Raw genomic sequence first — 57,211 nt, forward strand, 5'->3', positions numbered from 1 at the left:
ATGCTGCAGGACCGTTTCGGCCTTGTGCAGCTTTCGACCGGAGACTTGCTGCGCGCGGCTGTTGCGGCAGGCACCGAGGCAGGTCAGCGGGCCAAGGCGGTGATGGAACGGGGCGATCTAGTCAGCGACGAAATCGTCATCGCCATCCTGCGCGACCGCCTGGGTCAGGACGATTGCGCCGCTGGCGTCATCTTTGACGGGTTTCCCCGCACGACCGTACAGGCCGAGGCGCTGGATGCGCTGATGGCCGAGATGGGACAATCGATCACGGCCGCGATCAGCCTGGATGTGGATGACGACGCGATGGTCGCCCGCGTGTCCGGCCGGTTCACCTGTGCCGGGTGCGGCGAAGGGTATCACGACAGCTTTAAAAAGCCGGAAGCGGACGGCGTGTGCGACAAGTGCGGCAGCACCGAAATGACGCGCCGGGCCGACGACAACGCCGAAACGGTAGGGCAGCGTTTGCGGGCCTATCACGCGCAGACGGCACCGCTGATCGCCTATTACGATGCGCGCGATGTGCTGGCGCGGGTCGATGCCATGGCAGAGATCGAAACCGTGGCCGACGGCCTGAACAGGATCGTTGCGCAAGCGGCAGGCTGAACTGCCCGCCCTGCATCTTGGCCGATAGAAGCCGCCTGAACGACAAGGCCGGGCCCTTTTCCAAGGGCCCGGCCTTTTTCTTTCCGGTTCGCCGATCAGAAGTTCAGCGAAAGGTCACGGTGATCGGACTGGCACCGCGCCAGGAACAGCGCCTGTTCGCGGCTAAGGCTGTTCTGCACCCGAACGCCCAGCGAACCGCGAATGGCCGACAGGTAGTCTTCGAGCGGCGCGCGAAGCGCCGTCGCAGCCTCGGCCCGCCACTGCTCCTGTTCGGCATAGGCAGCAAGCGCATCCTGGTACTCGGCCATCGCGTCTTCGCGGTTGCCGTCGCCCAGGGCGCGACGCGCCCGCGACAAGGACCGCTTGACGTCGCGTGTGCCTTCGACCTCGTCCAGGCGATCTTCGACCGCCTCGACCAGCGCTTCGCCCTCTTCGGGCGTTGCTGTCTCGATCACCTGCGCCAGACCTTCGAGGTCCGGCTTGAGCGCGGCAAATGCCTCGTTCCCGCGCAGCACGGCCAGCACTTCGGAGGCATCCTCGTAGGCGCTGTCGGCGTTGCGGCGATAGGTGTTGCGCGCGGCCAATTCGGCGTTGATCAGCTTGCTGAAGGCGGCATAGTCGTCCTTCCAGCTTTCCGGGATCGTGGCACGAAGCTCTTCGATGTCGGCAAGATCCTTTTCAAGCCGCGCTTCGAGTTCCGCCTTGCGATCGGCCAGTTCCGGGTCGCGGATACGCTGGATCAGGACTTTCAGCTCTTCGGCCTCGTCCTCGAGCCCGCGAATGTCCCGCTCGATCCGGCGCACGTTGGCCAGCTTGGGACGGAACTCGACCGCTGCGTCCTTGACCGCACCATAGGTGGTGTCGATGTCGTCAAGGCTGGCAATCGCCGTTTCCGCACTGTCGAGCGCGTCGGACAGGTCGTCCGCCATATCGTCGGGCAGAACCGCGAGATCCAGGGCACGCATACGCTGCAGGGCTGCTGCCTCTTCGCCATCGGCCACCTGTTGAGAGGCGTATTCGTCGAGACAGTACTGGAACTTCGGATTTCGCGGCGGCGGCGCGGTGTCGGACAACAGGCTGACCCGGTTGGGCAGGTAGTTGACCAGTTGCGGCGTCGCACCGACGATCCCAAGTGCCAGAAGCTGCAAGAGGATGAACGGGATCACGCCCTTGTAGATCTGAAGGGTTCTCACCGAGGATGGCGCCACCCCCCTGAGATAGAACAGCGCAAACCCGAATGGCGGTGTCAGGAACGATGTCTGGATGTTCAGGCCGATCATCACGCCCAGCCAGACTGCGGTGATGTTGGCCGACGGATCGGCCAGAAGGATCGGCGCGACAATCGGCACCACGACCACCGCGATTTCGATGAAATCGAGGAAGAAGCCGAGGATGAAGATCACCGCCATCACGATGATGAACTTGGTCCAGAAGCCGCCCGGCAGCGAGTTCAGGAACTCGCGCACCAGCTCTTCGCCACCGAAGGCGCGGAAGGCTGCAGTCAGCATCGCGGCGCCCAGAAGGATGATGAACACCAGCGAGGTCGTCTTGGCCGTTTCCAGCATCACGCCCTGAAGGGTGTTGTCGATCCGCAAAGTGCGCGCGCCGCTCCAGACCAGCGCCAGGATCAGAAGGACCGCGCCGACGACGCCGATCGCAATGCCGGTGAAGTCTTCGGACGATGTCGCGGCCTTCACGTTCATGTCGTAGTTCGAAAGCGCGAAAGCGATGATCGCGATACCGACGATCGCCAGGATCGCCGGGTAATAGGTGCGACCATTGCCGCTGTGCAATCGATAGCCCGCCATGATCAGCGCACCGGCCGCGCCGACGGCACCGGCCTGGTTCACCGTCGCGATACCGGCGATGATGGACCCCAGCACAAGGAAGATCAGCGCAAGAGGCGGAACCAGCGTCAGGGCAACGGTGACCCAGAACTTACCGTCATACTTCCCTTCGTAGGGGACCGCCGGGGCCGACTTGGGCCGCAGGATCGCGAAGATCAGGATGTAGGCCATGTAAAGACCCACCAGCACCATGCCGGGCACGAATGCGCCCAGGAACATCTCGCCCGCGCTGGTCGATCCGACATCGAATTCCGACGGCATCGAAATCTCACCGGTGGCCGCCTTGTGCAGCGCCTTGCGCGCGGTCGATGCCTGGTCGGTGGCCGAGGCCAGCTGGTCGGCCAGGATGATCAGAACGATCGAAGGCGGAATGATCTGCCCCAGCGTCCCCGAGGCCGAGATCGTCCCGGTCGCAAGGGGTGCGGAATAGTTGTTGCGCAGCATCGCCGGCAACGAGATCAGGCCCATCGCAACCACTGTGGCACCGACGATCCCGGTGGTTGCCGCCAGCAGCGCACCAACGAACACGACCGAAATGCCCAGGCCACCCGGCACCGGTCCGAAAAGCTGCGCCATGGTGACCAGCAGGTCTTCGGCGATCTTCGAGCGCTGCAGCATCAGGCCCATGAAGATGAAAAGCGGGATGGCGATCAGCGTATCCCTCTCGACCTCCCAATAGACGCCACGCAGGTTCAACACCCCCGCCGACAGCCATTCAGAGGGGCCGCCGGTGTGGAAATAGGCATCGGGATTGCCGCCAAAGATGTATCCCGCGCCAGCGGCAAGGCCGATGGCCAGGATGGCCGCACCGGGAAGTGCGAAGGCCACCGGATAGCCAGAGCCGAGCGCCGTGGCCATCAGGAGGATCAGAACGATAAGGAAAAAGAGTTCCATGTGTCCGGCGCTCCCTTACGTAGTCACGGCTTCGTGGTCACGATGGCCGGGTTCGTCCCGGTAATCGGCCACGGCCTCGAACAGGTAGCTGACGAACTGGATCAGCATGGTGATTGCGAAAATGCCAAGGAACGCGGCCATCTGGTATTTCACGAACATACCGACACCCCCGGTCTGGGTGACCTCGAAATTCGCGACGGGGCTGTTGATGATCGACTGCTTGCCGTTAAAGCCAACGCCAAGGATCACCCAGGCGGTCGTCATACCCAGCATGATCGACCCGATGGCGTTGACGAAGCCCTTGGTCGTGCGTCCGAAACCGGCATACAGCACGTCAACGCGCACATGGCCTTCGTCGAAAAGGGTATAGGCCGAGGCGAACAGGAACAGCGCCGCATACCAATAGCGCACGAGATCGCCCATCAGCGCCTGCTCGTAGGAAAAGACGAAGCGGGAGATCACGATCAGCAATTCGGCCAGCACGATCAGCAGCGCCAGCCAGTGAAAGCCCAGCGTGCGGGTGAACAACCCGATCACGAAACCCAGCACGACAAGCGGCGTGTGGATGTAGGGGCCCACATCACGCGCGCGTCCGAAGAAGCGGGCGCTTTCCTCGTCCATGAAGTAGAGGAAAAGCTGCTCGGTCCGCATGAAGGCGATGGTCGCATCGACCACCCCAACCAGCAAAACCGCCCAGAAAATACTGCGCACAAGGTAGCAGTTGAACCGGTGGATACGGTCGGCATCCCAGCGCAAAGCCTGCATCGGCGTTTGCAGCACATAGACGATCGCAAGGCCCACACAGATCGCGAAGATCAGCGCATGCACCCAGCCAAGGCTTCCGCCATCGCCGGCCAGCAGCGCGTGCGTTCCGGGAAATCCGAACGCCACGACGAGCACGTTGTTGATCATGAAGGCCGATAGCGCACCAAGCATTCCCCATCCGAACATGCGGATGACGGGGGCAGGTGCGCCGGTGCGGGACAGGTCTGTCGGATCGCTGAGGCTGGTCATTCTCTCACCTGTTGCATCCGGCTTGGCTCCTCTTGCCGGGGCCGCGCCGTGTTGCCGATTGTTGTTGATTTTCAGGCAAAGAGCGGGACCGTAGCCCCGCCCTTGATTTTATTGGATATTTTCGGCGTATCAGCCCAGGTTGCGGACCCGGTTGCGCTGGTTCACGAAGGTACCTTCGAACAGCGCCATACCTTTGCCGATCTCCGAGATGTTCGACTGGAACGCGTCGTCGATTTCGACCGCAAGCGCCGAGTGATCACGCACTTCTGCGAACACTTCTTCAGCCGCTTCACCGAAGCCATCCCAGACGTCGTCGTTGAAGTTGCGCACTTCGACGCCCTGTTCGTCGATCAGACGCTGCAGGTATTCGCCGTTCAGAGCGGCCGCTTCCTCGTAGGAGTTTGCGTGCTCTTCGTAGCAAGCCGCGGTCAGCAGGTCTTTTTCCCAATCCGACAGCTCGCCCCACCAGCTTGCGTTCATGCCAAAGGCAAGACCGCCGCCCGGCTCGTGCATACCACCGGTATAGTAGTACTTGGCCGCTTCGTAGAACTTCATGAAGTAGTCGTTGTAGGGACCAACCCATTCGGTCGCGTCGATCGAGCCCGACACCAGGTTTTCATAGATCTGGCCGCCCGGCAGCGACACGGTCGATGCGCCCAGCTTGGACATCACGTTGCCGCCCAGGCCCGGGATACGCATCTTCAGGCCCTTGAAGTCATCGGGGCCTTCGATTTCCTTGTTGAACCAGCCGCCGGCCTGCGTGCCGGTTGCGCCACAGGGCAGCGACTTGAGGCCGAATTCGCCCGACAGCTTGTCCCAAATTTCCTGGCCGCCCTTGAACTTGATCCAGGCATTCCATTCGGTCGTCGTCATACCGAACGGCACCGAGGTGAAATAGGCAAAGCCCGGGTGCTTACCGACCCAGTAATAGTCAGCCGCGATATAGGCCTGGCTGTTTCCCGACGCCACTTCGTCGAAAACGTCGAACGCGCCAACGCGCTCGCCGGCAGCGAAGTATTCGACATTGAAACGGCCTTCAGACAGCTCAGTGATGCGCTGCGCCAGGCGCTGCGCCGAGGTGCCGAGGCCGGGGAAGTCGCGCGGCCAGGTCGACACTATCGTGAGCTGACGTGCACCTTGCGCGATTGCAGGTGCCGCCAGTGCAACCGAACCCGCGCCGGCAAGTGCGGCCCCTTTCAGAAACTTACGTCTTTCCATCTTTGTTATTCCTCCCGTTAGACGGACGTCTGTATTTGCTTGCAATGTCCGGAGATCTCTACCCTTGACGCCGGTTTGGCGACGCCAAACAGGTCTTTGGTCATTTTCTCTCCCCGATCATTATGCGCCCGACCGTAGCAGGATCAGCGCAAGGGTAAAGAAAAAGCTGCACCCTGCGACAAAAACTATGCGTTTTCAGGATGCTGAACCGTTGATCGGCAATATCGGATTGGCGAAAAAACAGGCATGTTTTCAGCCGCAAGCGGTATCCGGGAACGAAGCCTACCCCAAAGGTAGCCTTTGACCCGTAAATCGCGAACGGACCGGGCCTGCCCGACAGATATCAGACATTGCCATTCGCCGCCGCTGCTTTACCCTTTTGCGCTGGACCTCGGCATATCCCGGGGCGCGAATCTCGGGAAAACAACACCGTATGTCGATCTGGAAACAACTTTTCGTCCTGGCTGCACTCGCCGGTATCGCCTATGGCGGTTACGAAGCGTATCTCCGGTACTACGCGCCCGCGGACACCGCGCAGGCCGACCAGCCGCGCCGGGGCGGTGGGCCCGCAGCCGTCGAAACCGGTGTCGCCGAACTGCGAGTCCTGCGCGACACGGTCGAAGCTGTTGGAACGACGCGTGCACTGCAGTCCGTCGACATCGTGCCCGAGGCCAGCGGCCGGATCGAAGAGCTTGCTTTCTCACCCGGGCAGCGCGTCGAAAAGGGGGCCGTGCTTGTCCGCCTGGATGACGCGATCGCCCGCGCCGACGTGACCGAGGCAGAGGCACGCCTGCTGGAGCGTGAACGGGTTCTCGACCGCGTCAACCAGTTGCGCGGATCGAATGCGGTGGCCGTGGCGACCCTGGAAGATGCCGTGGCGCGCCTGGCCGAGGCGCGGGCGGAATACGACAGGGCGGAACAGCGTCTTGCCGAACGGGTGATCCGTGCGCCGTTCGCGGGCACAGTCGGCCTCGCCGAGGTGGATCGCGGGGCCCGGGTGGCGGCCGGAACGTTCATTGCGCGGCTCGATGACCTGACCGAGGTCGAAATCGAATTCGCGCTGCCGGAAACGCTGTTCGCGCAGGTGCGCAACGGACAGCAGGTCACCGCGCGCGGTGCCGCCTTTCCGGGGCGGGAATTCACGGGACGGATCGACGCGGTGGACAGCCGGATCGATCCGGTGGGACGCTCTTTCCGCGCCCGCGCGGTAATCCCGAACCCGGACGGCACGCTGCCGGCCGGAATGTTCATGTCGCTCGAACTCACACTGGCCGAAACCGAACGCACCGTCGTCCCCGAAGAGGCGATCATCTTTCAGGCAGCCGAAACCTATGTCTTTGCCGTTGTCGACGGAAAGGCCGAGCGCATAACCGTCACCACCGGACAACGCCGCGACGGGTATGTCGCGATCGTGGACGGCCTTGATCCGGGGCAGCCGATCATTGTTCGCGGGCTGCACCGCGTGCGCAACGGCGGGCCGGTCAAGGTGCTGAATGCACCCGAAGGCGACGGAGCGGATTCATGACGCTTTCCGATCTGTCCGTCAGGCGCCCGGTCCTTGCCGCGGTCGCCAACCTCTTGCTGATCGTCTTTGGCGTCAGCATGTTGCGCGACGTACCGGTGCGCGAACTGCCGGATGTGGACAACGCCGTGGTCACCGTGACCACCACCTATCGCGGCGCCGCCCCCGAAGTGATCGACACCGACATCACCGAAACGATCGAAGGGGCGGTCGCCTCCATTTCGGGTATCCGCTCGATCAGCTCGGAAAGCCGTCAGGGGCGGTCGCAGGTCACGATCGAGTTCGACGCCGGGCGCGACGTGGACGTGGCGGCCAACGATGTGCGCGATGCGGTTGGCCGCATCCTCGACAACATGCCGCAAGAGGCCGATCCGCCCGAAGTCGAGAAAAGCGATGCCGACGCCGATCCGGTGATGCGCCTTGCCGTGGTCTCCGACCGCATGACAACGGCTGAAATCACCGATTACGTGGACCGCTTCATTGCGGACAGGTTGGCTACGCTCGACGGCGTGGCCAGCCTGCGCATCTATGGCGAACGGTCATTTGCCGTGCGCATCTGGCTGGACCGCCGCGCACTTGCCGCGCGCAAGCTGACCGTCGCGGATGTCGAACGCGCCCTTCTGCGCAACAATGTCGAACTGCCGGCGGGCGAGGTCACTTCGATCAACCGTCAATTGACGGTGCGCCTGAACAGCCGTCTGCAAAGTGTCGAGGATTTCCGCGACGTGGTGCTGGACCGTGTCGCAGGATACCCCGTGCGCCTGGGCGATGTGGCGCGGGTCGAGCCGGGCGTTGCCGACGACTCGACCATTGCGCGCAGCGACGGCCGCGACGCCGTCGGCGTTGCGGTTCAACGGCAAAGCCAGTCGAACACCCTGCAAATTTCGAACGCCGTCCGGGCCGAGCTGGACCGCATCCGCCCCACCCTGCCCGAGGGCATGGATATCGTGATCGGTTCGGACGACGCCTTGTTTGTCGGGGCGTCGATCCGTGAGGTCGTGAATGCTCTGGTCATTTCGCTGATCCTCGTGGTGTTGGTTATCCTGCTTTTCCTGCGCTCGGCGCGCGCAACGCTGATTCCGGCGATCACCATACCGGTTTCACTGATCGGATCGTTCCTGCTGATCGGCATGTGGGGCTTTTCACTGAACACCTTGACGTTGCTGGCGCTGCTGCTGGCCATCGGGTTGGTCGTTGATGATGCCATCGTCGTGCTGGAAAACATCCAGCGCCGGATTGAAAACGGGGAAACCCCGCTTGTCGCAGCGGTCAAGGGCGCGCGGCAGGTGACGTTCGCCGTGCTTGCGACCTCGGCCACGCTGATCGCGGTGTTCGTGCCGCTATCGTTCATGCCGGGACAAGTCGGGCGCCTGTTCATCGAATTCGGCTGGGTCATGGCCGGCACGGTGGCGATCTCGACCTTCGTCGCCCTGACGGCTTGCCCGGCGCTTGCCTCGAAGGTTCTGAAACCCGGAAAGACCGGCATGGCATCGGACGAAGGTGGCCCACGCGGGCCGGTCCAGCGCGCATACGCCAGCCTCCTGCGCCAGAGCCTGCGGATGCCTCTTGTGGTTCTGGTCCTGGCCGGGGTCATCACGGGCGGGGCGGCGTTTTTCTATGACACGCTCCCGCGCGAACTGGCCCCGCGCGAAGATCGCGGCGTGGGCTTTGTGCCGCTGACAGCGCCCCAGGGCAGCACGGTTGACTATACCGACGGGGCCGCGCGCCAGGTCGAAGAGATCATGCAGCCCCTGCGCGACCAGGGGGTGATCGAATCCGTTTTCACTTTCACGGGTTGGGGCAACCGCGCATGGCGATCCTTCGTCGTCTTCCGCCTTGCCCCCTGGAAAGAGCGCGACATGTCCGCGGCCCAGGTCGCAGGGGCGATTGCGCCGAAAATGGGCCAGGTCACCAGCGCGCGCGGCTTCCCGATCACGCCCGCGGGGCTTGGACTGCGGGGCAACTCCACGCCCGTGCGAGTCGTGATCAGCGGCCCGGATTTCGACAGCGTCAAGGAATGGTCGACGGCACTGCTGGAACGCGCGGAAGAAATCGAGGGGCTGGTGAACCCCGAAGTCAACTATGAACAGAACCTGCCTCAGCTCGAGGTGCGTATCGACCGCGAACGCGCGGACGACCTGGGCATTTCCGTCGATGTGATCGCCTCGACCATGCAGTCGATGCTGGCCTCGCGGCAGGTGACCACCTTTGTCAGCCGCGGGCGTGAATACCCCGTCATCCTGCAAGCCGAAGAGCGCGACCGCCGCTCGCCGTCGGATATCGACAACATTTTCATCCGCTCCAGCGATGGTGAAACGCTTGTGCCGCTGGGGGCGCTTGTCACGGTTCAGGAAAACGCCGCAGCCCCGTCGCTGCGGCGGTTCGACAGGCTGCCGTCGATCCAGCTTTCGGGCGCTCTGGCGCCGGGCGCGGACCTTGGCACGGTGCTGACCGAGCTCGAACAGGCCGCGTCCGAGATCATCCCGGCCAGCGGCAAACTCGGCTACGAGGGCCAGTCACGCACTTTCAAGGACACCGCAGCAGGTGCGAACCTGGTCTTTGCGCTGGCGCTGCTGATCGTGTTCCTTGTGCTTGCCGCACAATTCGAAAGCTTCGTGCATCCGGTGATCATCCTGCTGACGGTGCCGGCGGGTGTCGCCGGCGCGATCTATGCGATGGCCGCTGGCGGGCTGTCGCTGAACGTCTACAGCCAGATAGGGATTATCCTGCTGATCGGGCTGGTGGCCAAGAACGGCATCCTGATCGTCGAATTTGCCAACCAACTGCGGGACGAGGGCAAATCGGTGCGCGATGCGGTGATCCAGGCGGCCGTTCTGCGGCTGCGCCCGATCATGATGACGGTTCTGTCCACCGTGCTGGGGGCGCTGCCGCTCTATCTTGCGACAGGCGCGGGCGCGGAAAGCCGCAATGCCATCGGCACGGTGATCATTGCAGGGCTGGTCTTGTCAGCTTTCCTGATGCTGGTGGTAACACCGGTGCTGTATGACCTGCTGGCACGTTTCACCCGTCCGCGCGGCGCGGTGGAAAAGATGCTCGAGCGCGAATTGCAGGACGCCTGACGTCCTAGTAAAGCCCCGCCGTTCTTGCACGCAGCCGGATCAGCGCCAGCACGGTGTCGATCGTCGGCGTGGGGGTCTGCGTCAGGTGGCCCAGCTCTTGCACGGCCGTGACCAGCGCGTCGATTTCCATCGGGCGCCCGGCATCCAGATCCTGCCACATCGAGGTGCGGTGCGCGCCCACGGCGGCACCGCCATCGATCCGGCGTTCGACGTCGATCGGGAACTTCACGCCCAGCTTTTCGGCGATCTCCTGCGCCTCAAGCATCATGCCGCGCGCCACCGCACGGGTGCCCGGATCGGTGCAAAGCACATCCAGCGTGGCATGTGTCAGCGCAGAAATCGGGTTGAACGACAGGTTCCCCCACAGCTTGACCCAGATTTCGTCCCGGATACGCGGGCGCACGGGCGCTTTGAGCCCAGCCGAGGCCAGCGCCTGCGACAGCGCCTGCGCACGATCGGACTTGGACCCGTCCGGTTCGCCCAGCGAAAAGCGGTTGCCTTCGATATGCTTGATGACGCCCGGTTCGATCACTTCGGCGGCGGGATAGACCACGCAGCCCAGAACACGGTCGGGGCCAAATCCGTTCCATTGCGCATCACCCGGATCGACCGAGGCCAGCCGCGTGCCCTCGTAGGGGCCTTCCAGCTTGTGGAAATACCACCAGGGCACACCATTCACACCGCTCACAATGGTTGTGTCGGGCCCGAGCAGCGGCTTCATCTTGTCGACGACGGGCGGCACCGAATGCGCCTTGAGCGTGATGATCACGTAATCCTGCGGACCCAGTTCCGCGGGATCCTCCGAGGCGGTGACCGGCACGGTCACGCGTTCGCCGCCCTCTTCGATCAGGGTCAGGCCATTTTCCTTCATGGCCGCCAGATGCGGGCCGCGGGCCACAAGGCTGACATCGGCCCCCGCCTGCACCAGCTTGACGGCCATGTAGCCACCGATGGCCCCCGCGCCGAAAATACAGATCTTCATCGCGCTACCCCCCCTCAACCAGTCAGGCCCAGCTTTTCGGCCATGCCGATGCGCTGGATCTTGCCCGTGGCGCCTTTCGGGATTTCTTCCAGGATCACCACACTGCGCGGCACCTTGAAATCGGCCACATGCTGCGCTGTGAAATCGCGGATCGCGCGCTCGTCGAGGGACGAACCCTCTTTCAGCACCACGGCAGCGGCGATCTCTTCGCCCAGCTTGTCGTGCGGCACCGCGAAACAGACGACCTGCGCAATTTCGGGGTGCGACAGCATCACGGCATCCACTTCGAGCGGGCTGATCTTTTCACCGCCCCGGTTGATGATTTCCTTCAGCCGACCGGTCAGGCTCAGATACCCTTCGTCATCGAATGCGCCCTGATCGCCCGTGCGGAACCAGCGCTTGCCTTCGGCCATGAAGAAGGACGATTCATTGGCCTTAGGGTTGCCCTCGTAGCCCGGCGTCACGTTCGGCCCGGATATCACCACCTCGCCGGTCGCGCCGGCACCGAGCAGCCTGTCCTCGGCCTCGTCAGCGATGCGCACTTCGGGGCCGGCGGCCACGCCGACCGACCCGGGCTTTTGTTCGCGCGGCGGCAGCGGGTTGCAGCACATCTGGTGTGTCGCCTCGGTCATGCCGTAAGCCTCGATCACCGGGGCGCCGAAGGTATCGACCAGCGACCGCATGACAGGGGCCGGCAACGACGCGGAAGACGAGCGCAGAAAGCGCAGGCCAGCGTTTTCGATGATTGCGGCGTTGCGGTCGGCGCGCGCAAGGATGGCCTGATGCATCGTCGGCACCGCAGTGTACCATGTCGGCCTGACCTCTTCGAGCTGCGCAAAGAACCGCAGCGCGTTGAACCCGGGCGCACAGGAAATCTGCGCACCCGCGGCCAGTGAGGCCGAAACCGCCGCGATCAGCCCGTGGATATGGAACAGCGGCATAACGTTCAGGCACCGATCTGACGGCGTCAGCGCCAGAGATTCCAGGATGTTCTGGGCGGACGCGTAGACGTTCGACTGCAATAGCGGCACGATCTTGGGCCGCGATGTGGTGCCCGAAGTGTGCAGGATCAGCGCAACATCGTCTTCGGCGGGCTGGGCGGTGTCGCAGGCTCCGAGGCTCTGTTCCGAAGACAGGGTGAAACTGCCGGCCGGGGCCGCCGCATCGAACGACAGCCGCAGGATCGCGACGCCGAACTTCCGCGCCGCCGGCAAGGCCGGGCCGTCGTAGTCGTCGGCCATGATCAGGGCCTTGGCCTTGAGGTCTTCAAGGTAGAACTCGTATTCCTCTTCGCGGTAGGCGGGATTCAGCGGTGCGGTGGTCGCCACCTGCGCCACCGTGAAAAACGCGGTCGCCATCTCGGGGCCGTTGGGCAGAACGATCGCCACCCGGTCGCCGCGCCCGATGCCCAGCCCGTGCAACGTGCTGGCCACATCGGCCGACAAGTCGCGCAGGGCGCCATAGCTCAGCCAGTCACGATCCGGTGCCCCGATGGCGGGGGCCTCTGCCGGATGGTTTGCGATCAGGGCGGAAACGGTTCGGCTCATGTCATGCTCCGTTCTTGCAGGGCGGTTTTGATGGGTCAGACGGCGTATGCTAGCCCGTCCGAACGTGGATCGTTCGCGGCCTCGAAATGGCCGCCGGGATGATGCACGACAGCGCCGGCATGGCCCATCAGGCTGGAAAAGGCGGGCGTCAGCTCGACCTCGTGCCCGGCCGCCTTCAACGCCGCGATCAGCGCGGGGTCGAAATTTTCCTCGAGCTTCAGGCTGGTCGTATCGTCGCCCCATGTCTTGCCAAGCAGCCAGCGCGGCGCGGTCACCGCCTGCTGCAGCGGCATCCCGAACTGGGCATAGCGCGAAAAGACTGCCGCCTGCGTCTGCGGCTGGCCTTCGCCGCCCATCGTGCCATAGGACATCACGCGCCCGTCGTTCAGCACAGCAAGCGCGGGGTTCAGCGTGTGGAACGGCCTGCGCCCCGGTGCCAACTGGTTCGGCCCCGGCGCCAGCGAAAAGCCCGCGCCGCGATTCTGGAACACCACGCCCGTTTCCGGGCAGGTCAGCCCGCTGCCGAACTCCCAAAAGACGCTCTGGATAAAGCTGACGACGGTGCCGTCGGCATCCGCCGCGCCCATCCAGATCGTGTCGCCATCCTTGGCCTCGTGCGGCCAGGGCAGCGCGTGCACCGGATCGACGGCCGCCGCCATCGCATCGAGCCGCGCATCGTCAAGAAAGCTTTGCGCCGCGGCCCGCATCGCGCCCGGATCGCCAAGCTCGGCATTGCGCAGGATAAACGCCTGCTTGGTCGACTCGACCAGCCCGTGGATATGCGCAAAGCCTTCGCCGTCGGTGATCCCCAGGCGGTCGAAGACGCCAAGTATGGCCAGCGACGCCATGCCCTGCGTTGGCGGACCGAGATTGTAGAGCGTCCCCAGCGAGGTGGTGATGGTCAGCGGCTCCTGCCTTGCCGCGGCGTAGTTCTGGAAATCCGAAAGCCGCAGCGGGCTGCCCTGCTGTTCTAGAAACCGCGCATGGCTGCGCGCGATGTCACCGCGGTAATAGGCATCGGTGCCTTCGCGCGCGATGGTGTCCAGCGTTTCGCCCAGCGCGGCCTGCACCAGCCTTGTGCCCGGTTCCGGGACCTTGCCGTCGACAAGGTAGATGTCGCCGAACCCGGTCACGTCGCGCAGACCGTCGATTTTCTCGGCGGTCGTGACGGACTGGTTGCGCGTCACCGCGACCCCGTTCCGCGCCAGATCGATGGCCGGCGCAAGCAGATCGGCCAGCGGGATACGGCGTTTTTCATCGACAAGCGCCAGCGCTTCCTGCCAGCCGCCGACCGAGCCCGGCACCGTCAACGCCGCCAGCGGTCCACGCGCGGGAATGGCCGCACCGTGCCCTTGTTCGGCGTACCAGTCCGGCGTTGCCAGTCCGGCGGCAAACCCGCACGCGGAAATCGCGACCGGGCGCTGCCCCTTGCGATGGATCAGCCAGAACCCATCGCCTCCAATCCCGTTCATGTGCGGATAGACAACGGCGATGGCGGCTGCCGCCGCAACCATCGCCTCGATCGAGGAGCCGCCCGCATCCAGAACATCGGCCCCGATTTTCGACGCAACGCGATGCGGCGCCGTAAAGGCGCCGCGCAAACCAAGCGCAGTTTCTATCATGTTGCTCCCTCTTCACGACCGGCTTTCGCACGGCCGTCCCCGTCCTCCTGAGTTGATGCCAGAATGACTGTTTTGGACGGATTTACAAGATCGGGTCCGAGAAACTGCCAGGCGCGCAAGTGACGCACCAGGACGCCAGTTTGCGCATGGCGTGTGTGCTGCAAAGGCACTGTAAGAATGGAAATGGCGGAGACGATGGGATTCGAACCCACGAGACGGTTTCCCGTCTACTCCCTTAGCAGGGGAGCGCCTTCGACCACTCGGCCACGTCTCCGCCGACGGGTTTATCCATCGTGTCCGGCAGGGACAAGCGGAAAATCGGAAAATTGCGATCCATCATTCGCGTGCGCCCCTGCCTGTGTCCGGGCGTCGCCGCGCAGGGGGACGGTTGATTTGCCGATTGCCATGGACAGCGACAACACTATACCGTTTAAGTTGTGCAATCAATTATCACGCAACCTTGACAGAATGCACCCTCAAGAAACCTCCGCTCCCTGCATCGGGCAGAATATCGTACGAAATGCCCGCCTTACCGCGTTGTCGGCCATTGCGGCCTGTCTGCCCGGCACGCTTGTGGCGCAGCAGGCTGGTGGGTTGGCAGGCTACGGGCTTTTCGGCACGCCGTCGCTGATCGAAATGCCAACAGCCGACAGCGCCCCGGATGCGGAACTGGCGACCAGCCTCGGGTATTTCGCGGGAACGGCGCGCACAACGCTCAGCTTTCAGATCACCCCACGGCTGAGCGGCAGCTTTCGCTACACGGCGGTCAACGGGTTGAAGGTGCCGGGCTACAACGTCGACCACGCGCTTGTTCCCTTGCGCCCTCTGCCCTCGGGTGTGAATCCCGACACCTACTATGACCGAAGCTTCGACCTGCGCTTTCGCCTGATCGACGAAACGCTGCGCCGCCCCGCGGTCGCCATTGGTTTGCGGGATTTCATCGGCACCGGGCTTTACGGCGGCGAATATGTCGTCGCGACCAAGTCGCTGACCCCACGGCTGCGCTTGACTGCGGGCCTCGGATGGGGCCGGCTAGGCAGCCACAACGCCATCGGTCGAACGGGCAACCGCCCGGATGACGTGATCGGACAAGGCGGCGTGCCGACCTATGACCGGTGGTTTCGCGGCGATGTCGCGCCGTTTGGCGGGATCGCCTGGCAGGCCACCGACAGCCTGACCCTGAAGGCCGAGTACTCTTCGGATGCCTATGCACAGGAAGTGGCCAGCGGGATTTTCCAGCGCAGGTCGTCCTGGAACCTTGGCGCCGACTACCGGATTTCGGACAACCTGCAAGTCTCGGTCTATTCGCTCTATGGCGGAGAGATCGGGGCCTCTTTGACCTTTTTCAGCAATCTGCGACAAGCGGCTGTTCCCGGCGGGGCCGAGCCCGCGCCACTGCCCGTCAGAGTCCGCGGCGCGGGCGAGCGCGGGGATCTTGGATGGAGGTTCGTCCCCGAGGCATCGGACAATATCAAGGCGCGGCTGAAGACGGCATTACGCAAGGAGGGGCTGGAATACGAAGGTCTTGCGCTTGACCCGACGCGCGCGACGCTAAGGCTGCGCAACACCCGATACCTCAACGAACCGCAGGCGCTGGGGCGCGCGGCGCGCGTGATGTCCCGCATCCTGCCCGGGTCGGTCGAAACTCTGCGCCTCGTGCCGATGGTGAACGGAATGGAGGCGTCGGTCGTGACCTTCCGGCGTAGCGATATCGAAGCGTTGGAAAACGCGCCGGCCTCTGCATTGCTTGCCCGCACGGAATTCGCTGACGGCTACGGCCTGTCGCCCCCGCCCGAAGACGGGCTTTACCCGCAGTTTTCCTGGTCGCTGCGTCCCTTCCTGTCACTGTCGGTCTTCGATCCCGACAACCCGGTGCGGGCCGACGGGGGGCTCAGGCTTTCGGGGCGCTACCGCCTGGCTCCGAATATCGAAATCTCAGGGGCGCTGTCCAAGACGATTGCCGGAAACCTCGATGGCGTGATCCGGGACATCCCGTCGGATCTGCCGCGCGTGCGCACCGACTATGCCGAATATTCGCGCCAGGGCGACCCGGCGCTCGAACACCTGACGTTCAGCGCCTTTGCCCGGCCGGCGCCCGACCTCTATGGCCGGGTCAGCCTCGGCTATCTCGAAAAGATGTATGCAGGGGTGTCGGGCGAGCTGCTATGGAAACCCGTCGACAGCGCCCTGGCCTTGGGGGTCGAGCTGAACTATGCCCGGCAGCGCGACTTTGATCAGCGGTTCGGCCTGCGCGATTATGACAGCATCACCGGCCATGTTTCGGCATATTACGATTTCGGCAACGGGTTCCACGGCCAGGTCGATATTGGCCGCTACCTTGCGGGCGATTACGGCGCGACGCTGACGCTGGACCGCGAATTCGCGAACGGCTGGCGGGTCGGGGCCTATGCGACATTCACTGACGTGCCATTCGACGATTTCGGCGAAGGCTCTTTTGACAAGGGCCTGCGGCTGACCATCCCGATGCAGTCGCTGTTGGGCAAGCCCACACGCAGGACCAACACCGTCACGATCCAGTCACTCACACGCGACGGCGGCGCGCGGCTGAATGTCAACGACCGGCTTTACGGGCGGTTGCGCGATTACCACGAACCGGAGCTGACAAAGAAATGGGGGCGGGTCTGGCGATGACGGGTTTTGTGCGGTCACTCGGCGCCCTTGCGGTCACCCTTTCCCTGGCGGGTTGCGGCAGCGGGCCGGAAACCGGTGCGAATCCGGTTGCCGCCATCAAGGCGATGATCGCGCGTCCCACGCCGCAGCCGCCGCCCACCGGGGCCGACATCGACCGCGTTCTTGCGGCCACCACGGGGCCTTTGATCCTTGTCACGCGCGGCGACGGGCACGGCTGGGCCACAATGCTTCGGATCGAGAGGAACGGCGCCTATGACACCTACGGCACCGCCGACCGCCGCACCCTGACCATGCGCAACGGGATCGTGACCGCGACACGGGGGCTTGGCGGTGACCTGATGTCGTCCGATATCTCGGGCACAGAGGCCCTGATCCTGTCGCGCCGCACAGGCGATGCGCCGCGCATCATGCGCTTCCTGGACGGAGAGGACCGGACGCAGACGATCCGTTTCGACTGCAAAGTCAGCCTGGGCCGGACGCAATCAATTGAACCGGACACCGCCAAATCGAACCTGCAGCTTGTCACCGAAAGCTGCGCCAACGGCGCGCTTCGCTTTGCCAACACCTACCTTGTGGACAGGCAAGGCAGGCTTGTCCGGTCCAGGCAATGGATCGGCGCGCAAAACGCTCACCTGCGGATCGAGATGCTGCGGAGCGCCGAATGAAAAAGGCGCGGCGATAGGGGCCGCGCCTTGAACCTGCGGTACTGGACGCGTTCAGGAATCGCCAGAGGCCGCCACGGCGACAACTGCGATCACCGCAACAGCGGCCGCGATGCCCCCGGCACCGGCCAGACCGGCGGCGCTGCCCTGGGTCGACACGAACGGGTCGTCCGAGGTCTTTTGATCGGCCATGGCCGGTGCGGCCGTGGCCAGCGCAAGCGCGGCGAGTGCCGCCATCGTGAACTTGTTCATACTGATCTGTCTCCACCATTCAGGATACGGGGCGCGCAAGGCGCCGATACAAAGGACTGTCAGCAAGGCTGACTTGCCCTGAATATCACCGACGGAGGGGAAAATGGTTAACGCAGACGAGATTCTGAACCGAGGGTGAACGCGTCCGCGCGACCAGGCGAAAAAAGCCGCGCGGTTTTGGTTCGAAACCGCGCGGTCCGGTGCTGCTCAGGTGTTGAACAGGAAGTGCATCACATCGCCATCCTTGACGACATAGGCCTTGCCTTCGGCGCGCATCTTGCCGGCTTCCTTGGCACCCTGTTCCCCGCCGCAGGAAACGAAATCGTCATAGGCGATCGTTTCGGCGCGGATGAACCCCTTTTCGAAATCGCCGTGGATCACGCCCGCCGCCTGCGGCGCCATCGTGCCCTGGCGAATGGTCCAGGCGCGCGCCTCTTTCGGGCCGACGGTGAAATAGGTTTCCAGGTGCAGCAGTTCGTATCCCGCGCGGATCAGGCGATCCAGACCGGGTTCTTCCAGTCCCATCTCCTCGAGGAACATGGCCGCCTCGTCATCTTCGAGCTGGCTGATTTCCTCTTCGATCCGGGCCGAGATGATGACGTGGCTGTTTCCCTGCGCCGCGGCCATTTCGGCCACCGCAGCGGAATGGGCATTGCCGGTCGCGGCGTCCTCTTCCGCGACGTTGCAGACGTAAAGCACGGGCTTCGTCGTCAGCAGTTGCAGCATTTTCCACGCCTTCGCATCCTCGTCGGACACCTCGACCACGCGGGCGGGCTGGCCGTTTTCAAGAACGTCCTGCGCCATCGCCAGCAAACGGTCCTGCTGCTGCGCCTCCTTGTCGTTGCCCTTTAGCTTGCGCACCAGGTTCGCACGCCGTTTTTCGATCGATTCAAGATCGGCAAGCATCAGCTCGGTCTCGATCACCTCGGCGTCGGCGACCGGATCGACCCGGCCCTCGACATGGGTGACGTCGCCATCCTCGAAACAGCGCAGCACATGGGCGATGGCGTCGACCTCGCGGATATTGGCCAGGAACTGGTTTCCCAGGCCCTCGCCCTTGCTGGCGCCCTTCACCAGGCCCGCGATATCGACAAAGGTCATCCGGGTCGGGATGATGCTGGCCGATTTCGCGATCGCGGCCAGCTTGTCCAGCCGCGCGTCGGGCACGTTCACCTCGCCGACATTCGGCTCAATCGTGCAGAACGGAAAATTCGCCGCCTGCGCCGCCGCGGTTTTCGTCAGCGCGTTGAACAGGGTCGACTTGCCCACGTTGGGCAGCCCAACGATCCCCATCTTGAAACCCATTGCGGCCTCCGTGATCCAGTGTTGCCGCGCTTCTAGTGCGGGCGGGCAACGGGTGCAAGGCGGCTTGGCACGCGGCGCCGTGGGGCATTGATTTTCCCGCGCGCACACGGCACATGGGGCCGGACCAGATACAAGGACACGGCCCATGACCCGGATCGACGACAAATTCGCACAGCTGCGCGCCGACGGCAAAAAGGCCTTCGTGGCCTACATCATGGGCGGCGACCCTGATTACGACCGCTCGCTTGCGGTGATGAAGGGGCTGCCGGGCGCGGGCGTGGACGTGATCGAGCTGGGCATGCCCTTTACCGATCCGATGGCCGACGGCCCGACGATCCAGCTGGCCGGGCAGCGCGCGCTCGAAGGTGGGCAGACCCTGCAAAAGACGTTGGACATGGTGTCCGAGTTCCGCAAGGACGACCCGGATACCCCCATCGTGATGATGGGCTATTACAACCCCATCTATTCACGCGGGGTCGACAAGTTCCTGGTCGATGCGAAAGAGGCCGGCGTCGATGGCCTGATCGTCGTCGACCTGCCGCCCGAAGAGGACGAAGAGCTGTGCATTCCCGCCTCCAAGGCCGGGATCAACTTCATCCGCCTTGCCACGCCCACGACCGATGACAAGCGCCTGCCCAAGGTGCTGCAGAACACCAGCGGTTTCGTCTACTATGTGTCGATCACCGGAATCACCGGCGCGGCCGAGGCGCAAGCCGCCGATGTCGGGCCCGAAGTGGCGCGGATCAAGTCGCAGACAGACCTGCCCGTAGTGGTCGGGTTCGGCATCAAATCACCCGATGCCGCGCAGGCAATCTCGGGCGTGGCCGACGGATGCGTCGTGGGATCGGCAATTGTCAGCGAAATCGCCAGCGGCAAGCCGGTCGAACAGGTGCTCGATTTCGTGCGCGGCCTGGCGGATGGCGCGCACCGCGCCTGAGTTTCCACGCTACTGGTTGGCTTCGGCCTGCTCGGATGCCCAGACCCCTGCCGCCTCGACCGTGACAGGCGATGCGGTGGGCAGAACGCCGACATAGCTTTCGGTTTCATCCACCGGTATCGGCGCCCTCTGGGTCATCCGGTAAAGCGCATAAAGCGCCATGGCGGCAAATGTCACAGCCAGCACCAGCCAGAAGGCGAACGGGCCCAGTTGCTGCATCGCCCAACCCGTGATCATCGGCCCGGCGATCGCCCCCAACCCGAAGGTAAAGACAAGGCCGCCGGATGCGGCGGGCATGTCCTCGGACGACAGGAAGTCGTTCGTGTAGGCCAGAAGCAGCGCATAAAGCGGTGTGGTGACCCCACCGGCAAAAAACGCCGCAGCCATCAGCGCCCAAAGCCCGCCGCCAAAGGCCCATCCCAACAGACAGGACGTCGCGCCGATGGTCGACGCGCCGAAGATCAGTTGCCGCCTGTCGACACGATCCGACAGCCAGCCGATCGGGTATTGCATCAGCAAAGCCCCGGCAAACAGCATCGCCACGAACAGCGCAATCTGGGACGCGGTCATGCCGATCTGGGTGCCGAAAACAGCGCCCATGCCGGATTGCGTGGCATAGACGCTGCCCAGCAGGAAAATCCCCAACGTGCCCAGCGGCGAGCTGATGAAAAGCCGATGCAGCGGCATCGGGCGGGCCACCTCGACCACCGGGGCCGGAGTGACCGACAGCAGGATGGGCGCAAATGACACCGACACAAGGATCGACGCGCCGATGAACAGCACCGAAGTCCCGGCATCGCCCAGCGTCAACAGCCCCTGCGCACCGATGATGCCCAGCGTCTGCGCGATCATGTAGGCCGACAGAACCTTGCCGCGCGTTTCGTTTGTTGCGGCGTTGTTCAGCCAGCTTTCCGCCGCAACATAGATGCCTGACATGCAAAAGCCGACAAGCACGCGCAGCAGCGTCCAGGCCCACGGCTCGGCCAGCAGCGTAAAGGCGATCAGCGCGGCCGACATGAAACTGCCCAGCGCGGCGAACACGCGCACATGGCCGACCCTCTGGATCAGCACCGGGGTCAGGCGCGCACCCGAAAGGAAGCCGGCGAAATAGCCCGATGTCACGATGGCCAGTTCAGTCGCGGAAAATCCCTCGATCCCGCCGCGCAGACCGATCAGCGTAAAATGCATGCCGTTGCCCAGCATGATCAGCACAATGCCCAGCAGCAGGGCCCAGACACTGGACAAGACCGCGATCATCGGTGCCTCCCGGTTCGTTTGCGCGTCGTGGCGTGACATGTCCGCATTGGCACGTCGCGTGGTCGGGCGTTCGATCCGCAACGCCCAACTGACGCGCATTTACGACAAACGGGAGGTGTTGGGGCCTCGTGATACTGTTGGTCGCAGGCCGATTCAGAAGTGTCTGGCAACAGCCCCGGGACTCATGCGGCGAAGCGCGCGCGGATCACCCGGTCAGGCCTGCGCCCTCTTCGGCGCCCAACATGATGTTGAGGTTCTGAACCGCCGCACCCGAGGCCCCCTTGCCGAGGTTGTCGAGCGTCGCCAGCAACACCACGCGGTCGCCTTCGGCGCTGGGGAACACCGTCAATTCCATCCGGTTTGTCCCGTTCAGGCGCTGCGGGTCGACACGCGGGCCGATGGCGTCGGGCGCCACCACCTGCACGAACCGCTGCCCGGCATAATGCGCCTTCAGGCACTGTTCCAGATCACCGGCCGTCTGCCCGGCGGGCAGGTGCATGGGTATCTGCACGATCATGCCCTGCGCGTATTTGCCGACGGAAGGCACAAAGATCGGCGTCCGTTTCAGGCCCGCGCTGCGCATGATCTCGGGGATATGCTTGTGCTTGTGTTCCAGACCATAAACGAAATGATCGGGTGCGCTGCCATCCTCGAATTCGGCGATCAGCGCCTTGCCGCCGCCGGTGTAGCCGGAAACGGCATTGATCGTGACGGGCGCGTCCACCGCCAGCAACCCGGCCGAAATCAGCGGAGCAAGCAGCGCGATCGAGCCGGTGGAATAGCAGCCCGGATTTGTCACGTATTGCGCCTGCGCGATCCGGTCACGCTGACCCGCGTCCAGTTCGACAAACCCGAAAGCCCAGTCGGGATTGACGCGATGCGCGGTCGAGGCGTCGATGATCCGCGTGCCGTGCGGGCGGGCGATCTCGACCGCCTCGCGCGCAGCGTCGTCGGGCAGGCAAAGGATGGCGACATCGGCCTGCGCAAAGGCTTCGGCCCGTGCCCCGGCGTCCTTGCGCAAATCGTGCGGCACCTGCACCAGCGTGATGTCATCGCGCGCGATCAGGCGCTCGCGGATCTGTAGACCCGTCGTTCCTGCCTCGCCATCGATGAACACGCTCCACGCCATTGCGGCCTCCTGTCGCTGAAAACTGCGACTGCCTTACGCGCAGATGCGCGCCCGCGCAAGAGATCAGGCCAGGATCACGTCCAACAGCATCATCAGGATAAGCCCGAAGATCAGCCCGGTCGTCGCCCGGTTCTGGTGGCCATAGCGGTGGGTTTCGGGGATGATTTCATGGCTGATGATATACAGCATGGCACCTGCGGCGAAGGTCAGCCCCACCGGAAGCACGTAGATCGACACATGCACCAGCGCCACACCGAGCACGCCACCCACAGGCTCAACCAGCCCGGTCAGGAGCGCGATCGAAAACGCCCGCAGCTTGGAATATCCCTGCCCGCGCAAGGCCACGGCCACAGCCAGGCCTTCGGGGGCGTTCTGCAGCCCGATCCCGGTGGCGAGGCTCATGCCATTGGTGACGTTTCCACCGCCAAAACCGATACCGACAGCCATGCCTTCGGGAAAATTGTGAATGGTAATGGCGATCACGAACAGCCAGATCTTGGGCAACGCGCCCGGATCGGCGCCTTCGGGGCCCACGATGAAATGCTCATGCGGCAGCGAATTGTTCAGCCACGCCACCATCGCCGCGCCCAGCGCAATTCCCAGCGCCGCCAGGAAGGCGGCGGCGGGGACCGAGCCGTAAACCTCCTGGCCCGCGTCGATCCCCGGCAGGATCAGAGAAAAGAACGACGCCGAGATCATCACCCCGGCGGCGAACCCCAGCATCATGTCGTTGGCGCGGCGTGAAATCTGCTTGCCGAACAGAACGGGGATCGCGCCCACCCCTGTCATCATCCCGGCTGCGAGACTTGCGATCGTGCCTATCAGGATGATGCTCATTCGGCCGGCTTTCTTTTCAGAATGTGAGTGGCCGTGTAGCACATAACCACGTCGCCTGACTGGTTCAGCACGTCATAGCGGATCTCGGTGCGGCCGCGGTCGGGGCGCGAGGACGATGGCGTCGACCCTACGACCTCGGCACGGACGCGCAATGCGTCACCCGGGCGCACGGGATGGCGCCATTGCACGTCACGCATGCCCGGCGACCCCATCGAGGCTTCGTTCCAGACGCCTGATTCCAACGTCAGCCGGAACGCGACCAGCATCGTCTGAAACCCGCTGGCGATGATCCCGCCATAGATCGACTGCGCAGCGGCGTCCCGGTCGATGTGAAACGGCTGGGCGTCGTATTCGCTGGCAAAGGCGATGATCTCGTCCTCGCTTAGGCTGCGGCTTTCGGTTTCGAATACGAAGCCAACGTGAAGATCGTCGAAATACATCTTCGGCTGTCCTTTTGACTCGGGCAGACCATACGCCGATGCCGTTTGGCCGCAACCGGATTGCGAATTGCCGATTGTTTCAACGGCGCGGGATCGGTAAGAAATCTTCACCAATGCAGCCAAACGGAGCCCGCCATGACCGTCATCACCTGTATCGACGACTTCAAACGGATCTATCGCCGGCGGGCGCCCCGGATGTTCTATGATTATTGCGAGTCCGGCAGCTGGACCGAACAGACCTTTCGCGAGAACGTGAGCGACTTCGACAAGATCCGCCTGCGTCAGCGCGTGGCGGTGGACATGTCGGGCCGGTCGACCGCAACGCAGATGATCGGGCAGGACGTAGCGATGCCGGTCGCGTTGGCCCCGGTGGGGCTTACGGGCATGCAGCACGCCGACGGCGAGATCAAGGCCGCCCGCGCCGCCGAGAAATTCGGCGTGCCGTTCACCCTGTCCACCATGTCCATCAATTCGATCGAGGACGTGGCCGGGGCGACGTCGAAACCGTTCTGGTTCCAGCTTTACACGATGAAGGACCAGGGCTTTGTCAGCTCGCTGATCCAGCGGGCCAAGGATGCGAAGTGTTCGGCGCTGGTCATCACGCTGGACCTGCAGATCCTGGGCCAGCGGCACAAGGATCTGAAGAACGGCCTGTCCGCACCGCCCAAGCTGACCCTGTCGACAATGGCGAACCTGGCCACCAAGTGGCGCTGGGGCATCGAGATGATGAGCGCCAAGCGCCGCCATTTCGGCAATATCGTGGGCCATGTGCAGGGTGTCAGCGATGCCGCCGATCTTGGTGCCTGGACCGCCGAACAGTTCGATCCGACGCTCGACTGGGACAAGATCGCCAAGATCAAGGAAGAATGGGGCGGCAAGGTCATCCTGAAAGGCATCATGGAACCCGAAGACGCCAAGATGGCGTTGCAGGTGGGGGCCGACGCCATCGTCGTGTCGAACCATGGCGGCCGCCAGCTTGACGGCGCGCTCAGTTCGATCCGCGCACTGCCATCGATCCTGGATGCCGTGGGCGACAAGACCGAAGTGCATATCGACAGCGGCATCCGCTCTGGTCAGGACGTGCTCAAGGCCGTCGCGATGGGTGCGAAAGGCACCTATATCGGCCGCGCCTTCGTCTATGGGCTGGGCGCGATGGGCCAGCAAGGCGTCACGAAGGCGCTCGAGGTGATCCACAAGGAAATGGACGTGTCCATGGCGCTGTGCGGCCGCCGCCGCATCGACGAACTGGGCCGCGACATCCTGAAGATCCCCGCCGATTTCGAAGGCCGCTGGGCCGACTGACGCGGGCCGGGGCCGGCCGGGCCTAGACCATCCCCCCGCGCAACGTCATCAGCGCGATGTAGCCCGCATAAAGGGCCAGCAGCGTCACGCCCTCGGCCCGCGTGATGCGCCAACCCGACACCGCGACCCAGATCAGGATCGCGGTGGCGGCCAGCATGACCCACAGATCGACGGCAACGATCCCGGCGGGCATGGCGACGGGATGCACAAGCGCCGTACCGCCGAGGATGCCCATCAGGTTGTAGATGTTTGACCCGACCACATTGCCGAAGGCAACCGCCCCCTGCCGCCGCAAGGCCGCCACGACCGAGGTCGCCAGTTCCGGCAGCGACGTGCCAACAGCGACAACGGTCAAGCCGATCACAGCGTCCGATATCTGCCAGCCACGGGCCAGTTCGATCGCGGCGCCCACCAGCAGCGACGCGCCATAGACCGTCAACGCAATGCCGCCCGCACTGACCGCCAGCGCCAGCAGCGGCGCACGCGGCCATATCGTGGCGGCGGGGGCATCGTCAGCCACGCGCGCGGCCGTGGCCCGGCGGTCCGCCAGGTAGGCCAGCCCCAAGTATAAACCCAGCCCTCCCAGCAGCCCCAGACCCATCCAGCGCGACAGAACGCCGGCCTGCGCCAACGCCATCACCGCCAGCGCCGACAGCGCCAGCCAGAGCCCGTCACGCCGGAAATCGCTTTTCGCGACGGCAATGGGGGCGATCAGCGCCGCCAGACCGAGGATCAGCAGGATGTTTGCGATGTTTGACCCCACCACGTTGCCAACCGCAATACCGGGTGAGCCGGCAAGCGCCGCCTGGATCGAGGTGACAAGCTCGGGGGTCGAGGTGCCGAAGCCGACGATGGTCAAGCCGATCAGCAGGGGCGACACGCCAAGCCGCGCGGCCAGCGACACCGCGCCCCGCACCAGAAAATCGCCGCCTGCAAGCAGCAACAGCAGGCCGGCCAGAAGCTCGAGATAGATCATGGGATGTAACGCGGCTGGCGATCTTCGGCGACAGGTGTCCGACATCGCAGGTGGCCAGCAACCCTGCCAGAGGGGCCCGGACCCCGTTACCGCGCGATATCAGCACCGCCCCCGCGCCTTTCAATGGCGCGGGGGCGGATTATTTTCGACGAGTGCGCGATCAGCCCAGAACTGCCTTCACGGCCTTGGCGGTCTTGCCCACCACCTCGTCGGCCTCGGCCTTGGTCAGGCAGAACGGGGGCGCAAAGCCCAGGATGTCGCCCTGCGGCATTGCCCGCGCGATCACCCCCTGCTCCAGCAGCGCGGCGGCCACCTGCGGGCCCACCTTGTCGGCAGCATCGAAGAAAACGCGCCCGTCGCGCTCTTTCACGAATTCGACCGCGCACAACATGCCCTCGCCCCGGATGTCGCCCACATGGGCATGATCGCCCAGCGCATCAGCCATCGCAGCGTTCAGGTAAGCGCCGGTTTCGCCCGCGTTCTGCACAAGGTTCAGATTGTCGATCAGGCGCAGGTTGGCGACACCCGCCGCCGCGCCGATCGGATGCGCCGAATAGGTCCAGCCATGGCCGATCGGGCCAAGTTCGTCTGTGCCCTGCTCCAGCACCTGCCAGACCTTGTCGCTGACGATGGACCCCGACAGCGGCGCATAGGCGCTGGTCAGACCCTTGGCGATGGTGATGATATCGGGTTTCATCCCGTAATGGTCCGATCCGAACATGCTGCCCAAACGGCCAAACCCGGTCACGACCTCATCCGCGATCAGCAGGATGTCATGCTTGGCCAGCACTTTCTGGATGGCTTCCCAATAGCCGGCGGGCGGGGGCACGATGCCGCCGGTGCCCAGAACCGGTTCGCCGATGAAGGCGGCGATGGTATCCGCGCCTTCGGCCTCGATCAGTTCCTCCAGAGAGGCCACACACCCGGCCACGAACTGCTCTTCGGTCTGGGCCAGGTCGTCGCGGCGGAAGTAATAGGGCGCGTCGGTATGGATCACCTGCGCCAGCGGCAGGTCGAACTTCTTGTGGAACAGCTCCAGCCCGGTCAGCGAGCCCGTCACCAACCCCGAGCCGTGATAGCCCCGCCAGCGGCTGATGATCTTTTTCTTTTCCGGCCGGCCCAGCACGTTGTTGTAGTACCAGACAAGCTTGACGTTGGTTTCGTTCGCATCCGACCCGCCAAGCCCGAAATAGACCTTGCTCATGTGATCGGGTGCGCGGTCCAGGATCATCCTGGCCAGCGTGATCGACGCCTCGGTGCCATGTCCGACATAGGCGTGGTAATAGGCCAGCTCACGCGCCTGATCGGCGATCGCCTCGGCGATCTCGGGGCGGCCATAGCCCACGTTCACGCAGTACAGCCCGGCAAAGGCATCCAGCAGGCGGTTGCCGTCGCGATCCTCGATATGGCAGCCCTGCCCGCCCGTCACCACGCGTTGCGGCGCCTCGCCGCGCGCGAATTGCGCGAGGTGGGTCGAGGGGTGGAAAAACGTATCGCGATCCCATTGTTCCAGTTGGTCGTTCTTCAGCATGTCGGTCCTTTCTGCATCCTTGCGATGCCGTACGGGCTCAGGCCCAGTCGCGGCAGACGTATTTGATCTCGGTGAATTCCTCGAGGCCCTGACGCGCCCCTTCCCGGCCCAGGCCGGATTGCTTCATGCCGCCGAACGGGATCGGCGCGCCCGTCACCTTGGTGCGGTTGACGGCGACCATGCCGAACTGCAGTGCGCGGCTGATGCGATAGATGCGGCGCGGGTCTTGCGTGTGCACATAGGCGACCAGCCCGTATTCGGTGGCGTTGGCGCGGGAGATGACCTCGTCCTCGGTGTCGAAGGGCGCGATGGGCGCAACGGGGCCGAAGGTTTCTTCGTGCATGATCGCGGCATCGGCGGGCACGTCGGCAAGAACGGTGGGTTCAAAGAACAGCGGGCCCCGCGAATGGCGATGCCCGCCGGTCAGCAGCCGCGCGCCCTTGTCCAGCGCGTCGCGCACATGCTCTTCCTGCTTTTGCACGGCCTTTTCGTTCATCAGCGGGCCGATATCGGGATCGTCCAGACCGGTCCCGATGGTCAATGCCTTCGCGGCCTCGGTAAAACGCTCGCAGAAGGTGTCATAGATCGCACGTTCGACGAAGATGCGGTTGGCGCCCAGGCAGTCCTGACCCGACGTCGCGAATTTCGCCTTGATGGTTTCCGCCACGGCGTTGTCGAGATCGGCACCCTTGAACACGATCACCGGGGCATGGCCGCCCAGTTCCATCACCAGCCTCTTTACCGTGTCCGCCGATTGCCGGTACAGCAGCCGCCCGATTTCGGTCGATCCGGTAAAGGACAGCGCGCGCACGCGGGTATCCTCGGTCCAGGGCTTTACCACCTCGGGTGCCTCGCCCGTCACTACGTTGAACACGCCCGCCGGCAGGCCGGCGCGCTCGGCCAGTTCGGCCAGCGCCAGCGCGCTGTAAGGCGTTTCCGCCGACGGATGCGCCACCACGGTGCAGCCCGCCGCCAGCGCGGCCGCCGCCTTGCGCGTGAGCATGGCGCTGGGAAAGTTCCACGGCGTGATCAGCGCCGCGACGCCCACCGGCTCGCGCCACAGTTCGACCTCGGCATCGGGCAGGTGGCTGGTGACGCCCTCGATATTGGGGCGACGGGTTTCCTCGGCGTAGAACTCGACGAAGGACGCGGCATAGTCAATCTCGCCCCGCGCCTCGGAGATCGGCTTGCCCTGCTCCAGCACCATGATGCGGGCCAGGTCTTCCTTGTGCTCCATCATCAGGTCGAACCAGCGCCGCAACACCGCCGCGCGGTCCTGCGGCAGCGTGACGGACCAACTGGCGAACGCGGCCTGCGCCGCATCCACCGCCTTGCGGCTTTCATCGCCTGACAGCTTGGCCACTTCGCCCAGCCAGGCACCGTCGGCAGGGTTCGTCACGCTGAAGGTCGCGCGATCGGCATTGTCCACCCATTTGCCGCCGACATAGGAAAACTGCCGCACCAGGCGCGGGTCGGCCAGGTCGGCAAGCGGCGATTTGGGCAGGCTGTTGTGCATCGACATGGGCATCCTCCTTTTCGGGCTTTCCCGAAAAGTGGCATGCCGCACACGAGAGCGAGGCTGAATATAGCGCCGTTTGCAGAAGATTCCTCTGCCATAGCGGCACGCGGCAGGAGAATTAGCCGTCCCCGCCCAAAAGCAGATCAAAGGGGGGCGGGGCGCCTTCCTTGACGGTCTTGGTGACGATGTAGGTGTAATAGCGCGCCAGCCCCACCCGCGCCTCGAGAAGGCCGTCGATCAGGCGCTGGTAACTGTCGATATCCGGCGTGACGACCTGCATCAGGTAGTCGAACCCGCCACCGAGCGACCAGCAGGCGGTGATCTCGTCATGCAGCGCCACAGCCTTTTCGAAGGTCTGGAAATGGGCAGCCGTGTGGCCCTCCAGTTCGGCGGCGACGAAAACGGTCACGGACGGGCCCAGCTTGCGCAGGTTGAACCGCGCACCATAGCCCGCGATCAATCCGGCACGTTCCAGTTTGCGCAGGCGTTCCCAGCAGGGTGTCGGTGACAGGCCCACACGATCCGCCAAGGCGGCCTTGGTGATCCGGCCGTCTTGCGCAAGCACTTTGAGGATTTCGATATCGCGGGGATCGAGCCGTGTCATGCCGTGCCTTATATCAGTTTGCCGCGCGCACGTAAGACCACGCTTTGACAAGGTCGCGGCGCCGCGGCACTGTGCGGGAAAATCTGAAGGGATGCGGTGACATGCTGGTTTTCGTGGACGCAAATATCGTTCTGTTCGCGGTTCCGAAAACCGGGTCCACCGCCTATCACCTGGCCCTGCGCGGCAAGGCCGATATCAGCCTGGCCAACAAGGCGGGGCTGAAACACATGACCGCGCGCAAGTTCGACCGCGATTTCGGCCCCTACCTGGCCCAGGCCCACGGGCTGCACCCCGAACGCGTTGCCGTGATGCGCGACCCGCTGGAGCAACTGCGCAGCTGGTATCGCTACCGCCAGGACCCCAAGCGCAAGGGCGCGGGCAACAGCGCGGCGGGGATGTCGTTCGACGATTTCGTGCTGGCTGCGATCGAAGACACGCCTCCGCCCTTCGCACGCGTCGGCAGCCAGTTCGCATTCGTCACGGACGACGCGGGCGATGTGCGCATCGACCACCTGTTCGCCTATGAAAAGCAGGCCGTGTTCCGCCGCTTCCTGGAAGACCGGCTGGGCCAGAAGATCGAGACCAAGGAAAAGAATGTGTCGCCCTCCGCCCCCACGCCGATCAGCCCCGAGGTCGAAGCGCAACTGCGCGCGGCGCGCGCCGACGATTTCGCCCTGCATGCGGCGATCCTGGCGGCAGACGGGCACCTGTTGACCCCGCTGGAGTGACAGGCCCGCCTGTTTGCGGCGGGGCTTATTTTCACCGCAAATGCCGCAAAATATTGCCGGTTTGCCCCGCCATCTTTGCCGCACCCGCTGACGGTATGGGATGACGGCATGAACGAGTTACAGGTTTCCGATCCGCACGGCTTTGCGAAGCTGCTGAAATCGTGGGGCTTCTGGGGTGTCATGACCGGCGCCCTGGCGCTGGTTCTCGTGCTTTTCCAGATATTCGGCCCGGCGCTGGAACCCGCGCCTTCTGCGGCAACCCAGGTGGGCGAGATCGCGGGTGAAATCAAACGCACCGCCTGGCGGAGCTTTCTCGGCCTGCCCAAACCCGAACCCGAGCCCGTCGCCGTCACCTATCGGTCCTACCTGCCGCTGGCCGGCCCGATCCTGGCGACGATCGCCATCGTGCTGTCGCTGATTTCCCTTGTCCTGCGCGAAAACCGGCGCCTTGCGGCTTATGGCACAAGCCTCGGGGTGGGCGCGATCGTGGCCCATTTCTTCTGGTGGGCCCTCTTGGTGATCGCCGGGGTTCTTCTGCTGGTGGCCATCATCGAAAACATCGGCGATATCTTCAGCTTTTGACGACGGCCCCCGCTCGCCCGGTCATCGCGACATCAGGAACTCGGCCACCGCCTGGTAGGCCGGCAGAGAGGTCGGGTCGATGAACCTGTTCTGCGCCCGCGGATACGACGCCAGCCGCACCAGCACCATGTCGGCGGTCGGATCGACATAGATCGTCTGGCCGTGCACCCCGCGTGCGGCATAGGCCCCGTGCGCGTTGTGGAAAACCCACCATTGGCTGGTGTAGCTGCCGTTGGGGATCGTCGGGAAGCCTGCGAATTTCGACGGATCGCCCCCGGCCGAAATCGCATCGACCACTTCGGCAGGGAACAGGCGCGTGCCGTTGATCTCACCGCGGTTCAGCATAAGAACGCCCAGCCGGCCAAGATCGCGCAGGCCGGCCGTCACCCCGCCCCCGGCAAAGGGCACGCCCTTGCCATCGACTGTTTGATAGGCGTCCTGCTCGGCCCCCATGCGCCGCCACAGCCGCTCGGACGCAAGGTCGGTCACCGCCTTGCCGGTCACGCGGCTGATGATCCAGCCCAGCATGTCGGAATTGATCGTCTTGTAATGGAACGCATCGCCGTGATTGCCCTCGGGCTTTACCTGCTGCAGGTATTCCCAGTAGCCATCCGGGCCGGTATAGCCTTCGGGCTTGGGCAGCGGGCTGGCAGCCTTCGAATACAGCCAGATATCGGCATTCGGGTCGGAATAATTCTCGGAATACTGAACGCCCGTGGTCATATCCATGACCTGCCGCACCGTGGCCGTGGCGAATGCGCTGTCACCGATTTCGGGGATCACGTCGCGCACCAGGAGCGTGTCGTCCAGCGCGCCTTCGGCCACCAGGATCTGACCCAGCAAGCCGGTGATCGACTTGGTCATCGACATGATCGCGTGTTTGCCATCCTCTTCGAGGCAGCCGAAATACCGCTCATAGACGACCCGCCCTTGATGCAGGATCAGCATGCCGTCGGTGTAGTTGGCATAAAGCGACGCTTCCCAGGTCATCGGTGCATCGCCGTCGATCGGCATGAATGTCAGCGCGTCGATCTGCTGGCGCATATCCGCGAACTCGGCCGGCGGCAGATAATTCAGCGGCGCAGGTGCGCCCAGCCCGCGGCTGATTTCCTCGGTCGGAAGGAACTCGCGCAGGTGGCAGACCGACCAGCGCAGTTTTGGAAAGCTGAAATAATTGGAATCGGGCTGGGTGATCAGCTTGTCCGCGGGCGGCGGAAATCCCTGCATCCAGCCCATTACGTTGGGGTCGGAGTCCTGCGCCGACAGCGGCGCCGACTGGGCCATGGCCGCGCCTGCCGAGGACAGGCCGGCAACCAGGGCCACGGCCATGCAAAACGGTTTAGAAATTGAAAACGACATTGATGAAACCTCCTGTCCAAATGGGCGCGCTGCCACCGACGACATTGTCTATACCCGTCCCCGGAACAGAGACCGAGACACCAGCCGTCAGGAATGTGTTGCGATTGATGATGCGGCTGTATTCCAGAAACAAATCATCGGCGAGATGGGCATCCGTGACACCCGAAACGACATTGCCGTTGATATCCACGCGTGTCGCCTGTCCGAATTGGATCGGGCTGTTCAATTCGTTCGCGCGGATATGCGCATATCGCAGGGTGATCGTGTCGCGCGGCGTTGGCTGCACTCTCAGCGCCAGGGTCAGTGCGTTGACGTTCGAATTGATGAAGGTCGATGCCGATTTCGATCCCGTCGCCCAGGCGCTTGGGCTGCCCTGGTAATAAAGCGGGTCGAACCGTTCCAGTCCCGTCGTGCCGGGGTCGTCGCCGGAAAAGCTCTGGTAGCCGAGCGTCAGGGTCGGGGTCCATTTCGCCTGCGTAAAGGTATAGGCGGCCGTGACGCGGCCCGCCCAGGCGGACAGGTCGATATCGTCGTTCCACTGATAGGCGAGATCCCCCGTGAACACCCAGTTCCGCAGATTGCCCTCAAACGGGTTCGTCTTGCCATAAAGGCTTATCGTGTTCGTCCCCTCGCGGGCGCCGGGCGTCACGCTCGGCGCGCCGACACCCCCCGGAGCCGCCTGCGGATAGGGCGAGTTGGAGTTCAGCACGTTTACATACGTGGCCCCCAGATAGCCGCCCAGCGGGTCGTCGAAACGCAGGTCGATCCCCGCAAGCTCGTTGCCGCCATCCGTCGAAGGCAGCTCGTTCGGGTCAAGGAAGAACGCGGTTCCGGTCAGGTTCGAATAGGTCAGCCTGGCGATCAGCGCCCGTTCCCACGCCTTGCGGGGCCCGAACTTCAGCGCGCCGCGTTCGAACCCGCTTGTCGCCCCGTTCGCGATCAGCATGCCCGTCCCGAGGCTGAGCTCGCGCGGACCGAGGGACAGATCGTAAGACACCCCGCCGCCAAGATCGCCCCGGATCGCAAGATAGGCCTCTTCCAGCGTGTTGGCGCCGGTGTTTCCGGTGTCGAACGCGTCTGTTCCCCAAGTGTAGGAGGACACCGCCGACAGTTTGCCATACAGCACCGCCCCGGCATCCAGCGTGTATTCGAAACTGAGCCCCGGTTTGACGTAACCTTCCAGCCAGTCGGTATCGGCGTCGAACCCGCTGCCCGGCGCGGTGGTCGCTGCGAGATCCCAGAACAGGTTGCTTTCGCTGACCGCGTTCAACCCGAATTGAAGATGCCCGCGCAGTTTGACGCCATCGGCGTCGTAAAACAGCATCGGGTCGCGGTCCTGCGCGGCGGACGGAAGGGCCATGCAGCCAAGAATTCCGGCAGATACGCCTGCCTTGCAAAGCCGTTTCACACTCATGCCACGTCTCTGATGCGTTGTTGCGCAGGACAAAAGGAACACGTTCAAACATACGCCAGCCCGACACGCCTTTGACGCTTGCCCCAGCCAACGCAGAGAGATGCGCACGGATCAGACCTCTTCGAACTATGTCCGATGCCGCGCCGTTTTCTCAAGAAAAATCGGCACGCCCGATCACGCGCCGCGCGCTACACCGCCTCGCCGCGGCCCAGCCTGTCAAGGAAACCCTCGGCCTCGGCCAGGATCGTGTCGCGCTTGTCCGCATCCATCCGGTCCCATGTGCGATACATCTGCGCCATGCGGGGGTTTCTGGCGAACCGGTCCCGGTGGCGCGTCAGGAAGTGCCAGTAAAGCAGGTTGAACGGGCACGCGCCCTCGCCCGTCTTTGCCTTGACGCTATAGGCGCAGGCGCCGCAGTAATCCGACATCCGGTCAATGTAATTGCCCGACGACACATAGGGCTTGGAGCCGACGATGCCGCCATCGGCGAACTGGCTCATCCCCACGGTATTTGGCGCCTCGACCCATTCAAAGGCATCGGCATAGACGCTCAGATACCATTCATGCAGCACGGTGGGGTTGATACCGGCCAAAAGTGCGAAATTCCCCGTCACCATCAGGCGCTGGATGTGATGGGCATACGCTTCGTCGCGGGTCTGTTCGACCGCGCGTTTCAGACACTCCATCCCTGTCTCGCCGCCCCAGTAGAGATCGGGCAAGCCCCGCTGATGGTTCAGCGCGTTTCGGCGCGGATACTCGGGCCCTTCCCGGAAATAGATGCCGCGCATGTATTCGCGCCAGCCGATCACCTGGCGGATATATCCTTCGGCGGCATTGATCGGCACATTGCCTGCGCGCCATTCCCGTTCGACGCGTTCGCAGATTTCCAACGGCGACAGCAGCCCGATATTCAGATAGGGCGACAGCACCGAATGATGCAGGAACCGGTCGTCGCGCAGCATCGCGTCCTGGTAATCGCCGAAGCCCGCAAGCAGCTCTTTTGCGAAATGATCCAGCGCCCGCCGCGCCTGACCGCGCGTCACCGCGAACCGGAACGGGCGCAGCGTCCCGAAATTGCCGCCGAACCGGTCCCCGACAAGGTCCAGCACCTCTTCGGTGATGTCGTCGGGCGTGAATTGCATGGGTTGCGACCGCAGCATATCGGCCTGCGCGGGCTTGCGGTTGTCGTGGTCATAGTTCCACTTGCCGCCCGCGGGCTTGTCGCCGTCCATCATCAGCCCGGTCTTGCGGCGCATCTCGCGGTAGAAATACTCCATCCGCAATTCCTTGCGCCCTTCGGCCCAGGCATCGAATTCCTTGTGCGAACAGACGAACCTGTCATCCTCGTGCATGTGCACGGGGACAGGCATCGCGTCGAGCGCCTCGATCAGCCGCCATTCGCCGGGCCGCGTCGCCAGCACCTCGGACGCGCCGGTTTCCTCGGCCCGGCGCAGCAATTCGCCGGGGATCGAGCCCGCGTTGTCCGCATCGTCCAGCCGGGAATACAGAACCTGCCAGCCATCGGCCCGCAAGTCTTCGGCGAAATGGCGCATCGCCGACAGGATCAGCGCGATCTTCTTGGGGTGATGCGGCACATAGCTGCCTTCCTCCATCACCTCGGCCATCACGACGATATCGGCGGATTTGTCCGCCGCGCGCAACGCCGCGACATCGGGGCTCAGCTGATCGCCCAGAACCAAAACAAGGCGCGTCACCAGGGTATCTCCCTGCCCGCATAGTCGAAAAAGCCGCCGCTTTGCGACCGCTCCAGCCGCTCCATCACGTCACACAGGTTGGTCGCGGCCTGCGCGGCGCTGACCTTGTCGTGACCGGGGTAATCGGCGGTAAAGGCCGTATCCACCGTGCCGGGGTGCAGCGCGGCAACGATGGCCTCCTTGCGTTTGCGCCCGATCTCGATCGCGGCCCCGTGCACGATCTGGTTCACCGCGGCCTTCGAGGCGCGATAGGAATACCAGCCCCCCATCCGGTTGTCCCCGATCGACCCGACCCGCGCCGACAGAACGCCCACCACGGACCGCCCCTGCCGCGGCAGCAACCGTTCCACATGCGCCAGCACGAGCGCGGGCCCGATTGCGTTGACCGCCATCACCTGCGCCATCTGCGCCGGCGCGATCGCCTGCAGCGATTTTTCCGGCCCGCCACCCGCCGCCAGCGTGCCGATGGCGACGAATATCACCTCGAACGGCCCGTCCAGCCCGCCCATGATCCGCGCCACGGCATCGGCATCCGTCACGTCCAGCCCGTCGCCAGACCGTGACAGCCCCGAAACCGCATAGCCCCGCGAAACCAGTTCTTCCTGTACTGCCGCGCCGATACCGCCCGACGCGCCTATTACCAATGCCCGTTTCATCGCCTGCCAGATAGCGGCGCCTGTCCCGGCTTCAACGGGGTTCGGGCGCACAGGTAAAATTCGTGGCTTTTCATTTCCGCCATACGCGGTATAACCTGCCCCCATGACACGTCAGGCCCATATCGCACCGATCGCCCGCGCACCCCGCGCGGCATCCCTGCTTGGCCTGCTTCTGCTAAGCCGCCTCTGAGCGTGCCGGCCCGGCGCGACCGCTCAGAGGATGCATGTTTCGCGCCATGATGCCTTAGCAGACACTCAAAGCCAAAGAGACCCGATATGACTCAAGCAATCGACAAAGATCGCGTTCTGATCTTCGACACCACCCTTCGTGACGGAGAACAATCGCCCGGTGCCACCATGACCCACGAGGAAAAGCTCGAAATCGCCGAGCTGCTCGACGAAATGGGCGTGGACATCATCGAAGCGGGCTTTCCCATCGCCTCCGAAGGCGACTTCCGCGCCGTCAAGGAAATCGCCGAGCGGTCGAAAAACTCGGTGATCTGCGGCCTTGCGCGCGCCAATCTCACCGATATCGACCGCTGCTGGGAGGCCGTGCAACACGCCGGAAAACCGCGCATCCACACCTTCATCGGCACCTCGCCGCTGCACCGCGCGATCCCGAACCTCACGATGGATGAAATGGCCGAGCGCATCCACGAAACGGTGACCCACGCGCGCAACCTGTGCGGCAACGTGCAATGGTCGCCGATGGATGCCACGCGCACCGAATGGGATTACCTCTGCCGCGTGATCGAGATCGCGATCAAGGCGGGCGCAACCACCATCAATATCCCCGATACCGTGGGCTACACCGCCCCGGTCGAAAGCGCCGACCTGATCAAGCGGTTGATCGAAACCGTCCCCGGCGCAGACGAGGTGGTGTTCGCGACCCACTGCCATAACGATCTGGGCATGGCCACGGCCAACGCGCTCGCTGCCGTCGCGGGCGGCGCGCGCCAGATCGAATGCACGGTCAACGGCCTGGGCGAACGCGCCGGCAACACCGCGCTCGAAGAGGTGGTGATGGCACTCAAGGTGCGCCACGACATCATGCCCTGGCACACCGGGGTAGACAGCACCAAGATCATGAACATCTCGCGCCGCGTCGCCACGGCCAGCGGTTTTGCGGTGCAGTTCAACAAGGCCATCGTCGGCAAGAACGCCTTCGCACATGAATCGGGCATTCACCAGGACGGCATGCTGAAGAACGCCGAAACCTTCGAAATCATGCGCCCGGCGGATGTCGGCCTTGCCGCCTCGTCGCTGCCGCTCGGCAAGCATTCCGGCCGCGCCGCGCTGCGCGCCAAGCTGCGCGACCTCGGCATCGACCTGGCCGACAACCAGCTCAAGGACGTGTTCGTGCGGTTCAAGGATCTCGCCGACCGCAAGAAAGAGGTCTACGACGAAGACATCCTGGCCCTTGTCCACGCCGGCGAGGACGCCGCCAATGACGCCCTGCAGATAAAGTCGCTGCGCGTGGCCTGCGGCACCGGCGGCCCGGCCGAGGCGACCCTCGTGATGGAGGTGGACGGCATCGAGAAAACCGCCACCCAGCAAGGCGACGGCCCCGTGGACGCGACCTTCAAGGCCGTGCGCGAACTGCACCCCAACAAGGCGCATCTGCAGCTCTATCAGGTCCACGCCGTGACCGAAGGCACCGACGCCCAGGCCACCGTCAGCGTCCGGCTCGAGGAAGACGGCAACATCGCCACGGGCCAGTCGGCCGATACCGACACCGTGGTCGCCTCGGCCAAGGCCTATGTCAACGCGCTGAACCGCCTGCTGGTGCGCCGCGGCAAGACGGGCCAGGACCGCAAGGAAATCAGCTACCGCGACGTCAGCTGACCTTTCCCCCGACACCAGTCACGTAAGGGCGCGTCCAGAACAGGCCGCGCCCTTTTTGCATGGCAGTGCCTGTGTTTTCTCTTTCCGCAAATATCCCGGGGAGTGTGAGGGGCAGCGCCCCTCACCCCGCGCCGCCCGGAACGGGCGGCGCAAGACCTGCATCGCGCGCAAGCGCGATACCGTTCAGTCGTTGAAAAGCCGCGCGACCCGGTCCAGCGCGTCCGCCAGCCCCCAGGGGGCGTTCACCACGAACATTCCCGATCCCACCATCCGGTGGCCATCGCGCACAGGCGGAAAGGCGATCTCGTGGCAAAGCGCACCCGGCAGGCCCTGCATTTCCAGGTCACGAAGCATCGGCGCGTGCGCCCCGCTCGTCAGGATGGGGTACCACAGCGCGATGACACCCACGTTCCATTTGGCGTGCAGCTTGGCGATCTCGCGCGGGATACGGGCGTACTCGGCCTTCACCTCATAGCTCGGGTCGATCAGCATCAGCCCCCTGCGCGGGGTCGGCGGGCACAGCGATTGCGCCATCTCGAATCCGTCCTGGCGGTGCACCTTCAACCCGGTGCCACGCAGCGCCGCCACCAGCGCGGCATGTTCCTGCGGGTGCAGTTCGGCCACATGGCCCGCATCGCCCGGGCGCAGGAAATGCGCGGCGATCAGCGGCGAGCCGGGATAGGCGCTGCCCCCGTGAACCGCGCGGATTTCGTCCAGAACCGCGCGGTAGGGCGTGCCCGCCAGCGCATCGGCCAGCGCGCCTATTCCCGCCGCGGCCTCGCCCGTCTTCAACGCCTCGGGCGCGTCCAGCCGGTACAGCCCGCGCCCGCCATGGGTTTCGATATAGCTCAGCGGCTTGTCCTTGCGCGTCATGTAATCCAGCATCGCCGCCAGCGCGGCGTGCTTGTGCACATCCGCGGGGTTTCCCGCGTGGTAGATATGTTGATAGGACAGCATGGCCCGCCATATCCCATGCCATGACGCCCGCCAAGCCCGAAGCCATGACACTCCGCGATCAGATCACCGCCTGCCGCCTCTGCGCCGACCGCTTTGCCGCGACGGCCACGGCGCATGCGCCGCGTCCCGTGGTGTGGTTCCGTCCCGGCGCGCGGCTGCTGATCGCGGGTCAGGCGCCGGGGATGCGGGTGCACAAGTCCGGCCGTCCCTTCGACGACCCTTCGGGCGACCGCCTGCGGGACTGGCTGGGCATGACGGCGGACACGTTCTACGACATGTCGCGCGTGGCCATCGTGCCGATGGCCTTCTGCTTTCCCGGGTATGACGCCAAGGGCAGCGACTTGCCCCCGCCCCCGGTCTGCGCGCGCACCTGGCACGCGCAGGTGATGGCCGCCCTGCCCGATATCCGGCTGACCGTGCTGGTGGGCGGGCATGCGCATCGCTGGCACCTGGGCCGCCGTACGCCTGTCACGCAAACCGTGGCTGGCTGGCGTGACCATGCGCCCCGGCTTTTTCCCTTGCCGCATCCGTCCTGGCGCAATACCGCATGGCTGAAACGAAACCCCTGGTTCGAAACCGATCTTCTGCCGCCGCTGCGCGCAGAGGTGCGAAAGGTGCTCGATGACTGACACGCAAACACAGCTTGACCGGGCCTTTTTCGCGATGGAGGCCGCCCCCGAGGACGACCTGGCCCGCGCGCGTTATTACGAGGTGCTGGCCGATACCGAATTGTTCCTCGTCCTGCGCGACGACCCCAAGGGCGACCAGGTCGCGCCCGACACGTTCGATCTGGGCGATCAGACCTTTGTGGTGGCGTTCGACGCCGAGGACCGGATGGCGCATTTCACCGGCGGCCCCGCGCCTTATGCCGCGATCTCGGGGCGGGTTCTGGCGGGCATGCTGGCGCCGCAGGGGATCGGGCTGGGCATCAACCTCGAGGCAGGGCCGACCTCGTTCCTGATCCCCGCCGAGGCGCTGCAATGGCTGGTCGACACCCTGGGTACCGCCCCGCAGGAGGCGCAGGCCACTGTGGTGGCAATCCACGCACCGGGCCGCTTGCCGCAGCCCGTGCTGGATGCGCTGGCCGGGCGGCTGACACGCGCGGCGGGGCTGGCGCAGTCGGCGTTCCTGGTCGAGGCCGAATACGATAGCGGTGCCCGCGCCCACATGCTGGCGATCCTCGGTGCCGAAGACCGGGCGCAGGCCCCATTGGCCAAGACCGTGTCCGAGGCGCTGACCTTTTCGGGGATCGAGGCGGGCGCGATCGACGTGGTGTTCGTCGATGCCGACGACCCGCGATTTCCGGCGATCGAGGCGCGCGGCATGCGGCTGGACATCCCGCCCGCGCCGGAGCCGCCGAAAGTCGAACGCATCGCCCCGGGATCGGACCCGGACAACCCGCCGAAACTGCGCTAGGCCGTGCCGCTTTCGTAGGGCGGGCATTTGCCCGCCGCGCCTGGTGTCAATACCCGGCGGTGCGGTCCACCTGATGCAGGAACGGCTCGCCCGCCTCGCCGCGGCGGACGTTTTCGGCAATAACGGCGGCAGCCGTTTCGGGGCGCGTCGTGGCGGCGATATGCGGTGTCACCGTGACTTTTTCGTGCGCCCAGAACGGGTGCATCACCGGCAGCGGCTCTTGCCGGAACGTGTCCAGCGTCGCCTGTGCCACATGGCCAGATTCCAGTGCCGCCAGCAGCGCCGTATCCTCGATCAGCGCGCCGCGCCCCGGGTTCAGGATCATCGCGCCTTCGGGCAGCATCGCCAGCGTGTCGGCGTTCAGGATGTTTTCGGTCTGCGCCGTGTGCGGCAATAGCAGGATCAGTATCTGTGCCGTCGACAGCGCCTGCTTCAGCCCGTCATCGCCATACAGGCAGGTGATGCCCTCGACCTGCTTTTCGGTCCGGCTCCAGCCTGTCACCGGGAAACCCAGGCCCGCCAGCGCATGCCCGCAAGCCTGCCCCAGCGCACCCAGCCCCAGGATCGTCACCGGGCGTTCCTGCGCGACCGGCGGGCTGTATGTGCGCCACTTGCCGTCCTGCCCGTTGATATGCATGTCCATGCCCAGATGCAGGCGCAGGGTGTGGCCAGTGACCCATTCGACCATGCCCTGGGTCAGACCGGCCTCGTCCACCATGCGGCACAAAGGCTGGGTCAACGTTTCGTTGCCGACCACGTTTTCCACCCCCGCCCACAGGTTCAGCACCGCCTTGCAGCGCGTGTAGGGGGTGAAATCCTGCAGCCAGGAATTCGGGGCGTAGACGATGTAATCCACCTCTTCAGGCGGAAACTCGGTGCGCAGGTCGGCGTCGATCCCCGCCTTTTCGAATGCCGCGTTCAGCGGTGTTTCGTAATCCTCCCACTTTTCGGCGCGGGCGGCGAAAAGGACATTCACGGTCATAAGTTACCTCGGTCTGTGGACATGGGCGCTTTGCACAAGGCCGAAGGCGGCCATCAGCACAAGCATCGCCGAGCCACCATAACTGACCAGCGGCAGAGGAACACCCACAACCGGCGCAAGACCCATCACCATCGACATGTTGACCGCGAAAAACAGGAAAAAGGTCAGCGCAATCCCCAGGATCAGAAGGGACGAGAACCGGTCCTTGTTGTTCAGCGCCGAAACGACGCAGAAGATGATGATCAGCGCATAAAGAAGCAGCAGCGACGCCGCCCCGACAAAGCCGAACTCTTCGGCCAGCGTGGTAAAGATGAAATCGGTGTGCTTTTCGGGAAGAAAGTTCAGCCGGCTTTGCGTGCCCTGCATGAACCCCTTACCGGCCCATCCCCCCGATCCAAGCGCGATCTTGGACTGGGTGATGTGATAGCCGGCGTTCAGCGGATCCTGGCTGGGGTCGAGAAACGTATCGATCCGGCGATACTGGTAGTCCTTCAGCAATTGCCAGGTCGTGCCGCGGGATTCGAACACCGCCACGATCAGCCCGATGCCGGCGGCGATCACTGCCGCGAAATAGGACCAGTGCACCCCCGCCAGGAACATCATCGCCCCGCCGCCGATGACCAGCAGCAACGATGTGCCAAGGTCGGGCTGCATCAGCACCAGCGCCGTGGGCAGCAGGATGAAGAAAACCGGCAATGCGACCCACAAGGGGTGCGACACCTTTTTCATCGGAAGCCAGTCGTAATAGGCCGCCAGCAGCATCACCAGCGTGATCTTGGTCAGCTCGGATGGCTGCAGCCGGATGAAGCCCAGGTCGATCCAGCGCTGCGCGCCCATGCCCACCGCACCGAAGAATTCGACCCCCAGAAGCAGCAGGATCGACCCGGCATAGGCCACCGCCGCCACGTTGCGCCAGAACCAGATCGGCACCATCGCGACGATGATCATCAAGACGAACCCGGCGGCAAAACGCTTCATCTGCGGCTCGGCCCAGGGGTTGAACGACCCGCCCGCGACGGAATAGAGCATCAGGAACCCGACGCTGGCGACCGCGATCAGAAGCAACGCCACCGGCCAGTTCAGATACAACAGCTTGCGCGGCCCCGTGGGGACATGTTTGACCGTATACTCAAGATAGCTCATGCGCGGCCCTGTGCCTCGCGTTCGCGCGCCTCGCGTTCGCGGCGCAACCGGTCCTGCAGCGCCTTGATGCGGCTGCGGTCAGCGGACGGGTAGGCCTCGAGCGGGGGATTGCCGCCGTAAAGCGCCTGCAGCGTGATGTCGCGCGCGATCGGCGCGGCGGCGGTAGACCCGCCACCGCCATGTTCGACGACCACCGACACCGCGTATTTGGGCGCATCGAACGGCGCAAAGTTCACGAAGAGCGCATGGTCGCGCCGCTCCCAGGGCAGGTCTTCGTTGCGGGTGATCCCGCGCCTGCGTTCCTCGGCGGTGATGTTGCGCACCTGGCTGGTGCCGGTCTTGCCGGCCATGCGGAATTCCTCGGTCAGGATGCGGCTGGCATAGGCCGTGCCGCGCCTGTTGTTGCTGACCGCATACATCGCGCGGCGCACCTGGTGCAGGTTGCCCGGATCAAAGCCGAGATCCTCACCGTGACCTGTGGGCTGTTCGACCCCGTCGATCGACTTGATCAGCCGTGGCGTGACGCTGCGCCCGGTCGCGATACGCGCGCTCATCACCGCGAGTTGCAGCGGCGAGGACAGGACATAGCCCTGCCCGATCGACGCGTTCACGGTGTCGCCGATGACCCAGTCCTGGCCAAAGCGTTCCATCTTCCACTCACGTGTCGGCGCGACCCCGGCCTTGACCGACGACATCGGCACGTCAAAGGCCACGCCCAGCCCCAGCCGGCGCGCCATTTCGGAAATCTTTTCGATGCCGACCTTCAATGCGAGGTCGTAGTAATAGACATCGCAGCTTTCGCGCAGCGAGCTTTCCAGGTCCATGCTGCCGTGCCCCGCGCGTTTCCAGCAGTGGAACCGGCGACCCGACACCTCGAGGTGGCCGGGGCAGTAAACGGTTTCCTCGGGGGTGACGATCCCGGCCTCGAGCGCGGCAAGCGCCGTCACCATCTTGAAGGTCGACCCCGGCGGATAAAGCCCCTGCACCGTCTTGGGCACGAGCGGGCGGTACTTGTTTTCGGTCAGCGCCGAATAATCGCTGACGGAAATGCCCCGCACGAACAGGTTCGGATCATAGCTGGGGGACGAGGCCACGGCCAGAAGATCCCCGGTTTCGCAGTCGATAACCACTGCGGCCGCACTCTGATTGCCCAACCGGGCCTGGACGAATTGCTGGAGGTCGTTGTCGACGGTCAGTTGCAGGTTCGCCCCGGCACGTCCTTCGCGGCGGTCCAGTTCGCGCATGATCCGTCCGGCGGCGTTCACCTCGACACGCTTGATGCCGGCCTTGCCGCGCAGGATTTCCTCGGCCTCGGCTTCGACGCCGACCTTGCCGATCTGAAAGCGCGGGATACGCAGCAGCGGATCGGGGTCTTCGATACGGGAAAGGTCGAAATCGCTGACCGGCCCGACGCGGCCAACCACATGGGCGAAATCCCCGCCCGAGGGGTAATGCCGGCTCAGACCGACCTCGGGGGTGACGCCGGGGAGCGCGGGACCGTTGACGGCGACCTTGGAAATCTCTTCCCAACTGACGCGGTCGGCGATCGCTACGGGGGTATCCCCGCGGAGCTTTTTCAGGTCTTCGCGCGCGCGTTCGATTTCCTCGGGGGTGATGTCGACCAGGGCGGACAGCCGCCGCAGCACAAGATCGACGTCGCCGGCATCCTCACGCACCATGGTGATGCGGTAGGAGGGCACGTTTTCCGCGATCACCGCGCCGTTTCGGTCATAGATCTGGCCGCGCGCAGGCGGGATCAGGCGGATGTTGATGCGGTTTTCCTCGGCCAGAAGGCGGAACTCGTCCGCCTGTTCGACCTGCAGGTAACGCATGCGCAGCCCCAACAGACCGACAAACCCCGTCTGCAGGCCGCCGACGACCAATGCCCGCCGCGTCAGGCGGCGCATGCTGTCCTGGGTATCCTTGGGTGTGCGCCTCATAGACGATGCCCCAGCGTGTCCACCTCGCCGGGGGCGGATTTCCGCAGCCCCAGCACCGCATATGATAGCAGAACAACCAGCGGGTAGACCAGAATGGTACCGAGCGCCTGGATCACCGCCAGCGACAGCGGGGCCTGCGGGATCAGAAAAATGGCCGCGACCAGCCGATAGCCCAGGAAAACTGCCGCCACGACGATACCGGCGCTCAGCCATTCCATCAGGAAGGGCTGATCGCGCAGGCCGCGCATCTGGCGTTTCAGCACCTCGGCCCCGCCCAGAACCAGCACCGCGCCCAGCCCCGGCGGGCGCTGGAACAGCAGGTCGGCCAGCAGCATCACAACCGCGATCGACAACGCCGGCACGTATTCCGGCCGCCGCACGGCCCAGGCGAATGTCAGGCAGATCAGGTAATCGGGTGGCGCAAAGCGGCGCGGCGTGAATTCCAGCGGCATGAGCTGAACCAGGATGATCAGCAGCGACAGCCCGATATAGCCCGCCCGCATCGACCAGAGGCGCAAGGGAGACTGGTCAATCATTGCCCGCCTCCTGCCCGCCTGCGGGCGCGGCGTTCGCTTCTTCGGCCGGGGCGGGGTCTGCGTCGTCGGTCACCGGCACGACCAGCGCGCCGGGGTCGCGCAACACTTCGGTGCCGGGGTTGCGCAGCACCCGCAGGAATTCCAGCCGCTCGTAATCCGCTGCCAGCCGCACCCGCAGCCGGCCGCCCGGATCCTCGGCCACCTGCCCGATCAGCAGACCCGCCGGAAACACCCCGCCATCGCCCGCAGTCACCACACGGTCGCCCGGACGCACCACGTCGCGGTTTTCCAGGAACGAGATCGGCGGCGCCACCGTGTTGTCGCCCTGCACCAGCGCCCGCTGCCCCGAAGGCTGGATGATCGCGGGAATACGGCTGGCGCTGTCAGTGAGCAGGATCACCCGCGCGGTATTTTCGCCCACGCCGGAAATCCGGCCGACCAGCCCGATCCCGTCCATCGTGGCCCAGCCATCGACGATCCCGTCGCGCGCGCCGACATTCAGCAGGACCGACTGCCGGAAGGGCGATCCGCTGTCGGCCAGAACCACGCCCGTGACATGCGTCAGCCGCGGATCAAGCCGCACCTTATTGAGGTCCATCAGGCGGGCGTTTTCCTGCTCCAGCTGCAAGGCGGCCTCTTTCCAGGCCTTCATCTGCTGCAATTCGCGGCGCAGTTCCTGGTTCTGCTCTACCACGCGCTGATAGCTCTGGAAGTCGCGGAACAGGTTCACAGTCGCGGTGAGGGGCGTCAGCATCCATTCGAAATTCGGCACCACCGCATCGGTGATCTGGGCGCGCATCCGCTCTACCCGCGGGCTGTCGATCCGCCACAGCAGGAACAGGCCCGCAAGGCACAGGATCAGAAGCCCTGTCAGCAGACGCCGCAGGGGACCAACATAATCCTCTTCTTTGGTCCGTTCTTTTGCCAAGTTACCCCCTTGGTCAAAAGGTGGGCGCGTCAGCTGTCGTAGTCAATCGCGTGGCGCAGCTGCTTTTCGTATTCAAGCGCCTTGCCGGTGCCCAGGGCCACGCAATTGAGCGACTCGTCCGCGATGGAAACGGCCAGCCCGGTCTGTTCGCGCAGCGCCAGGTCCAGGTCGCCCAGCAGCGCGCCTCCACCGGTCAGCATCACGCCGCGATCGACGATATCGGCCGCGAGGTCCGGCGGCGTGGCCTCGAGCGCGGTCATCACCGCCTCGCAGATCTGCTGCACGGGTTCCGCCAGCGCCTCGGCCACCTGGGCCTGGCTGATCTCGGTTTCCTTGGGCACGCCGTTCAACAGGTCGCGGCCGCGGATCTGCATCGACGCCCCGCGCCCGTCATCGGGCATGCGCGCCGTGCCGATCGAGGTCTTGATCCGTTCGGCGGTGGATTCACCCACCAGCAGGTTCTGCTGACGGCGCAGGTAGTTGATGATCGCCTCGTCCATGCGGTCGCCGCCCACGCGGACCGAGCGGGCATAAACGATGTCACCCAGCGACAGAACCGCAACCTCGGTGGTGCCGCCGCCGATATCGACGACCATGTTGCCGGTGGGATCGGTGATCGGCATCCCCGCCCCGATCGCCGCGGCGATGGGTTCGGCGATCAGCCCTGCACGGCGTGCGCCGGCCGACAGCACCGATTGCCGGATCGCGCGCTTTTCCACTGGCGTCGCGCCGTGGGGCACGCAGACGATGATCTTGGGCTTGGAAAAGGTCGAGCGCTTGTGCACCTTGCGGATGAAGTGCTTGATCATTTCCTCGGCCACGTCGAAATCGGCGATCACGCCGTCCCGCATCGGGCGGATCGCCTCGATCGAGCCGGGCGTGCGGCCCAGCATCAGCTTGGCATCCTCGCCCACGGCCAGCACCTTTTTCTGACCGTCCTTGACGTGATAGGCGACCACCGACGGTTCCGACAGGATCACGCCGCGCCCCTTGACGTAGACAAGGGTGTTCGCGGTGCCTAGGTCGATGGCCATGTCGGAAGAGAAAAGGCCGGGCATCTTGTCGAAAATGGACATGGTAGGCGGTGTCCCTGGTAGGCTGTATGCCGATAAATTCAGAAAGGCCCGCGACTCTGCCAGTCCGGGCCGGGTGCCCTTGTAACGGGGACAGCCGGGCAGGAAAAGGCCCCTCCGCGCCGAAATCAGCGCCATTCCGCCGCAAAGACCTTTGAAACGGGCGATATGGCCGCCCGCCAGGCGCGGCGGACGATGCAAAACCGGGCCGTGTGGCATCCCGGCAGGGTTTTCCTATCCGTAAACTTTCCCCGTTAAATCGCCTTATTTTTGCCCATATAGACTGTAATTCAGACAGCCAGTCCGGCATAGTGCCGGAAGTCATGGTCAATTCCGCGTTAACGCATCCCCCCGTAAGAGGGACATGGCACCACGAGAGCAGCCGGAGCCCGAATGATCGAGTTCGACAATGTGAGTAAGTCCTTCTGGACGGGCACACAGCGCAAGGTGATCCTTGACCGCGTGTCGTTTCGCGTCGACATCGGAAATTCACTTGGCATTCTCGCCCCCAACGGTACCGGAAAGACAACGCTGATCAACATGATGGCGGGCCTAGAGAAACCGGACGAGGGCCATATCCGCCGCGAGGCCAAGATCAGCTTTCCACTTGGGTTCATGGGTGGCGTCATCAACCGGATTTCCGCAGTGGAAAACAGCCGCTACATCGCGCGGCTCTATGGGCTGGACCCAGACTATGTCGAGGCGTTCTGCCGCTGGATGTGCAATCTCGGCGAATATTTCGAACAACCGCTCGGCACCTATTCGTCAGGGATGCGGGCGCGGTTTTCCTTTGCGCTGATGCTGGCGCTCGATTTCGACATCTACCTGATCGACGAAGGCATGCCCGGTTCAACCGATGCCGAGTTCAACCGCAAGGCCGGCGAAATCCTCCAGGAACGCCTGCGAACAACGACGGTGGTGATCGTGTCGCACCAGCCGCAGACGTTGGAAAAGTTTGCCCGTTCGGCTGCCGTCCTGATGGGTGGTAAGCTATACATGTTTGACACCTTGGAAGAAGCGAAACAGCTCTATGACTACGAAACCCAAGGCTAGGAAATTCCGCATCCGCCGCAGCGCGCACGAGGCCGATACCCCGCGCCGCACCGAAAGCGATGTCCCGCGCATGACCGCGGGCGATACGCCGCAACCTGGTTCGGCTGGACAGCAAACGCCACCCCGGCGCGATGCCGACAGCCCGCCCGCGCGCAGCGGCCAGGTCGCCTCGGCACAGGAAGCCAGCGTAGATGCCCAGATTGACGCTATCCGGCGCGAGGGGCTGACTGGCCGGCAATTGCGCATGGCCCGCCGCGTGGCCCAGAAGCACGGGCTTGCACCGACCAGCGATTTCGACGCCGTCCGGCTGCTCCGCGCCGCGGGCATCGACCCGTTCCAGCGCGCGACCATGCTGGAACTCGTGGTGCCCGAAGGCGAACATGGCAATGGCGAGGGCGGCGTCCAGCCGATGAACGGCCTGCAGATGGCGACCGCCAAGATCCCCGCCGACCGTGTGCAACTGCCCCAGACCGTGCCCGCGGGTGACAACACCCTGCCATCGACCGATCTGGCCCCGGCAGAGCGCCGCGCCAGCGAGATCCGCGGCATCCAGCGCGATATCGCGCGCCGCCGCCGCCGCAAGCTGGCCCTGCTGCTGACGCGACTGTCGTTCTTCGTGTTCCTGCCCACCCTGATCTGCGGCTGGTATTTCTACAGCGTCGCGACACCGATGTACGCCACCAAGGCCGAGTTCCTGGTGATGCAGGCCGACGCACAAGGCGGATCGGGCCTGGGCGGGCTGCTCAGCGGCACGCAGTTCGCGACCAACCAGGACAGCATCGCTACACAATCCTACCTGCAATCGCGCGATGCGATGCAGCGCCTGAACAGCGACATGGGCTTCAAGGCGCATTTCAGCCAGGACTTCATCGATCCGGTGCAGCGCCTGTCCGAGGGTGCCACCGACGAAGCGGCCTACAAGCTGTACAAGAAGAACGTGAAGATCGGATACGACCCGACCGAAGGCGTCATACGGATGGAGGTCATCGCGGCCGATCCAGCCGTTTCGGCAGCCTTCTCGCACCACCTGATCGACTACGCCGAAGAGCGTGTCGACCAGCTCAGCCGCGAAAAACGCGAAGACCAGATGAAAGATGCGCGTCAAAGCCTGGAGACGGCCAAGCAGGAACGCCGCGATGCGCAGGGAACGCTTGTCCGCCTGCAGGAACGCACGATCCTGGACCCCGAGGGCGAGATCGCCAGCATCCGGTCGCTGATCGGTACGCTTGAGGCGCAGCTGGTCGAGAAAAAGCTCGAACTCAACACGCAGCTTTCCAACACGCGCCCCAACCGCGCCAAGGTCGACAGCCTCCAGACCGAAATCACCTTGCTGGAAAACGAACTGGCCCAGCAAAACAGCCGCCTGACAGACGCGACCGAGGGCGAGAATTCTCTGGCGCAGAAGGCGTCCGAGATCCAGATGGCGCAGGCCGACCTTGCGACGGCGGACCTGTTCCTGCAATCCGCCCTGCAGAACATGAAACAGACGGAACTTGAGGCCAACAGGCAGGTGCGTTACCTGACCACGAGCGTCGAACCTGTCGCGCCGGACGAACCGACCTATCCGCGCAAGTTCGAAAATACGATCCTGGCCTTTCTGGTCTTTTCGGGGATTTACCTGATGGTTTCACTGACTGCCTCCATCCTGCGCGAACAGGTATCGAGCTGATGCGCACTGTCGAAATCGGAAAGCTCGCGGTATCGAACGCGGCACCGCTTACGGTGATCGCCGGCCCCTGCCAGCTGGAAAGCGACGATCACGCCCAGATGATCGCGGGCACCATGAAGGAGGCCTGCGAAGCCGTCGGCGCGCAGTTCATCTTCAAGGGCAGTTTCGACAAGGCCAACCGGACCTCGCTTTCGGGCAAGCGCGGGCTTGGCATTGACAAGGGGTTGTCGGTGCTGGCGGGCGTGAAATCCGCGCTGGACGTGCCGGTGCTGACCGACATCCATGAAATCGCCCAATGCGCCCCTGTGGCCGAGGTGGCGGATGTGCTGCAAATCCCGGCCTTCCTGTGCCGGCAGACCGATCTGTTGCTGGCCGCGGGCGAAACCGGCGCCGCAATCAACATCAAGAAGGGCCAGTTCCTTGCGCCCTGGGACATGGCGAATGTCGCGGACAAGGTCGCCAGCACCGGCAACCACCGCATCCTTCTGACCGAACGGGGTGTCAGTTTTGGCTACAACACGCTGGTGGCCGACATGCGTTCGCTGCCGCAGATGGCGCAGACCGGCTATCCGGTTGTGATGGATGCCACCCACGCCGTGCAGCAGCCCGGCGGCCTTGGCGGCGCGTCCGGCGGCAAGCGCGAATTCGCCCCCGTTATGGCCCGCGCAGCGGTCGCGGTGGGTGTGGCGGCGGTGTTCATCGAAACCCACGAAGACCCCGACAACGCGCCCAGCGACGGGCCCAACATGATCCACCTGCATGACATGCCCGCGCTTTTGTCGGTGCTGATGCAGATCGACACGATCGCGAAATCCAACCCGATCACGCTGTAACGCCGAACCGAGCAAGGCCTTTTTCATGACCAAACCGTTGCCCCAATCGACGCCCAACACCTGGGAATTCCTGCGCGATCCGATGATCGCACCCACCGGTTTCCGCGAATACGACGCACGCTGGAAATACCCCGATGAAATCAACCTGCCTGGCATGACGGCGCTTGGCCTGGGCCTTGGCACCCAGATGCGCAAGCGCGGCATCGCGCCGGAGATCGCTGTCGGCAACGATTACCGCGACTATTCGCTGGCGATCAAGAACGCACTGATCATCGGGCTGATGCAGGCCGGCATTCAGGTCAAGGACATCGGCCCGGCCCTGTCGCCCATGGCGTATTTCGCGCAATTCCACCTGGACGTTCCGGCGGTGGCGATGGTCACGGCCAGCCACAACCCCAACGGCTGGACCGGCGTCAAGATGGGCTTTGATCGCCCGCTGACCCACGGCCCCGACGAGATGGCCGAACTGCGCGATATCGTGTTGCAGGGCCAGGGGGAACCCGCGCCAGGCGGCTCTTACGAATTCGTGGATGGCGTCCGCGAGGCGTATCTCGACGACCTGGTGGGCGATTTCAGAATGTCGCGCAAGCTGCGCGTGGTCTGTGCCACCGGAAACGGCACCGCGTCGGCTTTTGCGCCCGAATTGTTCGAACGGATCGGGGTCGAGGTGATCCCCAGCCACAATGAGCTGGATTACACCTTTCCCAACTACAACCCCAACCCCGAAGCGATGGAAATGCTGCACGACATGGCCGCGACCGTCAAAGCCACCGGTGCGGATTTCGCGCTTGGCTTCGATGGCGATGGCGACCGCTGCGGTGTCGTCGATGACGAGGGCGAGGAGATCTTTGCCGACAAGGTGGGCGTCATCATGGCGCGCGACCTGTCCAAGCTTTATCCCGGTTCGACCTTCGTGGCCGATGTGAAATCGACAGGGCTTTTCGCCAGCGATCCCGAGCTGCAGAAGAACGGCGTTACCGCGGATTACTGGAAAACCGGGCACAGCCACATGAAACGCCGGGTCAAGGAAATCGGTGCATTGGCGGGCTTCGAAAAATCCGGCCACTACTTTTTGGCCGAGCCCGTGGGCCGCGGGTATGACTGCGGGATGCGCGTGGCGGTCGAAATCTGCAAGCTGATGGACCGCAACCCCGACATGTCCATGTCGGACCTGCGCAAGGCGCTGCCGAAGACATGGTCGACCCCCACGATGTCGCCCTATGCGGCGGATACCGAGAAATACGACATCCTGGACCGGCTGGTGCAGAAACTCGTCGCCAAGGCCGAGGCCGGAGACACGATTGCCGGCCGCCCGATCAAGGAAGTCGTCACCGTCAACGGCGCACGGGTCATCCTCGACAACGGCTCCTGGGGTTTGGTGCGGGCCTCGTCGAACACCCCGAACCTGGTGGTGGTCTGTGAAAGCAGCCAATCCGAGGACGAGATGCGCGCGATCTTTCACGATATAGATACCGTCATCCGAACCGAGCCGGGCGTGGGCGACTACGACCAGACGATCTGAGGCGCTTATCGGCCCTCTGCGGCCCTCTTCGCGCGAGAAGAGTCCGAAGGGATCGACGAGCCGATGAGGTGAAAAGTTAACACCGCGCGGTTACATGACAAAACCGCGCGGTTTTGTGGTGCCATCGCCAAAACCGGCGCATCGCATATGGAAATTGTGGCTTGAGCCTTAACCGGCCGTAAAGAAACGCGCGGCTGGCAGCCAGAACCGCGCGGTTTCAGTTAGGCATTCGTTAAGAACCGCGCAGTTTCGGCCCGGCACCGCGCGGAAAACGCGCCGCGCGCACCCTCACGCCGCGATCAGTCCACGGCCTTTCAGCAAGGCCTCGACCCCCGGCAGGCGCCCGCGGAACCGTTCATAAAGTTCGGCCGCGTCAACCGAGCCGCCGGTCGAAAGGATATTGGCCTCCAACGCCTTGGCGGTATCTGCATCAAAGGCATCCCCCACCTCGCGAAACGCCTCGAACGCGTCGGCATCCATCACCTCGGACCACATGTAGGAATAGTAGCCCGAGGAATAGCCGTCCCCGGAAAACACATGGGCGAAATGCGGCGTGGCGTGGCGCATTGCAATTGCGCGTGGCATACCGATTTGTTCAAGGATTTCAGCCTGTTTCTGCATAGGATCGGCGGGCGGGTCGCCCAGGTGGAACTCCAGGTCGACCAGCGCCGAGGCGACGTATTCGACTGTCTGGAACCCCTGGTCGAAATTCGCGGCCTCGAGCACCTTGTCCAGCATGTCTTGCGGCATCGGCTCGCCGGTTTCAGCGTGCGTCGCAAATTCGCGCAGCACCTCGGGCACCTCCAGCCAATGTTCATAAAGCTGGCTGGGCAGCTCCACGAAGTCGCGCGCCACCGACGTGCCCGAGATCGATTCATAGGTCACGTCCGACAACATCTGGTGCAGCGCGTGGCCGAATTCGTGAAACAGGGTCCGCGCATCGTCATAGGACAACAGCGCCGGGTCGCCCTTGGCGAAGTTGCACACGTTGATCACCACCGGCGCCTGCTCTTGCGGGAACTTCGCCTGCCCGCGCATGGCCGAACACCACGCGCCCGACCGTTTCGATCCGCGCGCAAAGTAATCGCCAATGAAAACGGCGATGTGGCGACCATTGCGCGTGACGTCCCAAGCCCGGCAATCCGGGTGGTAGAGCGGAATGTCGAGCGGTGCGAACTCCAGCCCGAACAGGCGGTTCGCGCAGGTGAACGCAGCTTCGATCATCCGGTCGAGTTGGAGGTAGGGCTTCAGCTCGGCCTCGTCCATGTCATGCTCGGCGCGGCGGCGTTTCGCAGCGTAATAGTGCCAGTCCCACGGCTCCAGCGGCCCCTTCTGCCCGTCGGCATGCAGCATCTGCTCAAGCACCCTGGCATCCGCCTCGGCCCGCGCCTTGGCCGGTGTCCAGACCGCCATCAGCAAATCGCGCACCGCCGTGGGCGTGCCGGCCATTTCGGTTTCCAGCTTGTATTCCGCAAAGCTGTCATAGCCCAGCAGCGCGGCGCGTTCCTTTCGCAGGGCCAGGATCTCGGCCGCTATGGCGCGGTTGTCGGTCTTGCCGCCCCGCCCCCCGCGCGACGTGAAGGCACGCCAGACCTTTTCGCGCAGATCGCGCCGGGGCGAGCTTTGCAGGAAGGGTGTCGCAAGCGACCGCGAGGTCGTGATCACCGGCCCGTTCAGCCCCTTGTCGCGACCTGCCTCACGCGCGGCCGCGACAAGGAAGGCGGGCAGGCCTTCCAGGTCGTCTTCGGACAGCTCCATATACCAGTCGCGTTCGTCGCCCAGCAGGTTCTGCGTGAACTCGGTGCCCAGCACGGCCAGCCGCGACTTGATCTCCGTCATGCGCGCATCCTCGGCCCCGGTCAGCGCCGCGCCCGAACGCACGAAACCGCGCCGCGTCAGCATCAGGACGCGGGCCTGTTCGGGCGTCAGATCGAGGGTATCACGGTCCTGCCACAGCGTTTCGATCCGCTGGAACAGCGCCTTGTTGCCGGTGATCTCGGCGGAATGGGCGGCCAGGCGGGGCGAAAATTCGCGTTGAAGCGCCTCGCGCGCCTCGTTGCTGTCGGCGCCGGCGACGGTGAAAAACGTGCCCAGCACCTTGTCGAGCAGGTGGCCCGCGGCCTCCATCGCCTCGATCGTGTTGGCGAATGTCGGCGGTTCAGGATTATCGGCGATGGCGGCGATCTCGTCCTTGTGGGCGGCCAGGGCCGCGTCAAAGGCGGGGGCGAAATCGGTATCCGCAATCCTGTCGAACGGCGCGATTTCGAACGGGGTGTTCCAGTCCTGCAAAAGCGGGTTGGTCATGTGCTCGTCTCCTCGGCGGTTGCGCCGCAAACCGGGCAATCCGCGTGTTTCTTCAAGGTAATGCGCCGCGTGTCGGAATAAAGCGCGTCATGGATCAGCATCGTGCCGCGCAGTGTCTCGCCTGCGCCGGTGATGAGCTTGACCGCCTCGCCCGCCATCATGGTGCCGACTATCCCCGGCAGCGGGGCAAAGACACCAGCCTCGGCACAGGTCGGTGCAAGGCCTGCGGCGGGTGGTTCGGGAAAGATGCAGCGATAGCAGGGCGTGCCGCTTGCGGTATCGAACACGCTTAGCTGCCCTTCCCATTGCGACAGCGCACCGGACACCAGCGGCTTGCCCAGACGGTGGGCGACTTCGTTGGCGAGGTACCGGGTTTCGAAATTGTCCGTGCCATCCAGGATCAGGTCGTAATCGGCGAACAGGTCGGTGGCGATATCGGGTGTCAGGCGGCGGTTATAGGGCCGCACGTCGATGAAGGGGTTGAGCGCCTTCATCGCCGCCTCGGCGGAAAACACCTTTGGCATGCCGATCCGGTCGTCGGTATGGATGACCTGACGCTGCAGGTTCGATCCCTCGACCACATCGCCGTCAATCACGCCGATCGTGCCCACGCCCGACGCCGCCAGATACATCAGCGCGGGGCTGCCCAGCCCCCCTGCCCCGATGACCAGAACGCGCGCATCCTTGAGCTTGCGCTGTCCGGTGCCGCCGATTTCGCGCAAAACGATGTGGCGGGCATAGCGGTTAAGCTCGGTTTCCGAGAACTTGCCTTTGGCGGCCGGCACGGCGTCGTCCGACGGCGGACCATCGGCGCGGGCGCGCAGGCGGCGCAATCCCTGGCGATAGACCCAGACCAGCGCCGCGCCACCGCCCAATAACAGCCAGGGCGCTGCACTTTCGCCAGTCGCCAGGCGCAACGGGTTGCCGGCCGGCAGGACCAGGTGCAGCAACACCACGCCAAGCCACAAAAACCCGATCATCGCCCAGCGCATGCGCCGGGGCGTGCCCATCGCCATGCCCACGCCCCAAAGCGCAGCCGCCATGATCACGACCAGCGCCATCAGCCGCGCCCGGTCGATCCGAACCCGCCAGCGCCGCGCGCGGTTTCGTCCAAATCGTCCACCAGGTCAAAAGCCGCCTGCACAACGGGCGCGACAATCATCTGCGCGATGCGGTCGCCATGGGCGATGTGAAAAGGTGCGTCCCCGGTGTTCAGCACGATCACGCCCAACGGGCCGCGATAATCGCTGTCGATCGTGCCGGGGGTGTTGGGCAGGGTTATCCCGTGTTTCAGCGCAAGGCCCGAACGCGGCCTGACCTGCACCTCGTATCCTGCCGGTATCGCAAGGCGCAAGCCGGTGGGGATCAATGCGCGGGCGCCGGGCGCCAGCGTAAGGCCTTCCCGCGCGTCCTCAGGAAAATTCGCGCGCAAATCGGCGCCAGCCGCACCTTCGGTTTCATAAGAAGGCAGCGGCAGGCTGCGGTCGGCCTCGGCGGTCCATGTCAGGCGAAGGGTCACCATGTTCGATCCCATTCCTTCATCTTGCCGGAAATACTCTCGCCGAAGGCATCCGCATCAGCCATGCAGTGCCTCGGCGATGCGCCGGGCCAGGCGGTCTGCCACCTCTTGCTTGCCCATGCGCGGCCAGTCTTCGACACCGTCTTCGCGGACGATGTGAACCGTGTTCTCGGACCCGCCGAACGTGCCGGTTCCGGGCGACACATCGTTCGCCACGATCCAGTCGCAGCCCTTGCGCGCGCGTTTCGCGGTGGCGTTCGCGAGGACGTCATCGGTTTCGGCGGCAAATCCCACGACCAGCGCGGGACGGCCTTTTTTCATCTGCGAAATCGTGGCCAGGATGTCGGGGTTTTCAGCAAATGACAGTGTGGGCAGCGCGCCTTCGGTCTTTTTCATCTTCGAGCCCGCGACCTCGGCCACGCGCCAGTCGGCGACGGCCGCCGCGAAAATGGCGGCATCCGCGGGCAGCGCGGCCTGCACGGCATCCAGCATCTGCTGCGCGGTGGTTATGCGCACGACCTCGACGCCGGGGGGCGGGGCGACCTGGGCAGGCCCGGTGACGAACACCACCTCGGCGCCAAGTCCCGCCAGCGCCCTGGCAATCGCGGTGCCCTGCGCGCCCGAGGAATGGTTCGAGATATAGCGCACCGGGTCGATCGGCTCTTGCGTGGGGCCCGAGGTGACGATCACCCGTTTGCCCGCCAAAGGCCCCGCGCCCAACGCCTGTTCGATTGCAGCGATGATTTCCAGCGGTTCGGCCATGCGGCCGGGGCCGAATTCTCCACAAGCCATATCGCCGTCATTGGGCCCGACAAAGCGGATGCCGTCCCCGCGCAGTTGCGCAAGGTTGCGTTGCGTTGCGGGGTGATCCCACATCCGCACGTTCATCGCGGGGGCGCACAGAACCGGTGTATCCGTCGCCATCAAAAGGGTCGTCGCCAGATCCGATGCAAGCCCACCGGCCATCTTGCCCATCAGGTCAGCGGTGGCGGGCGCCACGACCACCAGATCCGCAACGCGGCTAAGCTGGATATGCCCCATCTCGGCTTCTTTGGTGAGGTCGAAAAGGTCGCGATGCACCTCTTCGCCGGCAAGCGCCGCGACGGATAGCGGGGTGACGAATTCCTCGGCGGCACGAGTCATGACGGGGGTCACCGACGCGCCGCGTTCGCGAAGGCGGCGGATCAGGTCGAGGCATTTGTAAGCCGCGATGCCGCCGCCGATGATCAGTAGAATGCGTTTACCGCCCAGCATGAGCCCTCCGCAGATGGTTGCGCCTCAGTGTTACGGCTGTGGCGGGGCAAA

General features: G+C 64.3%; 47 protein-coding genes and 1 tRNA gene (1 of these 48 running past the window's edge). 16 read left to right on the forward strand and 32 right to left on the reverse strand.

From position 1 onward, the window contains the following. Positions 1 to 603, forward strand: partial view of an adenylate kinase gene (locus BLT50_RS04960; protein ID WP_090027192.1) — the 3' portion only. Its footprint begins 84 nt before the window's first position; only the last 603 of its 687 coding nucleotides appear in the window; the start codon falls outside the window, past its left edge; it ends in the stop codon at positions 601 to 603. Positions 604 to 698: 95 nt separating this feature from the next. Here the strand turns inward: BLT50_RS04960 and BLT50_RS04965 are convergent, their stop codons facing one another. The 3 genes from BLT50_RS04965 to BLT50_RS04975 all read right to left on the reverse strand — a co-directional run bounded on the left by BLT50_RS04965 (position 699) and on the right by BLT50_RS04975 (position 5,576). Continuing rightward, complete coding sequence (locus tag BLT50_RS04965; protein ID WP_090027194.1) at positions 699 to 3,344, reverse strand: TRAP transporter large permease subunit; 2,646 nt, start codon at positions 3,342 to 3,344, stop codon at positions 699 to 701. A gap of 15 nt (positions 3,345 to 3,359) precedes the next feature. Continuing rightward, a complete protein-coding gene (locus BLT50_RS04970) occupies positions 3,360 to 4,358 on the reverse strand; it encodes a TRAP transporter small permease subunit (protein ID WP_090027196.1) in 999 nt (332 codons plus the stop codon). Between the two features lie 129 nt (positions 4,359 to 4,487). Beyond that, a complete protein-coding gene (locus BLT50_RS04975) occupies positions 4,488 to 5,576 on the reverse strand; it encodes a TRAP transporter substrate-binding protein (protein ID WP_090027198.1) in 1,089 nt (362 codons plus the stop codon). Between the two features lie 433 nt (positions 5,577 to 6,009). Between BLT50_RS04975 and BLT50_RS04980 the strand changes: the two genes are divergently transcribed. Beyond that, on the forward strand, positions 6,010 to 7,101 hold the full coding sequence (locus BLT50_RS04980) for an efflux RND transporter periplasmic adaptor subunit (protein WP_090027200.1): 1,092 nt from the start codon (positions 6,010 to 6,012) through the stop codon (positions 7,099 to 7,101). Continuing rightward, positions 7,098 to 10,178, forward strand: coding sequence for an efflux RND transporter permease subunit (locus BLT50_RS04985; protein ID WP_090027201.1), 3,081 nt, complete (start codon positions 7,098 to 7,100; stop codon positions 10,176 to 10,178). The genes BLT50_RS04980 and BLT50_RS04985 overlap by 4 nt, the downstream gene beginning before the upstream one ends. A gap of 4 nt (positions 10,179 to 10,182) precedes the next feature. Here BLT50_RS04985 and BLT50_RS04990 read toward each other — a convergent pair whose 3' ends face one another. From BLT50_RS04990 to BLT50_RS05005, 4 genes are all read right to left on the reverse strand, one after another. Beyond that, entirely contained in the window at positions 10,183 to 11,160 is a 978-nt protein-coding gene (locus BLT50_RS04990) for a 2-dehydropantoate 2-reductase (RefSeq protein ID WP_090027202.1), read from the reverse strand. A 14-nt stretch (positions 11,161 to 11,174) separates the two neighbouring features. Then, entirely contained in the window at positions 11,175 to 12,707 is a 1,533-nt protein-coding gene (locus tag BLT50_RS04995) for an acyl--CoA ligase (protein ID WP_090027204.1), read from the reverse strand. Positions 12,708 to 12,742: 35 nt separating this feature from the next. Further along, a complete protein-coding gene (locus BLT50_RS05000; RefSeq protein WP_090027206.1) occupies positions 12,743 to 14,329 on the reverse strand; it encodes a gamma-glutamyltransferase family protein in 1,587 nt (528 codons plus the stop codon). Between the two features lie 184 nt (positions 14,330 to 14,513). Beyond that, positions 14,514 to 14,603 (reverse strand) — tRNA-Ser (locus BLT50_RS05005). Between the two features lie 194 nt (positions 14,604 to 14,797). On the opposite strand from BLT50_RS05005, the gene BLT50_RS05010 reads away from it, so the two are divergent. Continuing rightward, positions 14,798 to 16,981: a YjbH domain-containing protein gene (locus BLT50_RS05010; RefSeq protein WP_090027208.1), complete on the forward strand. Its 2,184-nt coding sequence runs from the start codon at positions 14,798 to 14,800 to the stop codon at positions 16,979 to 16,981. After that, a complete protein-coding gene (locus BLT50_RS05015; RefSeq protein WP_175491397.1) occupies positions 16,978 to 17,646 on the forward strand; it encodes a YjbF family lipoprotein in 669 nt (222 codons plus the stop codon). The genes BLT50_RS05010 and BLT50_RS05015 overlap by 4 nt, the downstream gene beginning before the upstream one ends. Positions 17,647 to 17,697: 51 nt before the next feature. Here BLT50_RS05015 and BLT50_RS05020 read toward each other — a convergent pair whose 3' ends face one another. Next, a complete protein-coding gene (locus BLT50_RS05020) occupies positions 17,698 to 17,895 on the reverse strand; it encodes a hypothetical protein (RefSeq protein WP_090027212.1) in 198 nt (65 codons plus the stop codon). Between the two features lie 207 nt (positions 17,896 to 18,102). Further along, entirely contained in the window at positions 18,103 to 19,200 is a 1,098-nt protein-coding gene (gene ychF / locus BLT50_RS05025) for a redox-regulated ATPase YchF (protein WP_090027214.1), read from the reverse strand. A gap of 145 nt (positions 19,201 to 19,345) precedes the next feature. On the opposite strand from ychF, the gene trpA reads away from it, so the two are divergent. After that, positions 19,346 to 20,137, forward strand: coding sequence for a tryptophan synthase subunit alpha (gene trpA / locus BLT50_RS05030; RefSeq protein ID WP_090027217.1), 792 nt, complete (start codon positions 19,346 to 19,348; stop codon positions 20,135 to 20,137). 9 nt (positions 20,138 to 20,146) lie between these two features. On the opposite strand, the gene BLT50_RS05035 is transcribed toward trpA, so the two are convergent. The 4 genes from BLT50_RS05035 to BLT50_RS05050 all read right to left on the reverse strand — a co-directional run bounded on the left by BLT50_RS05035 (position 20,147) and on the right by BLT50_RS05050 (position 23,800). Beyond that, positions 20,147 to 21,394 carry an MFS transporter gene (locus tag BLT50_RS05035; RefSeq protein ID WP_090027930.1) on the reverse strand — a complete coding sequence of 416 codons (1,248 nt, stop codon included), beginning with the start codon at positions 21,392 to 21,394 and terminating at the stop codon, positions 20,147 to 20,149. 205 nt (positions 21,395 to 21,599) lie between these two features. Next, the gene (argC, locus tag BLT50_RS05040; RefSeq protein WP_090027219.1) at positions 21,600 to 22,523 is read right to left on the reverse strand and encodes an N-acetyl-gamma-glutamyl-phosphate reductase; all 924 of its coding nucleotides are present in this window, start codon (positions 22,521 to 22,523) and stop codon (positions 21,600 to 21,602) included. A 63-nt stretch (positions 22,524 to 22,586) separates the two neighbouring features. Then, positions 22,587 to 23,360, reverse strand: a complete 774-nt coding sequence (locus BLT50_RS05045) for a ZIP family metal transporter (RefSeq protein WP_245723295.1) — start codon at positions 23,358 to 23,360, stop codon at positions 22,587 to 22,589. After that, positions 23,357 to 23,800, reverse strand: a complete 444-nt coding sequence (locus BLT50_RS05050) for a MaoC family dehydratase (RefSeq protein WP_090027220.1) — start codon at positions 23,798 to 23,800, stop codon at positions 23,357 to 23,359. The genes BLT50_RS05045 and BLT50_RS05050 overlap by 4 nt, the downstream gene beginning before the upstream one ends. Before the next feature lie 135 nt (positions 23,801 to 23,935). Here BLT50_RS05050 and BLT50_RS05055 point away from each other — a divergent pair, with 135 nt between their 5' ends. After that, positions 23,936 to 25,102 carry an alpha-hydroxy acid oxidase gene (locus tag BLT50_RS05055; RefSeq protein WP_090027221.1) on the forward strand — a complete coding sequence of 389 codons (1,167 nt, stop codon included), beginning with the start codon at positions 23,936 to 23,938 and terminating at the stop codon, positions 25,100 to 25,102. Between the two features lie 22 nt (positions 25,103 to 25,124). On the opposite strand, the gene BLT50_RS05060 is transcribed toward BLT50_RS05055, so the two are convergent. From BLT50_RS05060 to BLT50_RS05075, 4 genes are all read right to left on the reverse strand, one after another. Next, on the reverse strand, positions 25,125 to 26,078 hold the full coding sequence (locus BLT50_RS05060) for a calcium/sodium antiporter (protein ID WP_090027222.1): 954 nt from the start codon (positions 26,076 to 26,078) through the stop codon (positions 25,125 to 25,127). A 160-nt stretch (positions 26,079 to 26,238) separates the two neighbouring features. Then, positions 26,239 to 27,609: an aspartate aminotransferase family protein gene (locus BLT50_RS05065; protein ID WP_090027224.1), complete on the reverse strand. Its 1,371-nt coding sequence runs from the start codon at positions 27,607 to 27,609 to the stop codon at positions 26,239 to 26,241. A 37-nt stretch (positions 27,610 to 27,646) separates the two neighbouring features. Next, complete coding sequence (locus BLT50_RS05070; protein WP_175491398.1) at positions 27,647 to 29,131, reverse strand: NAD-dependent succinate-semialdehyde dehydrogenase; 1,485 nt, start codon at positions 29,129 to 29,131, stop codon at positions 27,647 to 27,649. 115 nt (positions 29,132 to 29,246) lie between these two features. Beyond that, complete coding sequence (locus BLT50_RS05075) at positions 29,247 to 29,732, reverse strand: Lrp/AsnC family transcriptional regulator (protein ID WP_090027226.1); 486 nt, start codon at positions 29,730 to 29,732, stop codon at positions 29,247 to 29,249. Between the two features lie 101 nt (positions 29,733 to 29,833). On the opposite strand from BLT50_RS05075, the gene BLT50_RS05080 reads away from it, so the two are divergent. Next, positions 29,834 to 30,460: a sulfotransferase family protein gene (locus BLT50_RS05080; RefSeq protein ID WP_090027228.1), complete on the forward strand. Its 627-nt coding sequence runs from the start codon at positions 29,834 to 29,836 to the stop codon at positions 30,458 to 30,460. Positions 30,461 to 30,568: 108 nt separating this feature from the next. Then, the gene (locus tag BLT50_RS05085) at positions 30,569 to 31,042 is read left to right on the forward strand and encodes a hypothetical protein (RefSeq protein ID WP_090027230.1); all 474 of its coding nucleotides are present in this window, start codon (positions 30,569 to 30,571) and stop codon (positions 31,040 to 31,042) included. Positions 31,043 to 31,063: 21 nt separating this feature from the next. Here BLT50_RS05085 and BLT50_RS05090 read toward each other — a convergent pair whose 3' ends face one another. From BLT50_RS05090 to BLT50_RS05105, 4 genes are all read right to left on the reverse strand, one after another. Further along, on the reverse strand, positions 31,064 to 32,371 hold the full coding sequence (locus BLT50_RS05090) for a serine hydrolase domain-containing protein (RefSeq protein ID WP_245723296.1): 1,308 nt from the start codon (positions 32,369 to 32,371) through the stop codon (positions 31,064 to 31,066). 10 nt (positions 32,372 to 32,381) lie between these two features. Then, the gene (locus tag BLT50_RS05095; RefSeq protein WP_245723297.1) at positions 32,382 to 33,761 is read right to left on the reverse strand and encodes an alginate export family protein; all 1,380 of its coding nucleotides are present in this window, start codon (positions 33,759 to 33,761) and stop codon (positions 32,382 to 32,384) included. 242 nt (positions 33,762 to 34,003) lie between these two features. Further along, the gene (locus BLT50_RS05100) at positions 34,004 to 35,533 is read right to left on the reverse strand and encodes a cryptochrome/photolyase family protein (RefSeq protein WP_090027234.1); all 1,530 of its coding nucleotides are present in this window, start codon (positions 35,531 to 35,533) and stop codon (positions 34,004 to 34,006) included. Beyond that, on the reverse strand, positions 35,527 to 36,186 hold the full coding sequence (locus BLT50_RS05105; protein WP_090027236.1) for an SDR family NAD(P)-dependent oxidoreductase: 660 nt from the start codon (positions 36,184 to 36,186) through the stop codon (positions 35,527 to 35,529). The genes BLT50_RS05100 and BLT50_RS05105 overlap by 7 nt, the downstream gene beginning before the upstream one ends. Before the next feature lie 276 nt (positions 36,187 to 36,462). On the opposite strand from BLT50_RS05105, the gene BLT50_RS05110 reads away from it, so the two are divergent. Then, positions 36,463 to 38,031, forward strand: coding sequence for a 2-isopropylmalate synthase (locus BLT50_RS05110; RefSeq protein ID WP_090027238.1), 1,569 nt, complete (start codon positions 36,463 to 36,465; stop codon positions 38,029 to 38,031). 183 nt (positions 38,032 to 38,214) lie between these two features. Here BLT50_RS05110 and BLT50_RS05115 read toward each other — a convergent pair whose 3' ends face one another. Next, a complete protein-coding gene (locus BLT50_RS05115; protein WP_090027240.1) occupies positions 38,215 to 38,988 on the reverse strand; it encodes a 23S rRNA (adenine(2030)-N(6))-methyltransferase RlmJ in 774 nt (257 codons plus the stop codon). A 20-nt stretch (positions 38,989 to 39,008) separates the two neighbouring features. On the opposite strand from BLT50_RS05115, the gene BLT50_RS05120 reads away from it, so the two are divergent. Further along, positions 39,009 to 39,617: a uracil-DNA glycosylase family protein gene (locus BLT50_RS05120; protein WP_245723298.1), complete on the forward strand. Its 609-nt coding sequence runs from the start codon at positions 39,009 to 39,011 to the stop codon at positions 39,615 to 39,617. Next, positions 39,610 to 40,404 (forward strand): SseB family protein, encoded by a 795-nt coding sequence (locus tag BLT50_RS05125; RefSeq protein WP_090027242.1) that lies wholly within the window; start codon positions 39,610 to 39,612, stop codon positions 40,402 to 40,404. Before BLT50_RS05120 ends, BLT50_RS05125 begins: the two co-directional genes overlap by 8 nt. Before the next feature lie 46 nt (positions 40,405 to 40,450). Here the strand turns inward: BLT50_RS05125 and BLT50_RS05130 are convergent, their stop codons facing one another. The 6 genes from BLT50_RS05130 to BLT50_RS05155 are packed head-to-tail and all read right to left on the reverse strand — an operon-like array spanning position 40,451 to position 47,009. After that, positions 40,451 to 41,386, reverse strand: a complete 936-nt coding sequence (locus BLT50_RS05130; protein WP_090027244.1) for a 2-hydroxyacid dehydrogenase — start codon at positions 41,384 to 41,386, stop codon at positions 40,451 to 40,453. Positions 41,387 to 41,389: 3 nt separating this feature from the next. Then, positions 41,390 to 42,529: a rod shape-determining protein RodA gene (gene rodA / locus BLT50_RS05135; RefSeq protein WP_090027246.1), complete on the reverse strand. Its 1,140-nt coding sequence runs from the start codon at positions 42,527 to 42,529 to the stop codon at positions 41,390 to 41,392. Continuing rightward, positions 42,526 to 44,469 carry a penicillin-binding protein 2 gene (mrdA, locus tag BLT50_RS05140; RefSeq protein ID WP_090027249.1) on the reverse strand — a complete coding sequence of 648 codons (1,944 nt, stop codon included), beginning with the start codon at positions 44,467 to 44,469 and terminating at the stop codon, positions 42,526 to 42,528. The genes rodA and mrdA overlap by 4 nt, the downstream gene beginning before the upstream one ends. Continuing rightward, complete coding sequence (locus BLT50_RS05145) at positions 44,466 to 45,005, reverse strand: rod shape-determining protein MreD (protein WP_090027251.1); 540 nt, start codon at positions 45,003 to 45,005, stop codon at positions 44,466 to 44,468. The genes mrdA and BLT50_RS05145 overlap by 4 nt, the downstream gene beginning before the upstream one ends. Continuing rightward, complete coding sequence (gene mreC / locus BLT50_RS05150) at positions 44,998 to 45,933, reverse strand: rod shape-determining protein MreC (RefSeq protein ID WP_090027253.1); 936 nt, start codon at positions 45,931 to 45,933, stop codon at positions 44,998 to 45,000. Before mreC ends, BLT50_RS05145 begins: the two co-directional genes overlap by 8 nt. 29 nt (positions 45,934 to 45,962) lie before the next feature. Further along, positions 45,963 to 47,009: a rod shape-determining protein gene (locus tag BLT50_RS05155; protein WP_090027255.1), complete on the reverse strand. Its 1,047-nt coding sequence runs from the start codon at positions 47,007 to 47,009 to the stop codon at positions 45,963 to 45,965. A 390-nt stretch (positions 47,010 to 47,399) separates the two neighbouring features. Here BLT50_RS05155 and BLT50_RS05160 point away from each other — a divergent pair, with 390 nt between their 5' ends. Genes BLT50_RS05160 through BLT50_RS05175 form a run of 4 tightly spaced genes read left to right on the forward strand, consistent with a single transcriptional unit; the run spans position 47,400 to position 52,083 of the window. Beyond that, the gene (locus tag BLT50_RS05160) at positions 47,400 to 48,059 is read left to right on the forward strand and encodes an ABC transporter ATP-binding protein (protein ID WP_090027256.1); all 660 of its coding nucleotides are present in this window, start codon (positions 47,400 to 47,402) and stop codon (positions 48,057 to 48,059) included. After that, positions 48,037 to 49,728 carry a KpsE/RkpR family capsule polysaccharide export protein gene (locus BLT50_RS05165; RefSeq protein WP_090027258.1) on the forward strand — a complete coding sequence of 564 codons (1,692 nt, stop codon included), beginning with the start codon at positions 48,037 to 48,039 and terminating at the stop codon, positions 49,726 to 49,728. The genes BLT50_RS05160 and BLT50_RS05165 overlap by 23 nt, the downstream gene beginning before the upstream one ends. Beyond that, positions 49,728 to 50,561 (forward strand): 3-deoxy-8-phosphooctulonate synthase, encoded by an 834-nt coding sequence (gene kdsA / locus BLT50_RS05170; protein ID WP_090027260.1) that lies wholly within the window; start codon positions 49,728 to 49,730, stop codon positions 50,559 to 50,561. Before BLT50_RS05165 ends, kdsA begins: the two co-directional genes overlap by 1 nt. A 25-nt stretch (positions 50,562 to 50,586) precedes the next feature. Next, on the forward strand, positions 50,587 to 52,083 hold the full coding sequence (locus tag BLT50_RS05175) for a phosphomannomutase/phosphoglucomutase (RefSeq protein WP_090027262.1): 1,497 nt from the start codon (positions 50,587 to 50,589) through the stop codon (positions 52,081 to 52,083). Positions 52,084 to 52,371: 288 nt separating this feature from the next. On the opposite strand, the gene BLT50_RS05180 is transcribed toward BLT50_RS05175, so the two are convergent. The 4 genes from BLT50_RS05180 to coaBC are packed head-to-tail and all read right to left on the reverse strand — an operon-like array spanning position 52,372 to position 57,160. Then, positions 52,372 to 54,387, reverse strand: a complete 2,016-nt coding sequence (locus BLT50_RS05180) for a M3 family metallopeptidase (protein WP_090027264.1) — start codon at positions 54,385 to 54,387, stop codon at positions 52,372 to 52,374. After that, the gene (locus BLT50_RS05185) at positions 54,384 to 55,448 is read right to left on the reverse strand and encodes a HesA/MoeB/ThiF family protein (protein WP_090027265.1); all 1,065 of its coding nucleotides are present in this window, start codon (positions 55,446 to 55,448) and stop codon (positions 54,384 to 54,386) included. Before BLT50_RS05185 ends, BLT50_RS05180 begins: the two co-directional genes overlap by 4 nt. Beyond that, the gene (gene dut, locus BLT50_RS05190; protein ID WP_090027935.1) at positions 55,448 to 55,909 is read right to left on the reverse strand and encodes a dUTP diphosphatase; all 462 of its coding nucleotides are present in this window, start codon (positions 55,907 to 55,909) and stop codon (positions 55,448 to 55,450) included. Before dut ends, BLT50_RS05185 begins: the two co-directional genes overlap by 1 nt. Positions 55,910 to 55,963: 54 nt before the next feature. Further along, positions 55,964 to 57,160 carry a bifunctional phosphopantothenoylcysteine decarboxylase/phosphopantothenate--cysteine ligase CoaBC gene (coaBC, locus tag BLT50_RS05195; RefSeq protein WP_090027267.1) on the reverse strand — a complete coding sequence of 399 codons (1,197 nt, stop codon included), beginning with the start codon at positions 57,158 to 57,160 and terminating at the stop codon, positions 55,964 to 55,966. Positions 57,161 to 57,211 lie beyond the last annotated feature (51 nt).

It is taken from the genome of Lutimaribacter saemankumensis (assembly GCF_900100005.1).
In the GTDB taxonomy this organism is placed as follows: Bacteria; Pseudomonadota; Alphaproteobacteria; order Rhodobacterales; family Rhodobacteraceae; genus Lutimaribacter; species Lutimaribacter saemankumensis.

Excerpts from the sequence above, each read along its gene's own strand:
- BLT50_RS04965 (WP_090027194.1), bottom strand. The coding sequence starts at position 3,344 with ATGGAACTCTTTTTCCTTATCGTTCTGATCCTCCTGATGGCCACGGCG.
- BLT50_RS04970 (WP_090027196.1), bottom strand. The coding sequence starts at position 4,358 with ATGACCAGCCTCAGCGATCCGACAGACCTGTCCCGCACCGGCGCACCT.
- BLT50_RS04975 (WP_090027198.1), bottom strand. The coding sequence starts at position 5,576 with ATGGAAAGACGTAAGTTTCTGAAAGGGGCCGCACTTGCCGGCGCGGGT.
- BLT50_RS04980 (WP_090027200.1), top strand. The coding sequence starts at position 6,010 with ATGTCGATCTGGAAACAACTTTTCGTCCTGGCTGCACTCGCCGGTATC.
- BLT50_RS04985 (WP_090027201.1), top strand. The coding sequence starts at position 7,098 with ATGACGCTTTCCGATCTGTCCGTCAGGCGCCCGGTCCTTGCCGCGGTC.
- BLT50_RS04990 (WP_090027202.1), bottom strand. The coding sequence starts at position 11,160 with ATGAAGATCTGTATTTTCGGCGCGGGGGCCATCGGTGGCTACATGGCC.
- BLT50_RS04995 (WP_090027204.1), bottom strand. The coding sequence starts at position 12,707 with ATGAGCCGAACCGTTTCCGCCCTGATCGCAAACCATCCGGCAGAGGCC.
- BLT50_RS05000 (WP_090027206.1), bottom strand. The coding sequence starts at position 14,329 with ATGATAGAAACTGCGCTTGGTTTGCGCGGCGCCTTTACGGCGCCGCAT.
- BLT50_RS05010 (WP_090027208.1), top strand. The coding sequence starts at position 14,798 with ATGCACCCTCAAGAAACCTCCGCTCCCTGCATCGGGCAGAATATCGTA.
- BLT50_RS05015 (WP_175491397.1), top strand. The coding sequence starts at position 16,978 with ATGACGGGTTTTGTGCGGTCACTCGGCGCCCTTGCGGTCACCCTTTCC.
- BLT50_RS05020 (WP_090027212.1), bottom strand. The coding sequence starts at position 17,895 with ATGAACAAGTTCACGATGGCGGCACTCGCCGCGCTTGCGCTGGCCACG.
- ychF (WP_090027214.1), bottom strand. The coding sequence starts at position 19,200 with ATGGGTTTCAAGATGGGGATCGTTGGGCTGCCCAACGTGGGCAAGTCG.
- trpA (WP_090027217.1), top strand. The coding sequence starts at position 19,346 with ATGACCCGGATCGACGACAAATTCGCACAGCTGCGCGCCGACGGCAAA.
- BLT50_RS05035 (WP_090027930.1), bottom strand. The coding sequence starts at position 21,394 with ATGATCGCGGTCTTGTCCAGTGTCTGGGCCCTGCTGCTGGGCATTGTG.
- argC (WP_090027219.1), bottom strand. The coding sequence starts at position 22,523 with ATGGCGTGGAGCGTGTTCATCGATGGCGAGGCAGGAACGACGGGTCTA.
- BLT50_RS05045 (WP_245723295.1), bottom strand. The coding sequence starts at position 23,360 with ATGAGCATCATCCTGATAGGCACGATCGCAAGTCTCGCAGCCGGGATG.
- BLT50_RS05050 (WP_090027220.1), bottom strand. The coding sequence starts at position 23,800 with ATGTATTTCGACGATCTTCACGTTGGCTTCGTATTCGAAACCGAAAGC.
- BLT50_RS05055 (WP_090027221.1), top strand. The coding sequence starts at position 23,936 with ATGACCGTCATCACCTGTATCGACGACTTCAAACGGATCTATCGCCGG.
- BLT50_RS05060 (WP_090027222.1), bottom strand. The coding sequence starts at position 26,078 with ATGATCTATCTCGAGCTTCTGGCCGGCCTGCTGTTGCTGCTTGCAGGC.
- BLT50_RS05065 (WP_090027224.1), bottom strand. The coding sequence starts at position 27,609 with ATGCTGAAGAACGACCAACTGGAACAATGGGATCGCGATACGTTTTTC.
- BLT50_RS05070 (WP_175491398.1), bottom strand. The coding sequence starts at position 29,131 with ATGTCGATGCACAACAGCCTGCCCAAATCGCCGCTTGCCGACCTGGCC.
- BLT50_RS05075 (WP_090027226.1), bottom strand. The coding sequence starts at position 29,732 with ATGACACGGCTCGATCCCCGCGATATCGAAATCCTCAAAGTGCTTGCG.
- BLT50_RS05080 (WP_090027228.1), top strand. The coding sequence starts at position 29,834 with ATGCTGGTTTTCGTGGACGCAAATATCGTTCTGTTCGCGGTTCCGAAA.
- BLT50_RS05085 (WP_090027230.1), top strand. The coding sequence starts at position 30,569 with ATGAACGAGTTACAGGTTTCCGATCCGCACGGCTTTGCGAAGCTGCTG.
- BLT50_RS05090 (WP_245723296.1), bottom strand. The coding sequence starts at position 32,371 with ATGGCCGTGGCCCTGGTTGCCGGCCTGTCCTCGGCAGGCGCGGCCATG.
- BLT50_RS05095 (WP_245723297.1), bottom strand. The coding sequence starts at position 33,761 with ATGGCCCTTCCGTCCGCCGCGCAGGACCGCGACCCGATGCTGTTTTAC.
- BLT50_RS05105 (WP_090027236.1), bottom strand. The coding sequence starts at position 36,186 with ATGAAACGGGCATTGGTAATAGGCGCGTCGGGCGGTATCGGCGCGGCA.
- BLT50_RS05110 (WP_090027238.1), top strand. The coding sequence starts at position 36,463 with ATGACTCAAGCAATCGACAAAGATCGCGTTCTGATCTTCGACACCACC.
- BLT50_RS05115 (WP_090027240.1), bottom strand. The coding sequence starts at position 38,988 with ATGCTGTCCTATCAACATATCTACCACGCGGGAAACCCCGCGGATGTG.
- BLT50_RS05120 (WP_245723298.1), top strand. The coding sequence starts at position 39,009 with ATGACGCCCGCCAAGCCCGAAGCCATGACACTCCGCGATCAGATCACC.
- BLT50_RS05125 (WP_090027242.1), top strand. The coding sequence starts at position 39,610 with ATGACTGACACGCAAACACAGCTTGACCGGGCCTTTTTCGCGATGGAG.
- BLT50_RS05130 (WP_090027244.1), bottom strand. The coding sequence starts at position 41,386 with ATGACCGTGAATGTCCTTTTCGCCGCCCGCGCCGAAAAGTGGGAGGAT.
- rodA (WP_090027246.1), bottom strand. The coding sequence starts at position 42,529 with ATGAGCTATCTTGAGTATACGGTCAAACATGTCCCCACGGGGCCGCGC.
- mrdA (WP_090027249.1), bottom strand. The coding sequence starts at position 44,469 with ATGAGGCGCACACCCAAGGATACCCAGGACAGCATGCGCCGCCTGACG.
- BLT50_RS05145 (WP_090027251.1), bottom strand. The coding sequence starts at position 45,005 with ATGATTGACCAGTCTCCCTTGCGCCTCTGGTCGATGCGGGCGGGCTAT.
- BLT50_RS05155 (WP_090027255.1), bottom strand. The coding sequence starts at position 47,009 with ATGTCCATTTTCGACAAGATGCCCGGCCTTTTCTCTTCCGACATGGCC.
- BLT50_RS05160 (WP_090027256.1), top strand. The coding sequence starts at position 47,400 with ATGATCGAGTTCGACAATGTGAGTAAGTCCTTCTGGACGGGCACACAG.
- BLT50_RS05165 (WP_090027258.1), top strand. The coding sequence starts at position 48,037 with ATGACTACGAAACCCAAGGCTAGGAAATTCCGCATCCGCCGCAGCGCG.
- kdsA (WP_090027260.1), top strand. The coding sequence starts at position 49,728 with ATGCGCACTGTCGAAATCGGAAAGCTCGCGGTATCGAACGCGGCACCG.
- BLT50_RS05175 (WP_090027262.1), top strand. The coding sequence starts at position 50,587 with ATGACCAAACCGTTGCCCCAATCGACGCCCAACACCTGGGAATTCCTG.
- BLT50_RS05180 (WP_090027264.1), bottom strand. The coding sequence starts at position 54,387 with ATGACCAACCCGCTTTTGCAGGACTGGAACACCCCGTTCGAAATCGCG.
- BLT50_RS05185 (WP_090027265.1), bottom strand. The coding sequence starts at position 55,448 with ATGGCGCTGGTCGTGATCATGGCGGCTGCGCTTTGGGGCGTGGGCATG.
- dut (WP_090027935.1), bottom strand. The coding sequence starts at position 55,909 with ATGGTGACCCTTCGCCTGACATGGACCGCCGAGGCCGACCGCAGCCTG.
- coaBC (WP_090027267.1), bottom strand. The coding sequence starts at position 57,160 with ATGCTGGGCGGTAAACGCATTCTACTGATCATCGGCGGCGGCATCGCG.